The 54,841-nt window shown below is 29.7% G+C and carries 88 protein-coding genes (2 of these 88 only partly in view); 3 read left to right on the top strand and 85 right to left on the bottom strand.

Features of this window, described 5'->3' with window-relative positions; translation table 11 throughout:
* From Q1B07_RS02610 to Q1B07_RS02550, 13 genes are all read right to left on the bottom strand, one after another.
* Window positions 1-72: the 5' end (the start) of a hypothetical protein gene (locus Q1B07_RS02610; RefSeq protein WP_299831562.1), read on the bottom strand. Its footprint begins 222 nt before the window's first position; the window shows 72 of its 294 coding nt (coding positions 1-72); its start codon is at window positions 70-72; the stop codon falls past the left edge of the window.
* Between the two features lie 42 nt (window positions 73-114).
* On the bottom strand, window positions 115-279 hold the full coding sequence (locus Q1B07_RS02605; protein WP_299831559.1) for a hypothetical protein: 165 nt from the start codon (window positions 277-279) through the stop codon (window positions 115-117).
* Between the two features lie 64 nt (window positions 280-343).
* Entirely contained in the window at window positions 344-523 is a 180-nt protein-coding gene (locus tag Q1B07_RS02600) for a hypothetical protein (RefSeq protein ID WP_299831556.1), read from the bottom strand.
* Window position 524: 1 nt separating this feature from the next.
* Complete coding sequence (locus Q1B07_RS02595; protein ID WP_299831553.1) at window positions 525-695, bottom strand: hypothetical protein; 171 nt, start codon at window positions 693-695, stop codon at window positions 525-527.
* Between the two features lie 61 nt (window positions 696-756).
* Window positions 757-1,842, bottom strand: a complete 1,086-nt coding sequence (locus tag Q1B07_RS02590) for a glycoside hydrolase family 15 protein (protein ID WP_299831550.1) — start codon at window positions 1,840-1,842, stop codon at window positions 757-759.
* Between the two features lie 62 nt (window positions 1,843-1,904).
* Window positions 1,905-2,234 carry a YolD-like family protein gene (locus tag Q1B07_RS02585; RefSeq protein WP_299831547.1) on the bottom strand — a complete coding sequence of 110 codons (330 nt, stop codon included), beginning with the start codon at window positions 2,232-2,234 and terminating at the stop codon, window positions 1,905-1,907.
* A gap of 80 nt (window positions 2,235-2,314) precedes the next feature.
* Window positions 2,315-2,884 carry a spore protease YyaC gene (yyaC, locus tag Q1B07_RS02580; RefSeq protein ID WP_299831544.1) on the bottom strand — a complete coding sequence of 190 codons (570 nt, stop codon included), beginning with the start codon at window positions 2,882-2,884 and terminating at the stop codon, window positions 2,315-2,317.
* A gap of 52 nt (window positions 2,885-2,936) precedes the next feature.
* Window positions 2,937-3,119: a hypothetical protein gene (locus Q1B07_RS02575; protein ID WP_299831542.1), complete on the bottom strand. Its 183-nt coding sequence runs from the start codon at window positions 3,117-3,119 to the stop codon at window positions 2,937-2,939.
* A gap of 16 nt (window positions 3,120-3,135) precedes the next feature.
* Window positions 3,136-3,414 carry a hypothetical protein gene (locus Q1B07_RS02570; protein ID WP_299831539.1) on the bottom strand — a complete coding sequence of 93 codons (279 nt, stop codon included), beginning with the start codon at window positions 3,412-3,414 and terminating at the stop codon, window positions 3,136-3,138.
* A 128-nt stretch (window positions 3,415-3,542) separates the two neighbouring features.
* Entirely contained in the window at window positions 3,543-5,825 is a 2,283-nt protein-coding gene (locus Q1B07_RS02565; protein WP_299831536.1) for an ATP-binding protein, read from the bottom strand.
* A gap of 8 nt (window positions 5,826-5,833) precedes the next feature.
* Window positions 5,834-6,004: a hypothetical protein gene (locus Q1B07_RS02560; RefSeq protein WP_299831532.1), complete on the bottom strand. Its 171-nt coding sequence runs from the start codon at window positions 6,002-6,004 to the stop codon at window positions 5,834-5,836.
* A complete protein-coding gene (locus tag Q1B07_RS02555; RefSeq protein WP_299831529.1) occupies window positions 5,994-6,173 on the bottom strand; it encodes a hypothetical protein in 180 nt (59 codons plus the stop codon). The genes Q1B07_RS02560 and Q1B07_RS02555 overlap by 11 nt, the downstream gene beginning before the upstream one ends.
* A gap of 257 nt (window positions 6,174-6,430) precedes the next feature.
* Entirely contained in the window at window positions 6,431-6,718 is a 288-nt protein-coding gene (locus Q1B07_RS02550; RefSeq protein WP_299831527.1) for a hypothetical protein, read from the bottom strand.
* A 186-nt stretch (window positions 6,719-6,904) separates the two neighbouring features.
* Between Q1B07_RS02550 and Q1B07_RS02545 the strand changes: the two genes are divergently transcribed.
* Complete coding sequence (locus Q1B07_RS02545) at window positions 6,905-7,123, top strand: helix-turn-helix transcriptional regulator (RefSeq protein WP_299831524.1); 219 nt, start codon at window positions 6,905-6,907, stop codon at window positions 7,121-7,123.
* A 283-nt stretch (window positions 7,124-7,406) separates the two neighbouring features.
* Here the strand turns inward: Q1B07_RS02545 and Q1B07_RS02540 are convergent, their stop codons facing one another.
* The 44 genes from Q1B07_RS02540 to Q1B07_RS02325 all read right to left on the bottom strand — a co-directional run bounded on the left by Q1B07_RS02540 (window position 7,407) and on the right by Q1B07_RS02325 (window position 29,270).
* Complete coding sequence (locus Q1B07_RS02540; protein ID WP_299831521.1) at window positions 7,407-8,378, bottom strand: hypothetical protein; 972 nt, start codon at window positions 8,376-8,378, stop codon at window positions 7,407-7,409.
* Window positions 8,379-8,388: 10 nt separating this feature from the next.
* A complete protein-coding gene (locus Q1B07_RS02535) occupies window positions 8,389-9,732 on the bottom strand; it encodes a DNA sulfur modification protein DndB (protein ID WP_299831518.1) in 1,344 nt (447 codons plus the stop codon).
* Window positions 9,733-9,836: 104 nt separating this feature from the next.
* Window positions 9,837-10,883 (bottom strand): site-specific integrase, encoded by a 1,047-nt coding sequence (locus Q1B07_RS02530; protein ID WP_299831515.1) that lies wholly within the window; start codon window positions 10,881-10,883, stop codon window positions 9,837-9,839.
* Window positions 10,884-11,038: 155 nt separating this feature from the next.
* A complete protein-coding gene (locus Q1B07_RS02525; protein ID WP_299831512.1) occupies window positions 11,039-12,799 on the bottom strand; it encodes a zinc-ribbon domain-containing protein in 1,761 nt (586 codons plus the stop codon).
* A gap of 421 nt (window positions 12,800-13,220) precedes the next feature.
* Window positions 13,221-13,520, bottom strand: a complete 300-nt coding sequence (locus Q1B07_RS02520) for a hypothetical protein (RefSeq protein ID WP_299831509.1) — start codon at window positions 13,518-13,520, stop codon at window positions 13,221-13,223.
* 300 nt (window positions 13,521-13,820) lie between these two features.
* Window positions 13,821-14,030, bottom strand: coding sequence for a hypothetical protein (locus tag Q1B07_RS02515; protein WP_299831506.1), 210 nt, complete (start codon window positions 14,028-14,030; stop codon window positions 13,821-13,823).
* Window positions 14,023-14,253: a hypothetical protein gene (locus Q1B07_RS02510; protein WP_299831503.1), complete on the bottom strand. Its 231-nt coding sequence runs from the start codon at window positions 14,251-14,253 to the stop codon at window positions 14,023-14,025. Before Q1B07_RS02510 ends, Q1B07_RS02515 begins: the two co-directional genes overlap by 8 nt.
* Before the next feature lie 148 nt (window positions 14,254-14,401).
* Window positions 14,402-14,554 (bottom strand): hypothetical protein, encoded by a 153-nt coding sequence (locus tag Q1B07_RS02505; RefSeq protein ID WP_299831500.1) that lies wholly within the window; start codon window positions 14,552-14,554, stop codon window positions 14,402-14,404.
* Window positions 14,554-14,754 (bottom strand): hypothetical protein, encoded by a 201-nt coding sequence (locus tag Q1B07_RS02500; RefSeq protein ID WP_299831497.1) that lies wholly within the window; start codon window positions 14,752-14,754, stop codon window positions 14,554-14,556. The genes Q1B07_RS02505 and Q1B07_RS02500 overlap by 1 nt, the downstream gene beginning before the upstream one ends.
* 25 nt (window positions 14,755-14,779) lie before the next feature.
* Complete coding sequence (locus Q1B07_RS02495; protein WP_299831494.1) at window positions 14,780-15,130, bottom strand: hypothetical protein; 351 nt, start codon at window positions 15,128-15,130, stop codon at window positions 14,780-14,782.
* A gap of 218 nt (window positions 15,131-15,348) precedes the next feature.
* Window positions 15,349-15,492 carry a hypothetical protein gene (locus Q1B07_RS02490; protein ID WP_299831491.1) on the bottom strand — a complete coding sequence of 48 codons (144 nt, stop codon included), beginning with the start codon at window positions 15,490-15,492 and terminating at the stop codon, window positions 15,349-15,351.
* On the bottom strand, window positions 15,489-15,887 hold the full coding sequence (locus tag Q1B07_RS02485; protein WP_299831488.1) for a hypothetical protein: 399 nt from the start codon (window positions 15,885-15,887) through the stop codon (window positions 15,489-15,491). The genes Q1B07_RS02490 and Q1B07_RS02485 overlap by 4 nt, the downstream gene beginning before the upstream one ends.
* A gap of 45 nt (window positions 15,888-15,932) precedes the next feature.
* Window positions 15,933-16,145, bottom strand: coding sequence for a hypothetical protein (locus Q1B07_RS02480; RefSeq protein ID WP_299831485.1), 213 nt, complete (start codon window positions 16,143-16,145; stop codon window positions 15,933-15,935).
* A 140-nt stretch (window positions 16,146-16,285) separates the two neighbouring features.
* Entirely contained in the window at window positions 16,286-16,465 is a 180-nt protein-coding gene (locus Q1B07_RS02475) for a hypothetical protein (protein WP_299831482.1), read from the bottom strand.
* A gap of 45 nt (window positions 16,466-16,510) precedes the next feature.
* On the bottom strand, window positions 16,511-16,669 hold the full coding sequence (locus Q1B07_RS02470) for a hypothetical protein (RefSeq protein WP_299831479.1): 159 nt from the start codon (window positions 16,667-16,669) through the stop codon (window positions 16,511-16,513).
* 18 nt (window positions 16,670-16,687) lie between these two features.
* Window positions 16,688-17,083, bottom strand: coding sequence for a hypothetical protein (locus Q1B07_RS02465; RefSeq protein ID WP_299831476.1), 396 nt, complete (start codon window positions 17,081-17,083; stop codon window positions 16,688-16,690).
* A 26-nt stretch (window positions 17,084-17,109) separates the two neighbouring features.
* Entirely contained in the window at window positions 17,110-17,544 is a 435-nt protein-coding gene (locus tag Q1B07_RS02460; RefSeq protein WP_299831473.1) for a hypothetical protein, read from the bottom strand.
* Window positions 17,545-17,606: 62 nt separating this feature from the next.
* Window positions 17,607-17,939 carry a hypothetical protein gene (locus tag Q1B07_RS02455; protein ID WP_299831470.1) on the bottom strand — a complete coding sequence of 111 codons (333 nt, stop codon included), beginning with the start codon at window positions 17,937-17,939 and terminating at the stop codon, window positions 17,607-17,609.
* A 34-nt stretch (window positions 17,940-17,973) separates the two neighbouring features.
* The gene (locus tag Q1B07_RS02450) at window positions 17,974-18,153 is read right to left on the bottom strand and encodes a hypothetical protein (protein WP_299831465.1); all 180 of its coding nucleotides are present in this window, start codon (window positions 18,151-18,153) and stop codon (window positions 17,974-17,976) included.
* Window positions 18,154-18,301: 148 nt separating this feature from the next.
* Complete coding sequence (locus Q1B07_RS02445) at window positions 18,302-18,505, bottom strand: hypothetical protein (protein WP_299831462.1); 204 nt, start codon at window positions 18,503-18,505, stop codon at window positions 18,302-18,304.
* A 139-nt stretch (window positions 18,506-18,644) separates the two neighbouring features.
* Window positions 18,645-18,773, bottom strand: coding sequence for a hypothetical protein (locus tag Q1B07_RS02440; protein WP_299831459.1), 129 nt, complete (start codon window positions 18,771-18,773; stop codon window positions 18,645-18,647).
* Between the two features lie 37 nt (window positions 18,774-18,810).
* Window positions 18,811-19,977, bottom strand: coding sequence for an AimR family lysis-lysogeny pheromone receptor (locus tag Q1B07_RS02435; protein ID WP_299831456.1), 1,167 nt, complete (start codon window positions 19,975-19,977; stop codon window positions 18,811-18,813).
* A gap of 104 nt (window positions 19,978-20,081) precedes the next feature.
* Window positions 20,082-20,261, bottom strand: a complete 180-nt coding sequence (locus Q1B07_RS02430; protein WP_299831453.1) for a hypothetical protein — start codon at window positions 20,259-20,261, stop codon at window positions 20,082-20,084.
* 455 nt (window positions 20,262-20,716) lie between these two features.
* On the bottom strand, window positions 20,717-20,962 hold the full coding sequence (locus Q1B07_RS02425; protein WP_299831450.1) for a hypothetical protein: 246 nt from the start codon (window positions 20,960-20,962) through the stop codon (window positions 20,717-20,719).
* 27 nt (window positions 20,963-20,989) lie between these two features.
* Entirely contained in the window at window positions 20,990-21,247 is a 258-nt protein-coding gene (locus Q1B07_RS02420) for a hypothetical protein (RefSeq protein ID WP_299831447.1), read from the bottom strand.
* Window positions 21,248-21,273: 26 nt separating this feature from the next.
* On the bottom strand, window positions 21,274-21,618 hold the full coding sequence (locus tag Q1B07_RS02415) for a hypothetical protein (RefSeq protein WP_299831444.1): 345 nt from the start codon (window positions 21,616-21,618) through the stop codon (window positions 21,274-21,276).
* 35 nt (window positions 21,619-21,653) lie between these two features.
* The gene (locus Q1B07_RS02410; RefSeq protein ID WP_299831442.1) at window positions 21,654-22,064 is read right to left on the bottom strand and encodes a hypothetical protein; all 411 of its coding nucleotides are present in this window, start codon (window positions 22,062-22,064) and stop codon (window positions 21,654-21,656) included.
* Between the two features lie 26 nt (window positions 22,065-22,090).
* Window positions 22,091-22,267, bottom strand: a complete 177-nt coding sequence (locus tag Q1B07_RS02405; RefSeq protein ID WP_299831439.1) for a hypothetical protein — start codon at window positions 22,265-22,267, stop codon at window positions 22,091-22,093.
* A 40-nt stretch (window positions 22,268-22,307) separates the two neighbouring features.
* Complete coding sequence (locus Q1B07_RS02400) at window positions 22,308-22,727, bottom strand: hypothetical protein (RefSeq protein WP_299831436.1); 420 nt, start codon at window positions 22,725-22,727, stop codon at window positions 22,308-22,310.
* Between the two features lie 82 nt (window positions 22,728-22,809).
* Complete coding sequence (locus Q1B07_RS02395) at window positions 22,810-23,151, bottom strand: DUF4064 domain-containing protein (RefSeq protein ID WP_299831433.1); 342 nt, start codon at window positions 23,149-23,151, stop codon at window positions 22,810-22,812.
* Window positions 23,152-23,162: 11 nt separating this feature from the next.
* Window positions 23,163-23,699: a hypothetical protein gene (locus Q1B07_RS02390; RefSeq protein WP_299831430.1), complete on the bottom strand. Its 537-nt coding sequence runs from the start codon at window positions 23,697-23,699 to the stop codon at window positions 23,163-23,165.
* Between the two features lie 232 nt (window positions 23,700-23,931).
* On the bottom strand, window positions 23,932-24,111 hold the full coding sequence (locus Q1B07_RS02385; protein ID WP_299831427.1) for a hypothetical protein: 180 nt from the start codon (window positions 24,109-24,111) through the stop codon (window positions 23,932-23,934).
* Window positions 24,112-24,220: 109 nt separating this feature from the next.
* Window positions 24,221-24,424: a hypothetical protein gene (locus tag Q1B07_RS02380; protein WP_299831425.1), complete on the bottom strand. Its 204-nt coding sequence runs from the start codon at window positions 24,422-24,424 to the stop codon at window positions 24,221-24,223.
* Window positions 24,425-24,469: 45 nt separating this feature from the next.
* Window positions 24,470-24,802, bottom strand: coding sequence for a hypothetical protein (locus Q1B07_RS02375; RefSeq protein ID WP_299831422.1), 333 nt, complete (start codon window positions 24,800-24,802; stop codon window positions 24,470-24,472).
* A gap of 86 nt (window positions 24,803-24,888) precedes the next feature.
* The gene (locus Q1B07_RS02370; protein ID WP_299831419.1) at window positions 24,889-25,251 is read right to left on the bottom strand and encodes a hypothetical protein; all 363 of its coding nucleotides are present in this window, start codon (window positions 25,249-25,251) and stop codon (window positions 24,889-24,891) included.
* Window positions 25,248-25,391, bottom strand: coding sequence for a hypothetical protein (locus Q1B07_RS02365; RefSeq protein WP_299831416.1), 144 nt, complete (start codon window positions 25,389-25,391; stop codon window positions 25,248-25,250). The genes Q1B07_RS02370 and Q1B07_RS02365 overlap by 4 nt, the downstream gene beginning before the upstream one ends.
* Window positions 25,392-25,471: 80 nt before the next feature.
* Window positions 25,472-25,600 carry a hypothetical protein gene (locus tag Q1B07_RS02360; RefSeq protein ID WP_299831413.1) on the bottom strand — a complete coding sequence of 43 codons (129 nt, stop codon included), beginning with the start codon at window positions 25,598-25,600 and terminating at the stop codon, window positions 25,472-25,474.
* Window positions 25,601-25,671: 71 nt separating this feature from the next.
* Entirely contained in the window at window positions 25,672-26,367 is a 696-nt protein-coding gene (locus tag Q1B07_RS02355) for an Ltp family lipoprotein (RefSeq protein ID WP_299831410.1), read from the bottom strand.
* A 315-nt stretch (window positions 26,368-26,682) separates the two neighbouring features.
* A complete protein-coding gene (locus Q1B07_RS02350) occupies window positions 26,683-26,856 on the bottom strand; it encodes a hypothetical protein (RefSeq protein ID WP_299831408.1) in 174 nt (57 codons plus the stop codon).
* A gap of 33 nt (window positions 26,857-26,889) precedes the next feature.
* Window positions 26,890-27,165, bottom strand: coding sequence for a helix-turn-helix domain-containing protein (locus tag Q1B07_RS02345; RefSeq protein ID WP_299831405.1), 276 nt, complete (start codon window positions 27,163-27,165; stop codon window positions 26,890-26,892).
* Window positions 27,166-27,273: 108 nt separating this feature from the next.
* Window positions 27,274-27,939: an HNH endonuclease signature motif containing protein gene (locus Q1B07_RS02340; RefSeq protein WP_299831402.1), complete on the bottom strand. Its 666-nt coding sequence runs from the start codon at window positions 27,937-27,939 to the stop codon at window positions 27,274-27,276.
* Between the two features lie 71 nt (window positions 27,940-28,010).
* Window positions 28,011-28,274: a helix-turn-helix transcriptional regulator gene (locus Q1B07_RS02335; RefSeq protein ID WP_299831399.1), complete on the bottom strand. Its 264-nt coding sequence runs from the start codon at window positions 28,272-28,274 to the stop codon at window positions 28,011-28,013.
* A gap of 492 nt (window positions 28,275-28,766) precedes the next feature.
* On the bottom strand, window positions 28,767-28,958 hold the full coding sequence (locus Q1B07_RS02330) for a hypothetical protein (protein WP_299831397.1): 192 nt from the start codon (window positions 28,956-28,958) through the stop codon (window positions 28,767-28,769).
* A 66-nt stretch (window positions 28,959-29,024) separates the two neighbouring features.
* Window positions 29,025-29,270: a hypothetical protein gene (locus Q1B07_RS02325; protein WP_299831394.1), complete on the bottom strand. Its 246-nt coding sequence runs from the start codon at window positions 29,268-29,270 to the stop codon at window positions 29,025-29,027.
* A gap of 197 nt (window positions 29,271-29,467) precedes the next feature.
* On the opposite strand from Q1B07_RS02325, the gene Q1B07_RS02320 reads away from it, so the two are divergent.
* Together Q1B07_RS02320 and Q1B07_RS02315 are read left to right on the top strand one after the other, a co-directional pair.
* Window positions 29,468-29,704 carry an alpha/beta-type small acid-soluble spore protein gene (locus Q1B07_RS02320; RefSeq protein ID WP_299831391.1) on the top strand — a complete coding sequence of 79 codons (237 nt, stop codon included), beginning with the start codon at window positions 29,468-29,470 and terminating at the stop codon, window positions 29,702-29,704.
* Between the two features lie 76 nt (window positions 29,705-29,780).
* Window positions 29,781-30,017 carry an AbrB/MazE/SpoVT family DNA-binding domain-containing protein gene (locus tag Q1B07_RS02315; RefSeq protein WP_299831388.1) on the top strand — a complete coding sequence of 79 codons (237 nt, stop codon included), beginning with the start codon at window positions 29,781-29,783 and terminating at the stop codon, window positions 30,015-30,017.
* Window positions 30,018-30,046: 29 nt separating this feature from the next.
* On the opposite strand, the gene Q1B07_RS02310 is transcribed toward Q1B07_RS02315, so the two are convergent.
* From Q1B07_RS02310 to Q1B07_RS02175, 28 genes are all read right to left on the bottom strand, one after another.
* The gene (locus Q1B07_RS02310; RefSeq protein WP_299831386.1) at window positions 30,047-30,760 is read right to left on the bottom strand and encodes a hypothetical protein; all 714 of its coding nucleotides are present in this window, start codon (window positions 30,758-30,760) and stop codon (window positions 30,047-30,049) included.
* Window positions 30,761-31,030: 270 nt separating this feature from the next.
* Window positions 31,031-31,354, bottom strand: a complete 324-nt coding sequence (locus Q1B07_RS02305) for a hypothetical protein (RefSeq protein ID WP_299831384.1) — start codon at window positions 31,352-31,354, stop codon at window positions 31,031-31,033.
* Window positions 31,344-31,676, bottom strand: coding sequence for a hypothetical protein (locus Q1B07_RS02300; RefSeq protein ID WP_299831381.1), 333 nt, complete (start codon window positions 31,674-31,676; stop codon window positions 31,344-31,346). Before Q1B07_RS02300 ends, Q1B07_RS02305 begins: the two co-directional genes overlap by 11 nt.
* A 29-nt stretch (window positions 31,677-31,705) precedes the next feature.
* A complete protein-coding gene (locus Q1B07_RS02295; protein ID WP_299831378.1) occupies window positions 31,706-31,837 on the bottom strand; it encodes a hypothetical protein in 132 nt (43 codons plus the stop codon).
* A gap of 29 nt (window positions 31,838-31,866) precedes the next feature.
* A complete protein-coding gene (locus Q1B07_RS02290; protein WP_299831375.1) occupies window positions 31,867-32,112 on the bottom strand; it encodes a hypothetical protein in 246 nt (81 codons plus the stop codon).
* An 11-nt stretch (window positions 32,113-32,123) separates the two neighbouring features.
* Window positions 32,124-32,402 carry a hypothetical protein gene (locus Q1B07_RS02285; protein ID WP_299831372.1) on the bottom strand — a complete coding sequence of 93 codons (279 nt, stop codon included), beginning with the start codon at window positions 32,400-32,402 and terminating at the stop codon, window positions 32,124-32,126.
* Between the two features lie 51 nt (window positions 32,403-32,453).
* The gene (locus Q1B07_RS02280; protein WP_299831370.1) at window positions 32,454-32,762 is read right to left on the bottom strand and encodes a hypothetical protein; all 309 of its coding nucleotides are present in this window, start codon (window positions 32,760-32,762) and stop codon (window positions 32,454-32,456) included.
* 31 nt (window positions 32,763-32,793) lie between these two features.
* Window positions 32,794-32,997, bottom strand: a complete 204-nt coding sequence (locus Q1B07_RS02275; RefSeq protein ID WP_299831368.1) for a hypothetical protein — start codon at window positions 32,995-32,997, stop codon at window positions 32,794-32,796.
* Between the two features lie 94 nt (window positions 32,998-33,091).
* Complete coding sequence (locus Q1B07_RS02270; RefSeq protein WP_299831366.1) at window positions 33,092-33,322, bottom strand: hypothetical protein; 231 nt, start codon at window positions 33,320-33,322, stop codon at window positions 33,092-33,094.
* Window positions 33,323-33,428: 106 nt separating this feature from the next.
* Window positions 33,429-36,455, bottom strand: a complete 3,027-nt coding sequence (locus Q1B07_RS02265) for a DEAD/DEAH box helicase (RefSeq protein WP_299831364.1) — start codon at window positions 36,453-36,455, stop codon at window positions 33,429-33,431.
* Window positions 36,456-36,519: 64 nt separating this feature from the next.
* Window positions 36,520-38,667: a hypothetical protein gene (locus Q1B07_RS02260; RefSeq protein ID WP_299831361.1), complete on the bottom strand. Its 2,148-nt coding sequence runs from the start codon at window positions 38,665-38,667 to the stop codon at window positions 36,520-36,522.
* Between the two features lie 205 nt (window positions 38,668-38,872).
* The gene (locus tag Q1B07_RS02255; RefSeq protein ID WP_299831358.1) at window positions 38,873-39,208 is read right to left on the bottom strand and encodes a hypothetical protein; all 336 of its coding nucleotides are present in this window, start codon (window positions 39,206-39,208) and stop codon (window positions 38,873-38,875) included.
* 31 nt (window positions 39,209-39,239) lie between these two features.
* Complete coding sequence (locus Q1B07_RS02250) at window positions 39,240-39,404, bottom strand: hypothetical protein (RefSeq protein WP_299831355.1); 165 nt, start codon at window positions 39,402-39,404, stop codon at window positions 39,240-39,242.
* 30 nt (window positions 39,405-39,434) lie between these two features.
* On the bottom strand, window positions 39,435-40,265 hold the full coding sequence (locus Q1B07_RS02245; RefSeq protein ID WP_299831352.1) for a hypothetical protein: 831 nt from the start codon (window positions 40,263-40,265) through the stop codon (window positions 39,435-39,437).
* 181 nt (window positions 40,266-40,446) lie between these two features.
* Window positions 40,447-40,698: a hypothetical protein gene (locus Q1B07_RS02240; RefSeq protein WP_299831350.1), complete on the bottom strand. Its 252-nt coding sequence runs from the start codon at window positions 40,696-40,698 to the stop codon at window positions 40,447-40,449.
* A gap of 70 nt (window positions 40,699-40,768) precedes the next feature.
* Complete coding sequence (locus Q1B07_RS02235; protein ID WP_299831347.1) at window positions 40,769-41,173, bottom strand: hypothetical protein; 405 nt, start codon at window positions 41,171-41,173, stop codon at window positions 40,769-40,771.
* 99 nt (window positions 41,174-41,272) lie between these two features.
* Entirely contained in the window at window positions 41,273-41,482 is a 210-nt protein-coding gene (locus Q1B07_RS02230) for a hypothetical protein (RefSeq protein ID WP_299831345.1), read from the bottom strand.
* 391 nt (window positions 41,483-41,873) lie between these two features.
* Entirely contained in the window at window positions 41,874-42,062 is a 189-nt protein-coding gene (locus Q1B07_RS02225; protein ID WP_299831342.1) for a hypothetical protein, read from the bottom strand.
* 83 nt (window positions 42,063-42,145) lie between these two features.
* A complete protein-coding gene (locus Q1B07_RS02220) occupies window positions 42,146-42,739 on the bottom strand; it encodes a hypothetical protein (protein WP_299831339.1) in 594 nt (197 codons plus the stop codon).
* A gap of 152 nt (window positions 42,740-42,891) precedes the next feature.
* Complete coding sequence (locus tag Q1B07_RS02215) at window positions 42,892-43,047, bottom strand: hypothetical protein (protein ID WP_299831336.1); 156 nt, start codon at window positions 43,045-43,047, stop codon at window positions 42,892-42,894.
* A 341-nt stretch (window positions 43,048-43,388) separates the two neighbouring features.
* Window positions 43,389-44,864, bottom strand: a complete 1,476-nt coding sequence (locus Q1B07_RS02210) for a DEAD/DEAH box helicase family protein (protein ID WP_299831333.1) — start codon at window positions 44,862-44,864, stop codon at window positions 43,389-43,391.
* A 770-nt stretch (window positions 44,865-45,634) separates the two neighbouring features.
* The gene (locus tag Q1B07_RS02205) at window positions 45,635-47,026 is read right to left on the bottom strand and encodes a hypothetical protein (protein WP_299831330.1); all 1,392 of its coding nucleotides are present in this window, start codon (window positions 47,024-47,026) and stop codon (window positions 45,635-45,637) included.
* A gap of 805 nt (window positions 47,027-47,831) precedes the next feature.
* Entirely contained in the window at window positions 47,832-49,559 is a 1,728-nt protein-coding gene (locus Q1B07_RS02200; protein WP_299831327.1) for a hypothetical protein, read from the bottom strand.
* A gap of 314 nt (window positions 49,560-49,873) precedes the next feature.
* The gene (locus Q1B07_RS02195; RefSeq protein WP_299831324.1) at window positions 49,874-50,626 is read right to left on the bottom strand and encodes a hypothetical protein; all 753 of its coding nucleotides are present in this window, start codon (window positions 50,624-50,626) and stop codon (window positions 49,874-49,876) included.
* Between the two features lie 201 nt (window positions 50,627-50,827).
* Window positions 50,828-51,727, bottom strand: coding sequence for a hypothetical protein (locus tag Q1B07_RS02190; protein ID WP_299831322.1), 900 nt, complete (start codon window positions 51,725-51,727; stop codon window positions 50,828-50,830).
* Window positions 51,728-51,731: 4 nt separating this feature from the next.
* Entirely contained in the window at window positions 51,732-53,939 is a 2,208-nt protein-coding gene (locus Q1B07_RS02185; protein ID WP_299831319.1) for an AAA family ATPase, read from the bottom strand.
* A gap of 23 nt (window positions 53,940-53,962) precedes the next feature.
* On the bottom strand, window positions 53,963-54,127 hold the full coding sequence (locus tag Q1B07_RS02180) for a helix-turn-helix domain-containing protein (protein ID WP_299831316.1): 165 nt from the start codon (window positions 54,125-54,127) through the stop codon (window positions 53,963-53,965).
* A gap of 239 nt (window positions 54,128-54,366) precedes the next feature.
* Window positions 54,367-54,841: the end of an FtsK/SpoIIIE domain-containing protein gene (locus tag Q1B07_RS02175; RefSeq protein ID WP_299831853.1), read on the bottom strand. It continues 1,793 nt past the right edge of the window; the window shows 475 of its 2,268 coding nt (coding positions 1,794-2,268); the start codon falls outside the window, past its right edge — the gene reads right to left on this strand; the stop codon is at window positions 54,367-54,369.

Genomic DNA, 54,841 nt, shown 5'->3' with positions numbered 1-54,841 from the left:
GAAATTACGAATATCACTAAGGACAATTTCTCCATCATCCCAATCTTCAAGAAACTTATTTAATTCTTCCATTTTCTACACTCCTTTTAATTCGCAATTTACGTCAATTCCTCATTACTTTTTTCTTTCCTTTTCATAAACAATCATAAATCCTACTACTGTAACCAACCAAATCAGCGTAAACATTGCAGACACTTCATAATCACCTTTGTTGAACAATACCCATACAAGTGCAGCAAAGAATCCGGTGTATAGCAAGATTGTAGTGTTGACTAACAACCAGCACCCTATAGTTTTAAATGTCTTCATTAATCAACACCCTTTTGCTTAATTTAGTGATTAATTAACTTGTATTATTTTCCTCTTCTTCAATTTCAGCCCACAGTAAACTTTCCGCAGCAGTTAATTTATGCATAGCATGGTGAAGATCTCCTATAGCCAGTTTTTTATTTCCTTGATTAATATTCTCTAAAGCTCTCAAACACGAGTCCATTATTTTAATAATTTTTTCTTCTGGTGACACGTTACTCTCCAACCTTTAAACCTTTTTCTATGTAATTCTCAACGTAATTCTGTTTTTCTTTTAAACTATCGATGTAAGTTGCAGCCTTTAGTAAATTCTCTTCGTTCAGTGATCCTAAGTCAAAGTAAGCTTTCTTTCTAATTGCGTATCTAACTACATCTTCCTCTTTCATTGTATCACCTCTTTTTACGTTTAATTTATTTATATAACTAAGTATAATATGTATAATTCACTTATGTCAATTGTTTTTTATTTAATTTCTCATACATTTCTACGGCTTGAATGTGCATCGAGACCGACCAGCAAAGTGGATTATTTTCATTGTAGTTATTACCATATTCATCTCTATAGTCGCCAGCAAAATATAACTCTGGAATATTACCATCATCTAAAATTAATTTCTCAGTTCGCTCTATGTAATATTTACCTTTTTCTAAATTTCCCATCGTCATATGCGAGAGTGCTAAAAAACTTAAGCCGAATACCCATTGAGCCTCGCTGCCATAGAAGAATTCTTTCGGATGATTCCTGCCGTGTTCTTTTTCCAATGTGCTAAAGTAACTGTCTCCACAATATCTAAGTACTGCTTTGTCCTTAAGTAGTTCCTTCTCTACATTATGTATAATAAGCTGCGCCATAGGCCGAGGAAGGATGTTATAAGGATATATAAGTGTCAATTGGAATAAATCCACTTTTCTAGTGGGTGTTTCATTCGGAAAAAGTGAATATAACGCTTCAAACCCTCTTGCTATTAATTCAGCAGGAACGAAAACTATATCAGATATAATTTCTAGTGCTGCTACGCAAGCTCCTAATGAACTTAGACGCAGTTCCCTTTGTTCTTCCCATGCTCCACTTTCCTCTAATCTCCAGTACTCTAATGTATTCAGATACCAAACTAACTTTTGGATAATTTCTTTATCCTTCTCATCTCGTAACATCTTCTTACCTTTTTTAACACCCATACCTATTGCCCATAGGAATGATGAATAAGCATCTAGCTGCACATGCGCCCACTCCTGATCTTCAATCTCTTTCATATCATGAGCAGAATATCTAATATGCATAAATTCGAACCATGCATGTGGCTTTTGTTTTAAATGTATATCTAGCTTCCATTCATACTGCCTAAAGTAATCTAGATGTGCCTGAATAGCTCTTTCAAAAGTGTTACATGTTTTATCTATGTAAGCTAAGGCAATATACATTGAGTCACGGAGCCACACCTTGCTGTAGTCAGAGGAAGCACTAGCATAGAAAGCTCCATTTTCAGTTTCTAAACTTTTTATAATTTCATATTGTCTATTTAGCTTATTCATTTCTCCCATCCCCTTCATTATATAAGTTTAATTTATCTTTACCAACCTACTCTATTGTAGGTTTATTTATTCTTCACATCCACTAAATCATCATACTTAATAATATTTACATATTGGTGCTCATCCATAATCCTAAATTCTCTCTTCAAAGTATCAACATGGTGCACTCGACCAATGATAAATCTAATTTCACCGGATCTGTAGTAATAGAAAACTAACTCTTGATTAAATTCCATTGCATCCGCAATCTTTAGATTTATTTCTTCAATCTGCTGCTCATCTAATTCTGGTTTTTCAATTTTTAAATCATCATTAAAATATTTCTTCACTGATTGTTTATGCTCAGGCATAATAAATGCTGTCCATTTCATTGTTCCTCGATCATTAATCACAAGAAATCACCTTCCTTATGACTATTATACACGAAAATACGTTCGATTAATATTGTTATATAGGAATATTTGCTCTCATCTCATCTCATTGAATAAACTGGCTTATTGTTATCTTTGGAACTAACTAAAGGAAAAGCATTTTCTAATGCATATGTAATTTCTTTTGCCATTTTCATTACTAAACTTAACCTTGTGCATTGTAGTACTAAAAACTCCTTGTATCCACTTATATTAACTGTTCCTTGAATGTTGTAGTCTCCTACAGGTGTTAGTTCTTTTCCTACCCCTAATCCTGGAGAAAGGCTTCCTTTATTAAAACCTATATTCCCAACGTTTCGCAGTCTTCCTAAGGCAGCATCAATTGCCACAACTATTTTCCCTTCTGGAACTTCCTTTAGCCTTTCATCTAAATTTTGAGCATGAACCGGCTCATCGAGTGTTCCAATCACATTCTTATATCCTTTTTCAGTCAACATCGTACCAATTAAAGGAGCTAAACTATCTCCGGTTGATCTATCTGTGCCTATACAGACAATGAAGATATCTTCTGTTTTTGCTTTAATGTATTTATTAATTGACTTATGTAAATCCTCTCCATTATCAAATTGACCAAACTGAACTCCACCTGTATTTTCATCAAGTGCTGCCATATATTTTCCCTCCATTTACATATAATTTATTTGAATAAATCTTAGATTTCATTTAAACTCCTCTGCTGCTAGATACTTCTAATTCACCTTCAGTCATTTCAATTTCATCGCATTCGTTATCATCTTTTGAGAATCCAAATCTAACTGTATATGGTCTTTCTGCCTTTTCATCATAGCTAATAACTTCATAAGTAAAGAATCCATGAACAAAACTAAAACCAATTGGAAATTTCATACTCTATCTCCTCTCTTTAAAATTCAGTCTTTACGCAATCTTTTTGTCTTACTTTAAAAACCTTCGTTTCATCCACTCCACAACAAATGACATTTATAACTTTTTCCATCTTGTTGTGTATTTTTTCTTCCTTATCCCATCTAACTGGTACATCAACCCAAGTGTTAGATTCTAAAGCGCCAATAACTTTGTGTATATACATTTCATTAGGTGCGCCATATCTTAATTGTTCGATTAATACATAATCACCAAAATCAATATCATTTGTCTTTCTATGCCCTGTAAATGTACTCAATTTCTAACCCTCCTCTCTGTTCTCCGTCTTATTTCTATTCCTTAACTACATATTACACGATTAATTTACTTATGTAAATACTTTTTTCTAATTATTTCTAAAAAAATAAGAGCTACATTTAGCAGCTCTTATACCTCAATTACAACCTTAAATCCTTGACCTGGTTCAGTCTGTATGTCAATTGTTCCATCGAGCACTCTTACACGCTCTCTTATACCGGACAGTCCCATACTACCCTCTTTGTTTAGAACAAAGTCTAAATCTTCACCAAGTCCATCATCTTCATAATGTAGCACAATTTTATCTTTAGTTTTTACCACAATTAATCTGACATTTTTTGCTTCTGAATGTTTCTTTGCATTGTTCAATAACTCTTGAGTAATTCGGTACAAGTTTAATTGTACATCTTCTGAGATTGACTGATCTAAATTACTTGTTGCAATTGTTATTCTATATCTGTTATTTTGATGCTGATTAACAAGTTTCTTTAAGGCATTATCCAATCCTAAGTCATATAAGAATTGTGGTCTCAATTCATGACAGGTTTTCCTAGTAATCTCAATTGATTTACTCATGCCGTCTATTAGGTCATGAAACTCTTTCTCAATATCTTCTTCGTCCATGTTTTTATATTTGGAATACAAAACTTCGGTTTTCCTTTTTGTATTTATCAAATCCTGTAACACAGAGTCATGTAAATCCTTTGCTAATTCAGAGCGTTGCTTTTCCTCTAAGTTAAATACAATCTTGTTTAACCATGTTGGATTATTTTCTAATTCCTCTAGGTTCTCCATTAGATGCTCAATTTTTACAAAGTTTTCTAGTGTTACATTTGTATAGTATGCCAAATTGTTTAACCACTGCTTTTCATCTATAGTTAATATTGGAGTATTTATATCCGATAATGCTAAAATAATATATGTTTTATTCTCAGCTTCTCCAATATTTAAAAGAAACCCTTTATCTATTTCTTCTATTCTACCTATTTCATCCCTTAAGGAATTTATATTATCCAAATACTTATCAAATAACCATCTCTTGTGGCTCAATGAATCAGCTAGACGACCATCTTTATCAATCTCAAGTAAATAAGCCTCATTTATCAACATGACATCTACTATTGTTTGTTTTAAGATGCTGGATACCTCATATATATTTTTAGCAATCCTTATTTTTTGTGTGTATACTGTTAATCTATCTTGATAGTTTAATTTCTCAGAAAATCTATTCAGCTTAAACTTGAAATCAAAAACTTCCTTAAGGTATAGGGTGGCAAACATTAATAGGAAAATAATTATAAATGTTCTAATTGAGAATACTGTTACATTTTCTGATTTAATATTAATTACCATTAATACAGTTACAACGGATGGAACGGTAATGATTAGGCTGTAATATTTTATCCTGCCGACAATAAATTCAATATCATATATTTTTGTGGCTAAGAATTGATAAACTAATGAAAATGGGATGATCATTAAAAATCCAGTTAAAAAAACTGGACTAATAATTGTCACCTTAAATAAGACATAAGGTAAGACGTATAAAAGTAAAAACGGTAAAAATGCAAATGCATTAGAAATAACTAATATTCGGATTAAATATTTTTGTGTCTTATATGTTATCTTTTTTAAACCAATTCCAATTAAGGAGGCAACCATAATAAATATTACTAAAAAGCTTGCTAGGTTTATAGTTTTGGTTAATGTACCGTTAACAAAAAATATTTGATCGAATTCCACAAGTATGCTGTTTGTTAGAATTATCAAATATGAAATCCATATCCATTTTTTACTAAACCAAACTAAATTCAATTCTTTATAATAAGTGTACATAAAATGAAGATAGGTACCTGGTGTTGCAATTAATAAGAGCACTACAATAGTTCTTGAAAAGTTGTCTCCTCTTGCAGATGCTCCTCCACACATGTACGCAAGAGAAAAGGTGAATAAGAATACAATTAGCATTAAGGCCGATTCTCTTGTATTTTCAGAGCGCTTGTAACTTTTATATATTAAATAGCTACAATAAATACTTATCACTATAACTATCAATGGTATGATCCACATAAACACAATTTGACTATCGAAATTTGCTTCTACTGAAAGATTTTTTAACTCTCCGTTGCTTTTTTCAATAGTAACAACCTTGGCTTGTTCTAACATATTCCATTCTTTTATGGGTTTAAATTTTAAAGGATTTTCGCCATTGACTAATAATACCCTGTCTCCAATTTCTAAATTCTTATCTGCCCATGTTAAAGGTTCGACATCAGCAATATAAACCTTATCCCCCTTGATTTCTACCATAGCGCCAATATAATCATACTTTAATACAATATAAGAAAAATACAGTGTTAGAGCGACACTTATCGCTATCAACACTGTAAAAAGATTGAACCATTTCTTCATTTTATATATTAACCCCAATACTTCATCAAGTTTGATGATTTATCTGATACAATAGTTTTAATTACTTCTAAGAGTTCTTTGGTGCTAAGTCGTTCGGCTGGAGATGCTTTACCTTCAACAATTGCAAGGGCTTCTTGTGGGTTATTTTGTAAGTAATTAATTAATTTCTCAACTTTCATCTTCTGTATCCTCCATATATGATTTATCATCAAACATTAATACTTGTTTTATAGACATTAATTCAATTTCATCTACATTTAACAAACTTGCTTTGCTTGTTAAGACTGCATTTTTTTCTTCCTCGTTGTCTTTATTAATTAAATGTGCAATGATACTACCTATACGCAAAGTGATCTTCCTCTCTTTGTAATATATGGCATTATAATCAGTGTACTATATATTGAGCATTTTGAAAATACATATCGCAATTTATTCGCCTATTTTTTGCGGTATACCGTAGTTCACTAACTGCGTACATTTTGCGATATACCGCAACTCACTTTCGTTGATATTGCGTCTCATTATATATTAATATTAACTTAACAAATGATACGTACATATAAGTTTCGCTACCAACGTAACTTATATGCAAATGCAATAAATAATTACAAATCAGTATTTTTAGAGGCTACTAATCTCCCAACTTGGTAGTCTAAGTACTTTCTAGGTGTATCTTCGTCTACCCCTACAATAGAATTAATGATTAATTCAGATCCTCCTTCAATGCCTACCATATGTAATTTTCCGTCAGATCCTCTAACCAACATTCCTTGAACTTGTAAATCGTCTACATCAATTAGACTATGAAACTTATTTTCAGCTTCTTCTATATTTCCACCTCCAATTACACAATAGAAATCTAACTTTACTTCCCCTTGCAAAAGTTGTTTCATTCGTTTTCCCCCTGGATAATATTTTATATATGTTAAACTAAAATAAGAACATTTGTTCCCTTTGTTCGTATCTTAATTATAACCGAAAACTAGTAACAATGCCATACGTAAATCTACTCTTTCCATTATAAGAAAAAAATGGTAAAATGGAATAGGTACAATTACACATGCTTGGAGACTAGTCCGATGATTTATTTAGAAATCGGACAATGCTTACTGAAAGAACTTCTTGATAAACGTAAAATGACACAGCAACAATTAGTGGACTTAACTGGTATAGATAAATCACAATTAAGTGGGTACATATCCAATACTAGAAAAATGAGCCTTACTAATGCTAAGAAGATTGCACTAGTTATAAAGTGCAATATTGATGATCTTTACGAGTGGAAGGTGGAAAGGTAACATTGGCTATGGGTATTTTATCCTCCCATAGTACCTCCAAGTTGACGATTTCGCAAACAAATCCTTCACATGTATCTAGTATACTACATAAAATGAGTCTTGTCTTTGACATTTTATGTCGAAAAGAATATAAAATTCAAATTACGTGTTAAATACTAAGGACGTTATTACTATTTTCCCTCTACTACCCTCATAAAATCCCCACTATTTAAAACGTAAAACATATTAATTTTACTTATGTATGAGCTTTAATCCCTACTAAGGGATTAAATGCTGTTATTAATTATTCTTCATCATTCAAATATAATTCTTTAATGTTATCCATGTTAATAAATTCTCTTAAGGTTTGATAGTTATATTTGTATACTCCGGCTATTTTCACTTTACGAACACTAAATCTGTCTGCAACTTTTTCTAATTCTTCATTATCTAACTTTCCACTTTTTTTATATAAGTCGTAGGCATATTTGATCATACCTGATTTCTCTACGCCCTTTGGAGTCAGATATGGAAGATTATACGATTCACTTAAAGTAGTAACCCTTCTGTATATTGTATGCCTGTCTACACCATTTAGATTTTTTGTAAGGTTAGTTTGGATGTTTTGTAAAATATAATCTGATTTTAAAAGTGGTGCTTCGGGATTTCTTGCTGTAGATTCTCCATTATTCTTTAAATAAACATCTTGATTATAGGCACTTTTAATAATACTCATACATCTATCGCTTACTTCTATCTCTCTTTCACCATGTTTATCATCTTTAAGTTTTAGTTTATTGTTATTCCAATCAATATCATTATAGTTTAAATTGCAAACCTCTGATAAACTTGTTCCTCCAACACCTTCAAATATTAAGCGTAAAGCAACTATATCTTGTGCGTTTGCAGCTTTATTTTCTATTTCAATAAGTTCTTCTTCTGTCATATAAAGTTTCTTACTTTTATCAAGACATTCTCTAAGCTCATCCATTGTAATGTTTTTAGCTTGATTAATACTGGTATCACGATATTTTGCAGACCAATCTAGATATAATTTAATGATATTCCATGAATGTCTAATTGCGTTTAATGTTGTGTGATTTGCGTCTTTAAGTGTTAATATTATTTCGTCTGCTGAAAAAGTATATAGATCTCTTCCTATAATTTCTTCTGTAGCTTTACTTCTTATGAATACATATCTATAAGTCTCACGTGTATTTTCTGGATATTGACTTAAAAAATCCTCTTTAATTTCTTGATTATATAATTCAGCCATTGTTACTACCTCACAGTTCCATTAAATTAAAGAAATTAATTATACGTTTTTTAGCTGTAGTCTTTATTCTTTTATTTGCATCGATTATATTAAAAGATTCCCACATCTCATTATCTCTAGAAAAATCAATATCATTTAGAATTTTAGGTAATTTATTTAATTTAACATTTTGTTCATTCATCTTTTTTGCTAATGTTAAATATCCAAAAAACATTACATTAGTATTAAGCAAAGTTTCTTCTCTAGTCTTTGAAATATTATTAATGAACTCATCTGGATATAAATCAAATAAAGTATCAAAGAATTCAGTCAGATATTCCGAAACTTTTAATGCTTCTTGTCTATTTTCAATATTAAATATCTCATCAATTCCATCTGATAAAGTGTTAAATGTAACCAATAAATCAGAATTAGGAGAAATATGATCTCCTGCTGCTACTTTACCACTAAGTTGACTATTGCTTTGTACTTGTTTTGCTACAAAATCACCGTATCTTGTTTCAGACATTTTCTTTAAATGTGATTCAGAAACAGACTGTCCTTTATTCATTTGGGCAAAATATTTTATAGCTCTTTTCTTGTTATAGTTTAGAATATTTAATTTAAACATTGCGTCAATACTTGGATCTTTTCTCAAAGCTCGGCTTATTGCGTTGATTCTGTGGAATCCGTCTAATACGTCTAATAAAGTACCTTCTGTAATAGTTAGAGTCTTATTCTCTTCATTGTAAATTAATTCACCAAATTCATTCTCTGATGTCCCTAATCTTGCGTTAAAAGTGATCATAGAACTAATAATTTCATTTTTTTCTAATAACTCGACCATTTCTTTAACATTCTTTTCAATGACTTTAGGTACTGTTATGATCTCATCATTAGATTTATTCTTGATTTGTCGACCTTCCCTTTGAGTCTCAGGGTTATACTCAAGAAGCCCATTGGAATAAAGGAAATTAATTTCACTTGCTTCTATAGAACAAATAAAGTCATCATCTGCAATCTTAACTACATTTTTAAAAGTATAAGGGAAACCTACTTTCTCTGATTGATATCCCTCAAAGTTAGATTTAATTTCCTTCATTTCTCTCTCGGTCAATGCATTAAGTGGATTAGATAAACTCTTTCCAGTAACAATATAAGTCTGTTCGGCCAATATAGAGATAAGTTCAATATCGTCTTCCCTCATCTCTACCTGACCATTAATATACTCTTGAACTTTACCAGGTAAAACTCTAAACTTTTTCATGTTGTTTTTAATCTTATCTGTAATTTTCTTATCATCTTTAATTTGTGTAAATACTTCTCTAAGATCATTAATAAATTCATTTTTATTTTTTTTAATTTGCGTACTCATAAAATCACACCTTACCCATTATAGTGTCTATAATTATAATAATATTTATCTTTACACCTGTAAACGTTTTTGGTTTATTTTCTAATTAATTTATTTGTTATGACTTATTTTGACACGTTTTGATTTAATTCTTCATAGAATTTTTTAATACTTAATTTCCCTCTCATATCTGAGTTTCTAAAATACACTTTGAAATCATCGACACTTATATCATCAAGAAAACTCATATCAATTTCTTGTTCCATTAAAACTCCTGGTGTTTGAGTTAAATCTTTCTTCTTATTTAAATATCTTAAAGATACATTAGGATTACTGTGGTGTAAGTGCATTGAAACTTCTTTGATATCATTATTTTTTTCGTATAACCAGTCGGCAGCAGTTTTTCTAAAGCTGTGGAAGACAATTTTTCGACTGGGATCAATATTTAAATGATTGCGAAGTCTTTTCATCATTCCTGATATAGCTTTTATTGAAATTTGAAATACACAATCAGATTCAACATTATTAACTTCTTTTAATTCTAAAATTTTTTCATAAAAATCAACCGTTATTGAAGTTACATTGTTTTTGTCACCTTTTCCTAATCCGTAAACTTCACATACGCCGTTATTTACTTTCAAGTCTCCCCATTTAATATTAAGTATTTCCTCAAGTCTAAAAGAAGTCCTTATTGCAAACATAACAAGCAAGTATTTAATTAGCTTCTTTTCTCTTTCAGTATCCCATATAGCATTGGCAAATCTGTAGGCCTCATTTTCAGATAGCACTTCATACTCTTGAGTATTTTCTTTCAATCTCTTTATATTAAAGATTGAGGCATTTATTTCATATTCATTAGCTTCTAGGTTGTTGTACAAGCTTTTCACGGAAGCTATCTTTTGATTGATAGTCGCATTTCTATAGCCATATTTATCGAACAATAACTTACGGTAATTTATTATGTCATTTCTTTTAAATTGAATATCATCAATTGTCAGATGTTCGATATCTTTGCCACACATTTCCTTAAAGAATTGTCTTATATTTCTTTCATAAGTTATCTTTGTGTTCTTTTTTTCTTTAATTGTATTCATTTCCAATTCATTGAAGAACGCTTGAATATCGCTATAAATAGAATTTTCGTTAAATGGTACTACTTTATTGTTTAACATTATAATCATTCCCATTCATTTATTATTTTATACACATTAAATTTATTTATGATAACTATTTTATGTAACTATATTTTACTACACTTTATAAACGGAGTAAAGTAATATATATATAATTTATTTGTAAAAGTAATTTCAGTATCTGTAGATGTTGATCAATCTACAGATACTAGATCTTTATCATATTCTTCTTTGTACATCCATTTAAATCCACAAGATGTTCGGTTTATTCCTCTAACAGCATTTCCAATCACTGCTTCGAAAACACCCATATGTTTGCTTGCTTCTCTAATACTTTCCCATTCTTTAATATATTCTCCATTAATTGATAATTGAACAATTTTTCTCAAACGTGGATCAATGTATGGTTCTATATTATCTTTATTAACATCATAATCTTCTTTATACATCCATCTGTATCCACCTGCTGTATTCTGTCTACCTTGACACACTGTTGAGATATTATTTATGTTGTAATACTTTTGAGCTTCTTGAACACTATTCCACTCTCTAACATACTCTCCTTCATTTGTTAATTGTATCACCTTGACTTTTCTTGTTTGGATGCTTTTCTTTAAATTTTCTCTACGTATTCTATCTCCCTCCTCTTTTCCATTGTAGTCACATAACCCAATCTTGCTACCTTGAATTAAATATCTTCTAACAGTAGCCTTATCCACATCTACTACTTTAGATATTTCAACTGTACTTTTATACTTACTCCACAATGAACATGCAACTTCTACTAGTGATGATATTGCAAAAGAATGGCATTCGCCCCAGTTCACATGTTTAATGTCTATTAATTTATCAATATTACTATTTATTATATTTTCCTTTATAAATTCAGGATTAGATTTTGAACAATCTATAGCTATATAGTGACCAATGTTATTTTTTAGTGCAACATCTTTTTTTAACTTATCATTTTCTCTCTCTTCTTCATTGTTTCTTTTAAACTGTCTTCTTTTAGTGTAGTAATGTTGTTCTCCATGCGCTTCGATAATGCAGTTTAAATCAGGTAAATAAAAATCATATCTTTTTAATCCGCATAACTTTTTATTTTCGTGGTCAACATTTTTAGACCAATCAAACACCTTTTGTCTTTCAGTTTTGATATTAAGTTGTTTTAACATATTATACACAAATTTTTCTGGATAGCTATACCCATCAGAACACATAGGACACGAAAAACCTTTTTTAACCACACTTTGTATTATTTTAGGTTCGCTGTAATTGCAATTAGGACATTTAAATTCCTCTTTACCATTCATTCCAGCAGTTATCTCATATCCACGCTTTTTATCCTTTAACAATTTAGCTGCTTCAGGATGTGTAGTCCAAAGACAATTTGTATGATTTACTCTAAATCCACTACAATAAGGACAATTACACTTATAGTAACCTCTATTTTTTATCATCATATCATATTCGCTTTTGCAATCAGGACAATTCCACCAAACAACATCTTCTGATCCATGCATATGTTCAAAAGGTGATTTTTCATTTCTCTCACTCCATTCATTGATTAGATGGGGATATCTTTCACCTAGAGATTTTCCTTTTGGAATTGGTTTGGACTTTCTCGATTCAACTACTTTTTTGTTAACACATGTACTATTAAGACAACAGTCTTTATTTATATTTTTTCTTCCATTTATGAGTTTATAATACGGTCTGAATTTATCTTTTTCCTCAATTTGATTTTCACCATTACAGTAATCACAAATAAACTTTACTAAAGTGGTGCTACTTACGGGAAGGTCTTCAAGTCTTACGCATATCTTTGTTCCATGCCTTATCCTCTCAATCCCTTGATTATCTCTATATGTATCTAGTTTGTATCCTTTACTCTTATAATGTGTTGCATTAGTGCCAACTACAGTAGTTACAACCTCTTTTTCTAAAATAGCCAAAATAAAAATCTCCTCTCTATATATATTTATATATTTATTTTATTTATGATGATAAATCTTGATTAATTAGATCAATAATTCTTTGTAGCTCTGCTTTCATTTTCTTCTTTTCATAAGGTTTCATGTTATTTAGATTACGCTTAAAATATCCGAAGACATCTACAAGTAACATATTTGCTCAATCTCCTTCCCTTTATATTTCCGATTTCTTGTTATTCAAAGTATACCATATTATATTATGCATGTAAACACAATATGTTTAATTTATTTACAAAAAAAATAAAAGACCTTTTTGTCCAGGTCTTTTTAATGTATAAATCATATGATATTAGGAAAAGTAAATCTAAGGTGACTGCTTGAAGGATGGATTGGGTCTAGATTATTCTCTAGACCTCTTTTTATTTTGAATGAAAGGCAAAATTTATTGAAAAAGTTCTAAAATTCTTTCTCTGTATGATAATACATATTCTTTAAAATCCTTCTCTGTTTGATCAGGAGGCATTAAATCATCCATAAATTCCATCTGTTTAATTTCATTATCAAATGCTGCCAATGTAATTTTCTTAACCAGTTCTTTTTCGTTATTAGAAATTTTGGTCTCACTAAGTTTCTTTCTTAAATTCCATAAATTCTGCTCCATTTGAAATTTGATTGCTTTAAAAAATTCAGGATCATCTATATCTTTGTCCTTTAGCATTTCTAATACTTCTTCATTAGTCATATAAATCCTCCTATGTATAATTTACTTTAAAAGAGTTATTTTATTGTGTCGTATTTTATGTGAAACGCGAATTAACTTTTTATTCTTTCAATCGACTCGCATAAAGCCAATACGCCTAAACATGAGAACGTTACTATTCGAGGGAATAACCCTATATCCTCACTATTAATAAATATTGCTAAGAAGCCCAAAATAACTATAAACCACAATATACTCTTAGCCATCTTCTTTCTCCACTCCTTCACTTCGCTATTTACTTTAAAACTCTAATTAAAATTGTTCATATATTGAATTTTAATACTAATCAATTAACTGAATATCTATACGAACTGTTTTAACTTCATATATCTCTTCATTTAGCCTTATTGGATTATTTTTCATATGTAATTCAGTTTCCCAATCACCATTGAATTTGATTGCATCACTAATTTTATCAACTTTACCGAATAACCCTAAATATTTTCCATCCTGAAAACGAACAACATTATTAATTTCAGTCTCTTTAATCATAATATTTTACCAAATACCTTTTAGTGATTATTTTATTTGTTTCAATTTCAAATGTATCAAATCCTTTAGCCTTTACAACTTCATTAATCTTTTCTAATGTCGGCATATTTTCCTCATAAAATCTTCCTGCTTTAATTGGTTCCTGTGTTCCATCTGCGATTTTTTCAGCATTATAAACTAATAAGTCGTAAAAAATTGTTTCTTCAGAATCGAACGGTTTCATAAATTTTCTCCTTTTATATTGTACATGCATAAAATAATCATTAATTGAATAATTTATATTGTGGTGTAAACCACCCCAATCACCCCATTGGGTGCGGAGTAGTTGAGTTATCCAACTCGATTACTCCCTTTAATTTATATATAATCTTCTATTTATGTAGATAGTACTTAATAAATTCTAAGACAGTCATTTCTTCATCAAGATTACATGAATGTAACAAACCATCTTCTAATTGTTGTGCTAATTGAAAAACCGTTGTATTTTCAAGATTCTCAATATCTTCTTTTGTTAGATTTTTCATCACACTTCCACCTCTTCTCCATGTTTCTCAGCTTCAACATCCTCGCATCCATAATGATCCTTTAAATCAGCAGCAATATGACTATATTTACTTAACAACTCAATCCTGTCAAAATGTCTTGCATGAGCTTTAGTTGTAAATGAAAATCCTCCTCTAACTGTTCCTTTTATGTATCCTTTGTCTGTCTTGATAACGTACATTATTATCACTCCTGTTATGTATAATTTATTTGTTAATCTTGTTATTTCTTATCGGTTCAATAAATACGTAGTTAATTCCAGCTGCTAAGAAAGTTATTCCAAGGATGACACAAATCCCATATGTACCATATTCAAGCATTTTACCTACGACTTTAGCCATTGGATGATCACTTGTTAAAAACATAATGCTTTCTACCATAAAGATTGTCATTAAAGCCAATGTACCAATAAAGAATAAGATGTTGCATAACCTTTTTCCAATATCTAATAAAATCAATTTCATTCCTGGTTCACCTCTCAATAAAAATTCCATTTCATTAAAATAATCTAATGTTAAATATCCAGGATATCTTGTCATAAATATAGTATATGACATACGCTATTCCTATTAGAAGATACACTAATATTACAGCTGGAAGAAATAGCGTAAATACAAAAATGTGTTTAACTTGAAAACCATCTTCCATAAATTTCTCTTCACATACTCTCTGAAGTAATACTAAAGCAGCAATCATATTTGCAATCATAAAAACTACAAATGTTATTAACATTGTTTCCCCTACCTCCTAATTTTAGATACAAACTTCATTTTATTTATTCGCCATTTTCTGTTTTCCAATCCTTCACTAAACATCGTGCTACAATATGAGGTATGTTTAGTTTTTCTTTAACATAATTTACTGTCGCATCCTCTTCAATCACTGCTTTTTTAATTGCTAAATAATCAGCGTAAGTCATTTTTTCAACCTCTTCTTTTTATATTCTAAGTGTGATAACAAAGAGAAAAAGATGTTATGTATTGTTAGTTTTAAAGGTGTTTTAAATTTTATAAGAATTGGAATAGCATATAACCAAGCGATTATCTCCTCATACATTCTTATTAACTTATTACTTCTATCTCTTTTCTTACCTGTCTTTTGTCTATCAATGATATGTCCTATCTCGTGACAAACACCTATTATTTCTCTCTCAGTTATTCTAGGCATTGTAATAACTGTTTTCCTACCATGATCCACAGCACTTCCTGTTTGAATTTTCCTATTAAAGTAAGCTGTGGAAAATGTAATTGAGTACCCGTACTTTTGGATAATTTCTTTTAATTCTTGAAAAGAGCTATTTATTTTCTCGCTCATTTATAATAATCAACTCCTTATAAAATAGATGATTTATTTTAATTATTACTCCATCCAATCATCATAAATTGTAATTGAATTTTGCCCTAAAATTAAACTTTGCCCTATATTAGTTCTCAATTTAATTAAATCTTCTAAAGTATTAATAATTATATAGCCCTCATCTTCATACTCTTCACTTAATTCAAAATCAAATTCATTTAGAAACAATATATATTTACTGATATCTTCTGATGCCACACTTACTTTAAATTTCATTTAAATTTCCCCTTTCAATAAAGTATACGTATTAAAGGAATTCCTTGCCCTTGATTTTCCATCTTCTATAATAAACACATGATCTAAATATATAACCGATGATAAAACCGAAATATAAACCAGCGATCAAGCCCATTTAATCATCCTCCTATAATTGCATTAAGTGCTCTTAATAATTCAGAGCATTTTACTTCTACACTATCTTCTCCATCATTGACTCGCAATGTTATATACTTATCAGGATACAAATCTGTATCTTCACCAGTTACAGTAAGGCGATCTAAGCCTGATGGACTTTCTATTATAAATTTACTTTTCATTTTTATTCCTCCCTGTTATGTAAATATCTATATACGACTAAACTTTTATTGAATTTTACTTCTTTGTATTTCATAACTTGTGTAGTCTTTATTACTTTTAGTGGCTATAAAGTTTTCGGCTTCGGAGTATTCTTTAAAGACTATTTCTACTCCTTTACGCCCATCATATTTCCAAAGAACTACATAAACATAACTCTCAATCACATTAAAAACCTCCTTTTATTAGATTAATACTGTGTCAATATCCTCACATTCATTTAAATACTCCATTATCTGTTTACCATACGATGTTAACCAAGATCCTCCGATTGACCCACCATGTTCTAATACCTCGATTAAATCTAATTGATACATAACAAATTGAATAATTCCGTTTTGAATATCGGTAAACTTCAATTTCGGCTTAGATTTATCTTCAAATTCAAATAGTGAATGAATTCTATTTTTATGCACTTCATAAGGAACTTCATTGACGTATTTATCGTTAATTGCATTCAGTAATTCTTTGATTAGCTTCAAAGTGTCCCCTGGATTACCACATCCACAAAATTTTAGTTTTTCATAGTAAAAATCATTTAATCTTTCTTTTATAAGTTCTTGCTTTTCCCAGTTTTCCACTGTAATCACTCCTTAAAATTTCTGTTTTATTTTAATCCATTCGGAAAGTAATCTTTAAACTCCATCAATAAATCTAATTCATTGACTTCTATAAACTTGCGAAGAAGTTTATTTTCCTTCTCTAACAACATTTCTCTGTCCTCTGCTTTCTTCCTTAATTCCTTTTGCCAATTAGCAGAAGCATATGCAGCCATTAAATTAGTTTCAGTTTCTTTATGTAACTGTTTTAATTCCATAACCATTTCATAAATGCCTTCCGGTTTAGCAACGGCAAAAGTTAATGTATTAGGTGTAAATTCAATATCTGATAAGTCTTCACGTATTTTAACTAACCAATCTTCACTTTCCCTCAAATCTTTTATCTCATTCTGTAAATGCTCTATATCCCTTTCAAATTCTTTGATGGACAAATTTACCCATCTTTTAGGTCTTCTGTTAAGTAACTCTTCAATATTTGACATTTCAATACCCTCTCTGTTATATAAATTTGTTTCAAATCCTTATTTTACATTAAATTTACTTATTAATTTATTTCACAATAAAGTATGTTGCTGAACAATTCTTCAATTCTAACTTTATAATTTAATAAATAGTTTCTAATATCATTTTCAATTCCACTGTTATGTATAATTAAATCATCTAGTCCCATATCAATTAAATCATTATCTATGTTATTTATCACGTATGTATGTAATGCTTCGAATTTCTCATAAGGAGCTGTTCCAATATTATTATCAATAACTTTTTTAATTTTATTAAATTCATCTTCTTTAAAATTTACTATAGTTTGAAAATGCTCTTCCATTGACTTTTTATCTATATCGTAATAATCGATTGCATCTTGATAGATCACCACGAATACACCTCCATACAGATACGATAAGTTTATTTTACTTACTTAGCAATGCCATATAACCTTTAATCATCTCACGTTTGATTTCCTCTGGTGTTCTTTTTTTAGCTGCTTTAGCAATAACTTCACTTGTGTTTAAATTAACTCCATTAAAGTTTTTATATCTTGCCTCAGCTATATGAGTTACATTAGAACCCACCACCTTTTTAAGTTCCATAATTCAATCCCTCCGTTAGTTTCATTTCTTAATTTCATTATATACGCTAACGGATTAAATTACAACTAAAATCATTAAATTTATTTATAAAAACATGTTCAAATAAGACTAGAGTTTCTAGCCTTAAAGAACTATGTATTTTTGTCATTTATACTGCTTTAAACTCTTCAGCAGTTAAATTTAAAAAACTGTCTTGTTCAGTATCTACTTGCTGATCACATTTATAACAATAACTATCAGGTAGTGGAGTCCAGCAAGTGTTGCACACAATTCCTTCATGATCCTTATGCAATCTTTCTTGCTGCGCTTTGAAATATTCTCTCTGTAATTTTGATAGTGAATAAGTTTTCAATATTATCTCTCCCCTTGTCTCTCAATTATTCCAATTTTTCATTTTTGAAATTCTGGAATTTTCTCTTTAAATTACAAAATGGTGCTCAGTTCTGAAGAACTAAACACCATTTCATATGTACTGCTAATATTTAATTTACTTATGCTCCTACTCCTGGACGATATGTGATTTGTGGTTTTTCTTCAACTGTCTTAACAGATACTCCAAGTCCAAAACCAGCAGCAAATAATGCTACAGCTACCAATGTTACGATAATTCCTTTTTTCATGGTATATTGTCACCTCCTTTCAAATAGAAGGAGGTAATTACATAGCGAATATCTTCAATGATCTTTCACTCTCCCCTAGTTTTTTTAATTCAATTAGTGGCGCAGTTCTATAGAACTTATCACCAGCTAATATGAAATACTCAATTGAGTCATAGAAGTGATCTTTCTCTAGGGTGATCAATCCTCTAAAGTAACTATCAAAGGCCAATTGAAAATTGTCTAAATCATCTTTATTGGTGCTATTTAGTATCTCTAATGCCTTTTCCTTGTTACCATTTTTAATATTCCAAAAAGCAATTTCTTGTAAATCATCTGCATCATCTGAATATTCGGCTAGATACTTGTTTTCCTTTCCCCAGTAATTGGCCAAGAAAGACAAACTTAATTTTAGCTCATATTTATAAATATCCCTATGTTGACATGATTCCAACCCCTTTAAAAAGAATTCTTTAGCTTTATCATAGCTTTCAAACATATAAGTGTTGCCCATGTTCATATAACCAAATGCTAAAAATCTAACTGTATCAGTAATTTCTAAGCATTCATTAACATATTTTCTTGTTTCTTCTAACTTCCTATCAAACAAACAAGCATTCGCTTTTAACATCAGTATTCTTGCTCTGTATGAGTTTTTAACGTATTCACTTGAGAAACCTTCCACTAAATCCATGTTAATATAAGAAATAGTCTCATCTAATCTGTTAAATTCTCTTTTATTTAGATATTGATATAAAAACATTACTTTGCTAAATACTTTCATTTCATCAGATTTAATTGATATTCCACACAACCTATCATTTGCTTGAAGTACACTGTATTCACCAGTTGAAAGTTTTCTATGTAATTCATACACGGCTGCCCATTCGTTACTCGTAGCATTTTTCGCTTCCTTTAAACGAATAATTAATCTGTCTGCTAATTCTCCAAGATGATTGACATCTGCATACTCTAAAGCCTGTCTGGATGCCTGTTTCTTAGGATCTAACGTTAAACTGTGTTCGCTTATTAGGTCATACTCTTTGTCAGGGTATAGATACTTTACAGTAGAAACTAACACATTGAAGTCTGCCAATTCTTTCCTAGGATCATCCAACCATTTAGATAATGTTGAAGAGCTATCTAATCCTACTGCAATTGCAACTTCTTTAAGTAAGCCTCTGTTTTCATCAAACTTATTTTTCATCATCTGTTTTAGATCTGACATGAGTTTCACCTGCTTTGTATAATGGTAATTATTTGGTATGTATTTAGTGTACTATATATTGGACGGGAATGCAATATGTATATTAAATTTATTTATATTATTTTTTAATATTCTTCTTCAACATACTGATAGATTATCGTGTTGTCCAAGAATGTCATCTTAACCTCATTATACTTCTTTCTTAACTGTTTTACAATATGTTCCTTCTCTTTGAATGAGCGAAATGTCACTGTTTCAACCCTTGCCAACTTCTCACTCTCAAATAAAGATAATTTCATTCTCATAATACCCTCTCCCTCATTATATTTATCTATATTATGTATGAGTGCTGCTTACGCACTCTTTGATTCAATTAACTCAAATAATTTATTATCCAGGTTTTGAATTGTTTCCAATACCTCTATATAACTTTTATTATATAAATCTAAGGAGTATTTACTTTCCAATTCCTTTAGCTGGCTATTAAACATAATTAAATTGTTTGTTAAGTTTACAACATCCATTAAATCTTCTTGTTCTAAGTCATAAAATAAAATGAACGGTATATTTGGATTGATGATGATCACTCCTTAAAGGCATAATTTCAATTTAATTTGAATAATAAGCATTTGCTTAGCCAATATTATTAATGAAATACTTTATTGGCAGTAAAGTATTAATTGTCCCTCATTAGCTCTGTGTTTTGATAAAAATTAATAATAGAACCAGAGTTGAGGGACTCCTTATTTAAATTAGACTTTTATTCGATTATTAGGCAATCTCTTTCTGAAATCTCTTTATTCATTTCCTCTAAATCTTCTACTTCTGATATCCAAAAATCTTCCCCACAGCATTTACAAGTGATCTGGTATCTGTCAAACCCTGTTTCATCTTCAAATTTACCCCATGCTTCATCTTCATTCTTACCATGTACATAAATACTCCAATATTTTGTTTTAGATTTACCTCCTGAACTACTATCATTTATTGAAAACCATTTTCCCATATTTAAACACTCCTTAAAATCAATCATTTATTTAAACTGTCTCATAAATTTTATAAAACTAAACATTATTTCAACTTCTTCTTCTGTCAGTTTCATTCCTTCAAAATTCATTTTCTTATTCCTAGCGAGATTTTTTAAACCTTCAATTGTGTAGCCTTCAACATATCCTTCTGATTCCCTATACATTCCATTACCTTTACTTTTTATTTCTTCATCAGTTAAAAATCTATGTCCACTAAACCAAAGTTCAAAAAATGCTTTCTGCATTGGAGTAAGTTCTTTCATGATGTATGCTCCTTGAATGTGAATTTTTATAGAACATTGGAATTTTCTTGGATTAATTTTTCTTTTTGTGTTTCTAATCTTGATGTATAAGTTTTAAACCCGATAACATATAAAATCATACTACTGATTGATAAAAAATAGAAAGCTCCTTCTCCCGCACTATAAATAAGATATCCACTTCTAACTAATCCTTCTAAGAAAATATTGCAAATAAATGGAATATAAGCCATTGTAGTTAACGCCCAAGCTCCTACTAAAAAAGTAAACCACCTAGGTGTCTTAGATTTAAGAATAGTTAATTCTGCTTCTTTTATAGGGATATAAAACAACCCAAAAGATAAGATTATAAATCCAATAATAACAATTAGCAAACTGTTTTCATCCTCCTTTCAATAAATCTAAAATTTCATTTCAAAATAGCCTTATAAGCTTTTATAAAGTATTTTCCACAATCTTTTTCTAACTTTTCATCAGGTACTACATTATTAAAACGATCATTAATATGATTGAAGAAATCATTTCTATTCTGGTCTACTCTCATTAGAATTGCTTTTAATGCATTCTGCCTTTGCTCTGTTGTCTTAAAGTAAGCAGAAGCCGATAAATCATTTTCCATTTTATTCAGTAAAAATTCAACGTCTTCAACTGATAATCCATATGAATGTGCAGTCGGTGCAACTCTTGGATATTCTTTAAATAATCTACTTTCAGTAATATCCATATCTATCATTCCCTTTTCTTCAAGAATTCTAGGTACTGAGGTTTTCATTAAAAAGCTTACAATTTTCTCTTTTAGTGTCTTTGATTCATTTGTCATTATTATTTATCCCTTTCCCATAATACCTAATTTTCTATCTTTCGTAATAGCGAAGCACTGACTAGCAATGTATCCCCTTCTCCATCACTATCTAAATCAAATTCAACATATACATCATCTTCTAAGATGTCATATTCAATAAAAGTTCCTTTACCTCTGTTTTTATGTTCAACTCTGTCACCTTTTTTAAATTTTTCAGTCATTTATAATTCCTCCTTTTTTAAATTAAAATGATTATTTTCTTTAAATATTACTTTTTACAATTTCAAAATTTTGTTTAATGTGATTAAATATTTCCCTACCGTTCTTTTCTAAAGATTGCATTGAAGACGATGTACTTTGACTACTCATATTATACATGATTTCCACAAAATCTTTGGAAGAATTTTCATTGTATAATTCATAAATATTTTTAATAATTCCATAGGTTTGAATAGGTTCTAATAATTCTCCCCAATACATGATATAACTGGCAGCATCTAATTCAATGTCAGCTACTTTATTTATATAATAAACGGTGATCATAGTCTCTACACTGTCATGCAACAACAAAGTACTTTCTTCAATTAGGATGCCATTATCCAACATTTCCTCGTTGTAAAAATATACACTTTCTGATTCTTCATTGTGAAATGTCTTAACTCCTTTTATAGGTATTCTCATTTAGTATCACCCTTTAAAGTTTAATTTATTTATATATGTATTACTAAGGTAACTTAATTATAACAGTTACCTTAGTTTATTTCTACGCTTCTATGCTATTTATTTTATCTTTTCTGATTAATCCCATTAGGCCACCAATAATCAACAACACTCCAGGAATAATGTAAAACATCGATATAGAAATTACTCCACCAATCGCTGCAATCGTCATAAATGCTCCACCTAGTTTAGGCTTACGTTTTACAACAATTGATCCAACAATACCTAAGATTGATAATAATACTGCTGACCAACCTAACCCACTAATCTCAGTACTTCCACTAAATGCTTCATCTACTACTCCAACAAAAAGTGCCATAACTGCACCAATAAGACCGAAAATACCTCCAATTAAACCTAATACAAATTCAGTTGTTCTTTTCATTTGTATCCTCCTTATTTAACAGGAACCGTGAATTCAACAGCTTTGCTAGTCATGAAGTCTGCTGTAGTAACATCACCAAAAATTAGTTTAATTTCTGTGATTGCGTTAGTATCAATTGTTTTTCCTTCAGGCGGTAAAAATTCAATTACGCCTTCTTGTTTTACTCCTCCTTGAACGTCTCCACCCAATGTTCCAGTTGTTAAAAATAAATTGGCTTGTAGTTGCATATCTCCTACAACAGCACTTCCTTGATCAGGATAGAAACTTAATGCTTCTTGAGTTGTGTTTTCTAAGTTGATACCCACTGAAATTTTATCTTCTGCTATTTTTACTTCACCTAATCCCACTTTCATTCCTGCTGCTTCTACAATTTGAGCAGATGCATCGATTGTTTTACCTGATTCTTCTTTCGGCGCTTCTTTTGTCTCGGTTCTTTCTTCCTTAACTTCAGTTGAATTTCCTTCTCCTCCGGTAGAAACGTCTGAATTTCCACAAGCTCCAAGTAAGAATAATGATAATGCAGATGATAATACTAATAGTTTTTTCATAAATTTTTCCTCCTCAAATTTTTACAAAAGTAATTTTACCATATTAGCCCATTTTTGTGTGTAAAAAGTTTGTAATAATTGTAGTTATTTTGTCATTCTATTTGGAAGTAATCACCTCCTTAAATTAGATTGACATTTTTATATAGAAATTTTATAATATCCCTACATAAATGTTGCTGTACGTTTATGTCCACCTAGACCACTCTGACCTCCAATCAGTGTGGTCTTTTATTTATGCCGGACATCTTACTTCTACAAAGTAATGATCTGATACATAATACTTCTCACCTTTATACTCAAAGGCTGTAAATCCCTCGTATTCGCTCCAGGATTCAAACTGTTTTACTTTTGTTCCTTCTGGAATCATCATGCAATTATTGATTTCACAATCGTATTTAAATGTTAAATTCATTTGTAAGCATCTCCCTTTGTTCTTGTTAATATATTCTATGCTGCTTTTATGCTGGAGTGCTTGGTTAAGTTGTATAATGACAATTTATTTTTGAAAAAGTTGTGAATTGTTAACCTTTATATTCTTTGTTAGATGTCTTTACTAATTCATACACACTTTGTAATTCTTTGATATATTTACCTAAACTTTCTTCATCAAATGTGAAAGGCTCCATACTGTCAACCTTGAATGCATATTGACTTTTCACTGACCAATTAGCAACAATTTGCCCTTTGACTAATTCACCTTTTACTCTATATTCTTTAGCAAACATTTAATTTACCTCCTTTAAGTAAAAGTTGGATTTCATTCAAAGTTTCTATTTTTCCCAAACAGTTTTCAATGACTTAACAACCGTCTGAACTTGCCCTATGTCACTTGATGAAAGGTAATTGATTGCAAAGGCGATTGCATCATTAAGCTCTTTTATACGTTGGTCTTTTTCAAAAAGCTCAACACCTCTAGCTCTATATGCATTATAATGCTCGGACGTTTGACGTTGACCAGTTTCCCATTCCAATAACTCCTCTTTCAGTCTTTTAACTTCATTAAATAAATCAATATTCATTTTCATATCTCCTTCTGAAAAATGCTCAATTGCTCCCTCTAATTTAAGATCCCCTCTGTAAGTTCTTTCATAGAATTTTTCCATTATAATCTCTCCTAATTATTCAGATTTAAATTCCGGTTCAAATTTTGCATTCAACATTCTTTCCAACTCCTTATAAAAGATATTTATCATTCAGAAACAATTTCTTTAATTCTTCTTAATTTATCAAGTGATAATGTTGGTCTTCCATAGCTACCGAAAATCAACCTAAGATCATTCCATATCTCTTCTGTTTCTTCTTCATCTAATATTTCTTGTTCAGAAAAGTATAGCTCCCAATCATTTGCATATTCGGTAACTTGTCGTAAATCTTCGATGCTGAATTTTATCATCCATCTTTCCCTTGCTTCTCCTTTACTTCCTACAAAGAAATACTTTCTCCCAACTTTTACAATTTCCTGTTCCCTTATTTCTTTATTTCCATATCTAGCAGCGTTATTTACTGGTTTAAGATAAACTTTTTGACCAACAATTATTTTATCCTTACTCATTTTACTCTCTCCTTAACCTCCATAATATCTAACACTTGGATATGATCTCTCTTCAAGTAATTCAATCCATCCTTTGTTAATTCCTGTTCAAGAAATTTACCAGTTGCTAAGTTAACATCTCTAACTAAATAGCTATTCATATGTAACCCTCTCCTTTTCTCTTATTTAATTATATTTTACCATCCTTTAATCTATTTGTATATATTTATATTTAATTTATTTATAAAATTGTTACTTTGTGATCCAGTTTCTTCTCTTTCAACTCTTCAACTTTGCAGTCACGCTCGATCCATCCTTCAACGACTATTGACTTAAGTTCTCCATCCTCATACCACTCAATTAAATACATTTACATTCCCTCCCATAAGTCATAAAGGTGTAATAAGAATCCTTACTACACCTTTAAATTGTTAGTTTATATTAGAGTCCTAGTTGATCAACCGCATATGCTGAATCATCTTGACCGTGACCTTCATATATTAATTGATCAATTAAACCTTGTCTTGACATAGGCATTGTACTATTGTATTGCTCGGCATGTTTTACTGCCTGCTCTCTCCAATCAACTTCGATGTTTTCAACTGCAAGAGTGGCTTCGTCTGTCGCATAGCCTTCAAATTCCAATTGTTTGATCAGTCCAGTTTTTGAGAATGGCATCATTGAAATATAGTTTTCAGCTTGACGAATAGCATTTTGTTGTGAGGCAGATAATTCTGGTTCTTTAGCTTTCTCTTCTTCTGCTTTTTTCTTAGCTTCGGTTTCCTCTTTTGCCTTCTGTTCAGCTTCTAGCTTCGCTTGTTCCTCTGCTTCCTTTTTAGCCTGTTCTTCTTGTTCTTTCTTGGCTTGCTCTTCTGCATCAATTTCTTCTTGAGTCGGTTCTTCTACTTCTTCAGAAACTTCATTTTCAACTTCTTCTGTTTGTTCTGGTTCGGCTGTTACCTCTTCTAGTGGTGTTGGACTTGGTAAAGATAATCCAATTACAAATAATACAAAACATACTCCAGTGATGATAAAGTTCTTTTTGGCCTTACCATTCTTTTTAACTGATGCTACAATCGCCATAATTCCAAATACAATAATTCCTACAAAACCAATTAATCCAAAAAATATACTCAATATAATCTCTCCCTTAATATAGTGTATCTATATGAAAGAACTATAATAAGTCCTATGTATAATGTATGTTTAGTTTACTTTTATATGATATATTTCTGAATGTAATTCCTATTTTATAGTGATGAGTAAAGCTTATAATCTTTCCAGTGTAAGGCTTCGCATATTTTTATTCGTTGTTCTAACATCTCAATTTCTTCTTCATCATTTGAATAGTATATCTGCTCTTTTAACTTCAATATTTCTTTTATAGTGTTTTTCTCCAACTTTGGTTTTGTTGGAAATAAATTTAAATAAAACAATTTTTCACTCACCCTTTCATTTTGGTTTAGCTGCTACCCTATCCACATATTTAATCGCATCTGTTAATTTATGACCTTTGCATAATTCCAGGTATTTATTGTATGCTGCTCGCTTTCCTTCACTTCGTAATACATCCTCAATTTGTTTCTTTTTAGTGTTGAATATGATTTCTTTGCCGAATATTTTCATCTTGTTAAATCCTTTCTAGATAGAATTGTCAATTTATTCAATAATTATTTTAATTTTTTTACCTATTTCTTTAGAAATTTTATCTTCATAAAGTTTTAGAATCATTGGTTCTGTTAATTCAATATCGCCCCTTAAAATACTTTTATTAATACCATATTTATCATGTAATTTTTCAATTTGCTTCTCGGGAATGGGTTTATTCCGTTTCCCTACCCACTCATTTACAGTTTGTCTTGTTATACCTAATTCTTTTGCTATTTGACTCATGGATACATTATTTATTTCAGCTAAATATTTAAGTGCATGCACCAAAAACTCTCCCCTTTTCACTTAAAATACTTCTTTCATAGAGAAATGATAAACGTTTTAAATTGTTATCATTTCTCTTTTCTATATTTTATATTATATACGTTTAATTTACTTATGTAAAGAATTTTCTTCCACTTTTATGTATTTTTTATAGTCTTCGTTTATCCACTTGTATATTTTAATAAGTCTCTCTTTTGTAAAGTTTTTATTTTCTTCATTGTACCATTCTTCTAAATCGAATATCCATTTAGATCCGTTGCACGACCTACAAGCAGGAACGCAATTGTTTAAGTCATTGCTTCCTTCATGGTCTACATGTTCTTTATGTAATCTTTGATTAAATTTATTTTTATGCTTTTCCTCAGATAGTCCACAGTATGCACAGGAATTATTAAAGTACTCCTTGCAAGCAACCCATTCTTCATTGCTTATATTATGTGTGCCATTCATTTGTTTGTAAAAAGAATATTCTCTAGTTTTGTCTGGATTATTCTTCCTCCACTTCTTTTGATCTCCTCGTTCACGTTGTAGTCTTGCAGCTTCTCTTGTTTTCATTTTCTTTTCTGGCGTAGCATCTCTTTTAGCCACTATAGTTTTCCAATAATCATAATTATCATATTGCCATTTTAAAGTTTGTTTCTTGCTACATTCTTTACATTCTGCTTTTGGAACATAAAAAGTCCCTTTCTTTTTAGAGGTTTTCTTTTGCATATAGTAATCATCTAAAGGTTTATTTTCTCCACATACTGTACACTTTTTCATTTCTTTTTCCATTTAACCATCCCTTTTTTGTTTATAATTAATTTATCTTTGTTAAAATTTTATAACTATCCGAAAACTATAGGCTAGTTATTTTTAGGAATAACTTGCAATTTCATATCTAATGCATCCAAATATTTAATAACCGTTCTCAAGTTTGCAGAATGTGTGGTTGGGCTTTCTAATCTTCCTATTGCTGGTTGCTTTAACCCAGTTAATTCAGCTAATTCTCTTTGCGTTATATTCTTATCCACTCTAGCCGTAACAATATCTGCTAATAATTCTAAATAAATCTTTTCATCTTCTGACAGTGACTTAATTTCTTTTTTATATTCTGACCATTTCTCCATTATATCCCTCCTTCCCAACGTGCTTAAATTTATTATATAACGATTATGTTATTAAATCAACCCTGAATAATTAAATTTATTAATATTTTTTCTAATTAAAATGGAGAATTTATCTATAATTTTAAAGTAAATAAAAAGCAGTTACCACGTAAAACATCTTGGCGACATGGTAACTGCTCCGTAGCTTACCCTGCTCTTTGGACGGAAACGGGTTGCTACTCTCTGTAATTGCCTGATAAAAGCCAATCGCTCATAGCGATCTTGCAATACAATTATAACATGTCTAGATAATTCGTACAATTCTTAAAATAAATAATCCACCCTGATTGGCCGACAAGGGTGGACTAAAAGAATCTTTGAGATAGTGTGCCATCACTTATTTTTGTGATAACAATTTATTTATAACATATCTGTGGATGAATTTCAATTTATAAGTGAATAATAAGTATAAAGATAAAGAATCGATTGATCAATCATTTAATTAATTTACCTTTATTGAAATTCTTGGAAACACTCTTGAGATAACCAACTAATATCATTATCTATAATTACTGTTACAAATCCTTCATGCTGCAAATGATAATTAGCCTTCTCTAATCTTGTTCCTTCATTTAAGGTTAATCCACAGTCAAACTCCAAATCCATTCCAATTATTAAGTATTCACCAGTTTTTAATACATTCATTTTATCTTCCTCCTTAATAAGTATAATTTTATTTATGTTTAATTTATTTGTATACATACTTACCTTTCAATGTATTTCAGTTTCTTTGTTATCAAAATTAATCCCCATATCTTGAGTTATCCAGTTTAAAATTACACTTTTAGAAGTTGTAAACGGAAACTTCATATATCTATCACCTTCAAGTCCATCCATGAAGTATCTTATTGCGAATTCTTCTGATACTTTTTCTATTTCCATCATCTCAGAAATTAAATCAGATAGGTCATAAAATTTATCCCTTTTCTCACTTACAATAATAATTTTATCCTTCACTATTCATCACCTCCGTAGTCTTTATATTGTATTCTATTACTGAAAGTTAAACTTAATGCATGTACGACATAAAAAAATTTATCATAATTACAATTATGGATAATTTTCACCTTTGATTATGTGATTCAATCCGTGGTAAGATGTAATCACAGAAGAACAGCAAGCCTTCTGAATAAATGATTAGGAGCTGATAGCGTATGTTAAACATTAACCAAACTATTCAAGGTGAAAATAACAGTACAAATAAACTTTTAGTTCCTGGATCAGAACAAATATTAGAACAAATGAAAATGGAAATTGCTGAAGAGATGGGAATTGTACTTGGAGCAGATACAACAAGTAGAGAGAATGGCCGTGTTGGTGGAGAACTTACAAGAAGACTAATTCAAATGGGTAAACAGCAACTTATGAATAAAAATAATATGTTACATTGATAAAAAGAAGGGTTAATTCCCTTCTTTTTCATGTTAATAAAATGTAATTACATATGATATAATTTCATTAAGGTAGGTGATTACTATAGAACGAAAAATTGTTAAAATCGGTAACTCTTTGGGAGTTAGAATTCCATCTTCTTTTTTAAAGGAACTTGGTGTTACTTTTAATGATACAATTGAAATGGAATTTGACAGCAATCTAAAAACTATTATAATAAAAAATAAATCAACGACACCTGATAATAACTATCTTGAGACGATAGTCAAAGGCATCGTTGATCAATATCTTAAAGAGAAAGATTTATTATGAAAAGGGATGTTCGCAGCATCTCTTTTTTATTATTCAACTGTTGTTTCAACGGCATCTATTTCTTCTTGACTCATTGGCTCAGATCCTTCTGTTTCAGTTTCAACAGTTTCTACAACCTCACCATGAGCTTCTACTTCTGTATTAGCTTTTTCAAGTTCTAATTCTAGCTGTGCTACATGACCATCTGCTTCAGCAACTTTTTCTTCAGCCCATCTTAAAGTAGCTTCTAAATCGGAAATCTCTGCATTAGCTGCATCTAAGTTTCCTTGAACTGTTGCCAACTCTGCTACTTTGGTATCATATTCTGCTTTTTTAGCTTCTAATTGTGCTTGAGTTTCAGCATGGTTTGCTTGCTCAGTTTCTAAACTTGCTTGTAAACCAGAAATATCTGCTTGTAGTCCTTCAATTTGTGTATTTAAATTTGCAACAGTTACCTCTAATGCTGCTTTTTGATCAGTTAAAGTTGTAATTTCCCCATTCAATGTAACAATTTGACCTTTTAGATCTTCAATGTTAGCATTTGCGCTTGCAAGTTTACTAGATGCATCTTCTTTGATTAGGCCGATTTTCTCTAGTAAACTACCTTCATTTTGCTCATACTGAGTAATTTTATCTCCTGCTTCTTTAACAAAGTTTGAAGCATTCTCTAATGTAGCACTACCACTAAATAATAGTCCTGCACCTGCTAAAGTAAATCCTCCTGCTAATACACCTACAGCAATCTTAGACGTAAACAAACCCATTTTACTCATCTCCCAATTAGTTATTTAGTAGTGGTTATCTTTTCCACATTTAGAAGTATACTACTTTGTGATTACTTTGTAAACTACTTTATTTGAAGTTTTTTAAAAATTAATTAATTATTTATTTCTACAACAAAAAAGGAGCCGAGATACAATATCCCGACTCCAATTTCTATAACTAATTGGGTCTACCCATAGGCAGATTAACAGTTATAATATCATAGATATTGTGATTAATCAATAATTATTAAAATAAAAACGCAATTTTAACTAGACACTTATTCCATGTACTTTTAAAGCTGTCTTACAAATTGTCAATGGTGCTGTTTCTGACTTTACGCCTCGTGAAATTATTCCCTTCCCCTGGTGCCTTACTGTAGCGTAATAGCAGCTTTCCGAAGTTGTTACGTCTATCATAATCATTTGCTTTCTTAATTTCTCTACAACTTTCCAAGCATCTTGTATATTGTCACTAGGGTTAAAGTATTCCTTGCTCGCCACTCTTTCACCATCTACACCGTAAAAAGGAGTTCCGTTATCTTCCCAGCCCATAACTTTAGTAGCAATCAAGTAATCTATTTCTCTATTTTTCATTTATTTTCTCCACCTTTACTAATTGTATTAAGTCTTCAGGCTCAAAATATGCTTTTACAACATCATTAACCTTGATTCCTTTTAACTCATCATTAGTAAAATAAATCTTGCTGCTGTCGGTTGTGGACTCTCCATATACCTCGTTTCCTTTAATTTTAACAATTTGATACTCATATACTCTATACTCTGAATCTGCTTTTAATGGCATTTCTGGTTGCTTATCAGGCTGCGAATTAACAGTTATAGTTAGAAATAATGTAACAAGTAAAATTAGACATACAACGAGTAATTTATTTTTATGAGATTTACGTTTATATCTCATCTAATCAACACCTTTTATGTATATTTAGTTTATGTATGTAGATATCCAATTAGCGTTCCAATGTAAAGTAATGGAACGATGATTATCGCAGTTCCAATTGTTCCTAGTGTTATGTATCTGAATTCCTGGTCATTTTTATAACGGTTAATTAATTCAGTCATTGTTTATTCGCTTCCTCTTAAATAAAATATTATTCATAAATTTTATAAACTTCAATCTCATCATAGAACTTTTCCTTGGCTTCATTAACATTTCCTATAACTTTGTAATCTTCCCAACAAACAGTGTCATACTCGCCTTTTTCATTAATGATTGCTACGTCAGCACCATCCACATTTTCAATTACTACATATTTATTGCCAATCGGATGAGACGGAACATAATGTGATTCGACTATTTCAATAATGTCAAATTGTTTTGCAGTATTATTAAGCATTATATCACCTCTTAATATTCTCTTTTATCAACATATTCATGTTCATAAGCGTCATATTCAAAATCATCAAATTCCAATAAAATAGATTTATAAAGTTCCCAACTATAAGTACTACTTCCTGATGTTGCCATTTCAACTACTTCTTTTAATGCTTCTCTTAGTCTTTTAATTTCTTGTTTTTGTGTTTGAAATTTTTCTGCTTGCTCTATTAACCAGTCAATATCATCTCTTTCTAGATTTAAATTTGCACCATAAACAACTTCTCGAATAGCGTCTAATTTTTTATTCATTTATAATTCACCCTTCCTAATATGTATTTACTTCAAGATACAATAGTAGTTTTAATTAGATTTATTCCAGTAAGTTTTATAATTATCTTCAGTAAAATTTTCCTGTGCTATCTTTTTAATTTCTTGAAGTTTTTCAATCATATCATCTATTTCACAAATATGGATATAGTCAGTATTATTAGCCTTTTCTTCTGAGTACTCGTCATCAACCTTAAATCCATTGTAATATCGTCTATAATCAATACAACCATCCCATTTAAAGCTTACAGAAGTTTCATTGAATTCCTTATCTGCAACTTCAATTGAGATAACTTCACCTTCATCTGTTTTGTTTACTTTTGTTATTTTAAAATGTTTCATTTTCTTCTCCTTTCTAGATACAACAGTGCCTTTATTTAAATTTTTGATCATTTGCTATTTGTTCAATTTGATCCTGACTTAAGAAAACGCAGCCAGTATTTATACCTCTATTATTAAACTGAAAAACATACATCCCGTTATTCAATTTAAACTTCTTATACAAAGTTTCAATCTTTCCTTCTTCATCAAATCCCATTGTTACATAACCACTATCTAATAAACTTTCTCTGAACACTAAAATCACATCCTTCTTAAATTTTATTTGTTAATTTCATTTTATAATAGATTAATTTATTTGTAAATGTTTTCTTTAAATTAAAACCCTCAATTTATCTAGAAGTAAAAATTACTTCTCCAACTCTTTCAACCTTACAAATAAACCATTTAGAAACATATTGTTTCCATCCATCTCCATGTACCTCTACACCGTCTGAATAAAGATTATCTTCTTTTAATACTCCTTTATCAATTAGAAATTCCCCTTCATCACGATTATAATAGTGTACTTCATCACCCTTTTTTAACATTGTAACATCACATACTACAGTTTCATTTGACAAGACATTTTCCTCCTCGCTATTATTTGTCCACTCTTTCTAGTAAGTTCTGTTATATAAAAATCTCAAGTGAGCCAGTAATAAAACTAACTCACTGTTATATAAAATTTTAAACGACCTTTTGATTGCCCCAGTTAATATAGCTTTTTCCTTCCTGATCTGTTTCCTTCGTCATTAACATTGATAATATATCAAACTCTACCCCGAATCGCTCTAGTATTTCATGGTCATCGATTGATTCATTTTTCATAAAGTTGTTTAATTTCTCTTTATTAAGAATGAGTTTCAATAAATTACTTTCAATTGAATTTGAAATAGTTAAGAAATGTATTTCCTTTTGTTCTTCTGAAGTATACCGGACAAAACGAGCAAAAAACTGGTGCATTGCTGCGAAATTCCATTGCAATTCTAACAATAAAACTTTGTTGACAAAATCAATATTCATACTGCTTGATAGTGATTGTTGAGTGCAGATAAGAATACCATTTCTAGATTCTTTTAGTTGTTTTACGATATCTTTACGCTTGTTTAATGATGTACCATCTCCTGTTATTATGTATAATGGCCTATCTGGATATTGTTGTCTAATATAACTTGCATATAAATTTACAGTTTTTATATGAGTGCATCCAATAGCAACAATTTCACTATCCCATTTAGAAAGCATATCAAGCGTTTTAATTGCCTTTGAAGGTGTTTCACTTGAATAATAACCTTTGAATACATTAGGAGTTACGCAAGCCTTTAAAAGACTGTTCAATTGTTGAATGATACGTAATAAACTATCTTTTCTACTATTTCCAGTTGATCTGTACATATGTGTTAATCTATGAAACTCTTCAACAATAACCCTATACAATTCATTTTCAGATGTATTAAAGCTAGTAGTATTTTGAATAATTTTATAGATATTCTTTCCGCTAACTTCTTCGAATGTTCTTGTAATCATTGTAGAGTCAATAAGTCTTTTCAATTCTTCACTGTTATATATATCTTGGTTTTGCTTCCCTACTCCAAAGACTGTTGCCTTTTCAGGTGAAAAACATTGTTTGAATAGTGTATGGCCTTTCTTGTATGCAGGAAATGGTTTGTTATAATACTTTTCGTTATACTGTTCTTTGATTTCTTTTGTCTTTCTATCCTCTACAAAGATAGTATTTACATCACAAATCATGTTATATGAATTGTTATATAAAAGTTCGAATGCTGTGAAGGATTCCGGTATATTGTTTCTGGTACTCGTGGCACTCATAAGTAATTTATATTTAACTCTTCTGAAACAGTCTAACGTTGCTTTCGTACGTTTTGATGATGGATTACAGATACTATCTGCTTCATCTAAAACTAGCATAACTTTTTGACTTTGCATTCTTACATATTTCTTTATGAATCTTTTATACTTAATTAACATATTAAAAGTCATAATAACAATTTGACCTTGTTTAATGTTTTCAATATCTTTTAATTTATTGACTCTTATATAATCCATCCCATACGCTTTTAAGATGTCATTCCAGTTATTGTTTATCGCTATAGCAGGCGCAACTAGGAATATATTTTTAATGTTGTTATGTGTTAATCTGAACATCATTTGCGCAATAGCTGAAATACTCTTTCCTGATCCTGTGCCCCATTGTAGATAACCATAGTTCTTAGATAGCATTTTCATGGTGTCTTGCTTCTGTATTTCATTTAATTTTATTTCTTGATTGTTTTCTTTATCTGTAATAACTAAATTGTCCAGGTACTCTACAACCTTGCTGTTATGTGAAATATCCTGAAATGATTTAGCTTGACTGTTATATAAACTTTTCTTTTTATTGAACAACTTTTTATACGTTTCATCCTGAAAAGGATAAGTATCATTTAACAACATATCATTGAAAGACATTTCTTTTACTACATCCATTTTGCCCAGTCTTAGCAATGACTTTCTGTTATATGTTTTCATGGATAAACCGTATCTATTTTTAACTAGTTTTATTTCATCTTTTTCAATTTTATGCTGTTCTTTCAGTATCTTCTTAAGGTAGGAAATGACTTTATTTTTTGTTATAACTTTCTTTTGCCATTCCTTATAATCCATGTCATTAGGTTTCTTTTGTGTTCTAAACTTCAGTAAATACTCTTCGGCTCTGTTATAGTGTTTTTTGGTGTTCTTCCCTACTCTGATATGATGCAACATCTTTTTAACTTTGAATTCAAATTCTTGATCCTGTTTATCGCTTCTCATGGCCTCTAGAATTAACTTTTGTTTGATTGTTTCCTTCTGTTCGTATAATGGTTTAATGTACAGTTTATGAAGTTCTCCGGCCGTTCTAGGATCAATACTATCTAATTCTAATGACATATGTTTAGCTGAATATGGTTTGTTCTCCAGGTGTTCGCTTTTCTTCTGGAATATCATAATTTTAGTTGTTATATCTGCCCCTGTATCTTTAAATGTATCTCTATGAAGTTTGAAAGATTCTATAAAGTTAAAATGTTCATTGACTAGATTTATATTTCCTTTGTCTGTAAAATCATCTATTAGAAATGATTCAGGAACTATTAAAGCCATAACTCCAGCAGGCTTAAGAAGTTCTGCAGCTTTCAACATATAAAAAATTTGACTGTTATATGTATTTTTATTATATTCCCATTTTAAATTATATGGAGGATTTCCTAAGACTAAGTCAAAACTTACTTCAGGTTCATATGTGCGTATATCATTATTAGTTACATTTACACTAGGAAATAAATATTTTAAAACTTTATATGCCTTTAGTTCCCACTCATTAACGTAAACATTATTATAGTTAGGCATCCAGTTTATCAAGCTGCCGTGTCCTGCTGTCATGTCTGTTATATAATCATTTTTACTAGGCCTTAACATTAAAGTTAAAAATTTTGATAGCTTCAAAGGTGTAAAAAATTGGCCGTGTTCAAGCTCTTTCTTTTTATTACTGAATTCATGATAATTGTTAAAATCGTTATAATTCAAACCATGCAAGGCACCTTCACCGCTAAACATATTAAATATTACCGGTTTTGTTATTTGTGGATGATCAATATTATTGTCAACTATATGGAGTATTTTAGTATTTATTTCTTTTCGTTTCTCTTGTGGTACTGCCATTTTTAAATCTGGATACATTCCTAAAACCTCCGTTATTTACAGGAAGCCAGACTTTATACCAACTTCCTGTTATATGTTTATTTTACCTCTGTAAATACTCAGTCATGAAATTCTTTGCATCATTTTTATTAGTAAATTGAATGTCTAAACGTCCATTCTTGAATAGTTTAATATTTTTTAACTGGTGTAAATTAATATCATGTGTTGTCATTATGTCCTGGTCTCTGTTATTTACAATTGAATTGTGCAGCTCATTTAATTCATTTAATATATCTGTTTCACCTGTCATATAGTGACTTAATGCTTTGAATAACATTGTAAAATTTTCTCTGTAATTATAATGAATTCTATAAGCGTTGAAATACTTAATATCAAAACTATCACAATAGAAAAATGAATTTATACTAATTTTATTATTATTTAACTTTATATCTTTATTGCTAATCACATTAGATATATTTTCTTTTATTTCTTGAGTCGCTTTTTCTTGGAAGTTGTACCCGTCCAAGCTTTCTATTACCTCACTTATTAGATCATCCGATGTTACATTACAGTCATATTTTTTAACTAGTTCGTAACTATCGATTGATATGTTATATTTTTTGTTGAAATATCCAACAATGCCATGAACAAAGCTTTTTGTAAGTTGCTTTATTCTGTCTTCTAATGGGTTAAAATCGTGATAATTTTCTACATATTTGTTATTTTCGTTTAGTTGTTTTAATTGGTCTATGGTATCATTGTAAACGCTCAAAACCTCTTTGAATTGTTTTTCTAGGTTGTTAACGTGTTCCTGATCCTCTTCACTTATAACGCTGTTATTTCCTTTTGTAAGGTCAATATCTTCAAACGCTAAGAATATATCATCTTTGTTAACGTCTACTTGACTTGCAAAGAATTGTAAATCTACATTCATGTTATCTACAGTTTCAATAATAGATGGATCAACTTTGATTTCTTCCTGTTCGTTTGTATCTTCGCTGTTATAGATAATCTCCTCTTCTGCTTGTATTTCTTCTTGTTCTTCATCATGGATATTTTCACTTGCTAATTGTTTAGCCAGTTCTAAGCGCTCGTCATTCAACACTGCCCACCATATAGAAGATCGCTGCTTTCCTCCCCATCTGAAGCCTACAGATTTCATTTTATTTCTTGTTTCTTCATCTGGTTTACTAGTGAATGTTATTTCTATTCCGTTTTCTTTGCTTCCTGTGCCAGTTTTATATGTAATAGTGTTATTTACTTTATCTTTATTTTGAGTCGCTTCTGTGCCTTCTGGTGCTGCTTCTTGACTTGTTGTATTCTCTTCTACTGTTTCACCTTGTAATAAATTATCCTTTTGTGCATTCTCTCTTTTTGCTTTCTTATATACGATTTTTTCTGTTACTTCTTCAACTTCTTGTAATGTGTAAATTTTAATTTTGCCTTCTGCAAGATTCTTTTCAAATTTATTTAAAAAATCATAGTAGCGTTTTCCGTTTTTAGTTTCCTGGTATCCTCTTTTTTCCGATCCTAATAATTGATAAGAGTATGTTTTATCTGTTAAGTTATAAACTTTCCAGTAATGGCCGTGATAATCAAAAGATAAAACGTCTCCAACTTGTAATGTTTTTCTATCTGTAACTTCTACCGGCTTAATAACTTTTTTAACTACTTTTTTAATAACCGGAACTAATTGTGTATTATCTGCAATATGTTTTTCGATTCTGTCAACAAAAGCATTTACTTTTTTCATTGTTTCTTTTTCGTATCCTCCGAACAGATAACCGTCACATTGAAAAGCGCCTTTTCCCTTCGCTATTATATTTCCGTCCTTTTCAATATGCCAGTTGCAGCCTTTAGGATTAGCATTTTTATATGTTGGATACTCTTCAATGATAGTTTTGCTTTTATGCTCTTTTTCCATCATGCGATCAATGGCCTTTTGAGACATTTCCTTTTCATTTTCTGAAGCTGCTTTATCGTTAATAGTTGCTTGTAACTTTTCAATTTTTGCCCAATCTGGAGAATATGTACTTTTTGTTATTTGTCTTCCGCTGTCATGAGTTCCGTAAACATCAATCAATAATATGTATCCGTCTTTTTCTGCTATGCCGTCCCAACGTGCTGGACTCCAGTAGTCCGTGTAAGAATCGCTTTCATCTGGTTTATATCCGTAACATTTCCAGCCTCTTTCTACTAATCCTACATAAATGTTTGCTACGCTTTCCTGGTTATCATAATATGTCATTGTGATCCGCTCCTTTTTAAGTTGTTTTATTAACTTATCTTATGTCTATATTATACATTAAATTTATCTTTATTACAAGTAAATTTATCATATATTATTAAATATTATTTGTTCAATTTAAATAAAAACCTGATTTTATCGCAAAAAAAAATCCAACAAACGGCACTAGTTTGTGTTTAGTTCCGATTGTTGGATCGTATAATTTTTAAAAAGCTGGCTCTAACTCATATGCAAAGCGTTCTAACATTGTTTCTAAGCCTCTAATACATTCTTCTCTATTAAATGAATGAAAGTTATATTTTCCGTTGTATGGGTTACATGGTAGCATCTTTGAGGCCTTTTCTACATTTTCAAACCGTCCAAAGATTGAATACACTGAGGATAAATCGTCATCGATTTTTAGATAATATTTTCCTAGTTCCGTGTTAAGCTCATAGCCTCCCGAAATGTAATAATCACTTTCTACAGCTCCGAATAATTTAATTAACCCCAAAACATCATTATTGAATATGTACATGTCTTTTTTAGAAATTTTCTTCATTTCAAAAACTCCTTTTAAATTTAATTTGTTTCTATTTATTTAAGTTTGCAAGTTCCTTAATTTCTTTTATTTGGTACTCGTTGCCTTCATCAATTAATTGAAATTTTTCTTTTGCTTCTATTTTGTTTACTGCATTTATTACAGTTTGGAAGTATCCTCTCATTGGAGGAATTTCATAAATTACTACAAATTTCATAATGTTACCACTCCTTTTTCGTTTATAATTTTAAGCTGTTTGTTTTTCTTGATAATATTTTTTAACTTTATTACTGATTATTCTACTAGAATCATCTTTATCAATATTAAAGATAGTCATTAAAATTTCAGCTTCAATCGTCATTGGATGAAAATAATCTTTTTTGTGTCCTTCTTCATTGTGATATTGCAAAGTATGGATTATAAAACCTTCATTCCCTAATTTTTGAGGCATTTCACTAATAAAACCATTAATAAAGCTTTGTTTTTCTTGTTCGTCTGCTTCTACTTCATGTTTAATAAAATTATCTTTAACAGTGTTTTCGATTAACGTTTTTATTTCTTCATTCATGAATTGATTGCCTTTACTTTCCCATGCTGCAACTTTATTCATTCTTTCTATTTCTCTTTTAGCTTCCATTTCTTCACGTTCTATTTGTTGATTTTCTTTTTCTAACCGAATTCTTTCTTGTTCTGCTTTTTCCCTTGCTTCCTTTTCGTCTTTCTCATTAATAATATAATTGTTTAGTTTATCTTCATTTAGGAAATCATTTTCAATAACATATACCGCAAAATTATAAGCTGTTTTTGTAACTGATGAAAAAGAATCTTCTTCATTGTTGTATAACCTGTAATCCGTTTTAGGTTTAGTCATACCGTCTAAACGTCTGCTATAATATGAATAATTTTCTTCAATTGTTGGTGTATATCCTTTTTGTAATAATGTATAGATAAATTCTTTTTCTTTCATTACATCGTTTTCGAATCTGATTAAATTATCAAGTGTATTTTCTTGTTTAGCTTTCTGTATTGGCTTTAAATTATTAGTAAATCCTAAATATGTATTGTTTAATTTGATCATATTAACAACCTCCAGGAATTGTATAATTCATTTCTTTAACTTAAGTAAATTATAACATGATACCGGAACTAATACAAGTAAAATAATCATATATTTATTAAATTATATACTTTATTTTTGACAAGGATTAACATAAAAAGTGAATTTGATCGAGAAATAAAAAACAGCCCTTTAAGGCTGATTAGATTAATACAAATGCTATTCTTCCGTTAATTGTTTCTAATACTGTTTTAACTTCAAAATTACGCTCATTAATCCAGTTTTGAAAAGTCTCTTTTTCTTGTTCGCATTCTTTTAAATCATCAAAAAATGTTACGTTTAAACCTTCATCATATAGTAAATTTTCTTCTTTAGTGTAGCTATGATCTTTTGTTTGTAGTAGCTCCTCATGACTTAATCCAAAATATTCGCTAGTTGTTTTAATGTTTGACATTTTAAATCACTCCAATTAGTTTAATTTGTTTATAATATAGTTTAGATACAATCAATATTATATACAGTTTTTAAAAGTAAAGAAGTATTCCTGTTTGATTTTTGAAACATGTTTCATGAACACCTACCGCAAAATTATCAGTAGAAACAATTCCAAACTCTTCATACTCATTCTTACTTCGGTCAAAATATCGTACAATAGGATACCATTCATTGCTACCAGTTCGACTATGATCTAAATTACGAATTACTGTAAATTTAGTTCCTAATACTTTATATTCTTCACCTGCTTTTACTTTGTCTAATGTTAAGCTGTGTAATTTCACAAATGATTCCCATGCTTTCTTACTAGGTTTAATCACTTTTGTTCCATCAATTGAATCATATGTGTTTTTAGCTTCTTTGAATGACTGTTCAGATACTTCATCTAACAAAATTGAAATGTAACCTTTGTTTTTTCTAGTTTTAACTGTCATTTTAACATTTCCCCTTTATATGTAAGATTTAATATTTCTATTGCACTCCACTAATTAAATTTATTAATGAAGTGCTAACAAATATTAAATTTATCTTTATTAAATTGGTTGCCAATCTTTCAAAAATACTTCAAATACCCTAATTGTTCCCATTGTTACATCCTTAGAAGCTAACCTTTTAAATATCTGATAAACTTCTTCAGAAGCTTCTTGATCAATGTAGTTTTCTAATTCCATTAAATTCTCTAACGACATTCTAATTTTTTCACCATTTAATAATTTAAATACTGTTTCATTAATGTTTTTCATTTTATTCTGTCCCCTTTATGTAACTGTATTTGTTTAACTCTTAACTTTATATCTATATTATATATGATAAGTTTATCTTTATCAAGTGCTTATTTATAAATTTATCAATTTTCTTTCAATATTTTTAAATAAAACTCCTCATTTATGCAAAGATTAAAATTTATTATTTTTATTACCAACATGAACGAATCCGACAATTAAAGCGACTAGAATGAGATATACAATAACACCGATTAGAATAATCATAGCGCTTAATACTCCTTATAATTTATTTTAAGATTAATTTACTTTATTGATACTTTTATACATTATGAATGAGCTGCCAAGAATGAAAATTGCTAGGTATGTAAGTAACATTGTGAAGGCCTCCTTTCTTTAGAGTTGATTATGATTATTTACTGATATAGTTTTCAATTGGTGGATTATATGAGTTAGAAATTTTATATTGTTGGATTGGGTCAAGTGAAGATTCTTGTTGAGTTGGTGAGATTGCTTGAACGTTAGAACATGCTGCAATTGTTAGAATGATTAGAGATGATAAGATAAGTTTTAATGTGATTGATAAAGTTTTATTTTTCATTTTGGTTAGCTCCTTTTGTCCTTTAGGACTGTTTATTTTATTATATGATTCTGATTAGTAAAGTATGATTAATTTAGTTTTATTTAAGCTGTTTTTGTAAATTTGCTAACTTTTTCAATTTCTCCAATATGACCAATTTGAATTGTATATCCTTTTGTTCTGCTTCTGTATTTTCTTACAATTACTTCATTTTCGTTTATCTCGTAAATTGTTCCTTGATCAGACGATAGGCCAAAAATACCATCAATATATACTTTCACTTTGTCACCAACTTTTAAGCCTTCAATATCCTTTTTACCTATAATCTTTCTTTTTAAATCCATATGAGTAATATTAAAGTTTTCTTTAAGTTTATTTATAAATTTTTCCGGTACACCAACAATACAGTAATTGCCTACTCTAATTCTAAAATTCAGTCCATCTTCATCAAAAGTATACATTTTATTATCACGCATATAATTTAAAATTGCTTCTTCATCTTCTTTAGTTTCATAGCTTAGTCTATATGTATATGTGCCATTTTCTAAGATGTTATTTTCTTCTTGATCACGGTATAAAGAAAGTTGATATTTTTCCTGTAACTGCTCTTCTGTAGATTTAGAAATTGCATCAAGAATAAATTCGTTATCACTGTATTTTTCAGTAAAGTAGTTAATTATTTCATTTTTAGTTGTCATTTGTAAAACCTCCAATAATTGATTAATTTAGTTTTATTATTAATTCGTTTTGATTAGCTTCTATACTTAGTATTATACAGAATAATTTACCAATTGTCTATAGATAATTTTAAAATATATTATATTTATTTGTAAAAAGTTTTATACTTCCCTTACTTTTTTAATTCCTTTTCAATCTGAAATAGTTCATTCATAGTTTCATCAATGTAAATGGAATAGTATGGATCATTTTTGTCTAAGTGCGAAGTATCTGAAAGGATGAATTCTAAGAGGTCACGTTTAGAGGTTAGTTGTTCTTTGTTTGACATGTGATACACTCCTTTTGATTTGAATAGGATTGATATAGTATATTATATGTTAGTATGATTAGTTTATGCGTGTACATGTGAGAGAATTATATAAGTTTTGTGAGCTTCAGCGAACAAATAGACTACAACTTGTTTGTAGTCTGAATGGTAAAGAGTAAAATAAAAGGCCTTCCACTGGTTAGGGTGAAAGGCTGCTAATTATGGATGATATGTATGATTAATTTATTTTACTGGTTCCGATTCTCTCAAAGAATATATAAACCAGTACCAGTAAAATTTGTTTGTATGCGTTTTGTTGGATAAAGCTTTATATTGAGCTTACTCCACTTTATGACATACATTTAATTTATTTCTATATTATTAATAATTTCCCAATATCTAACCGTTTTTGTTTTCTCTCCTTCTCTTTCACTTGTTCGCTTAGATACAATAAGATAGTTAAATTTATTATCCTTTAAATATGCGTTAAGTGTATTAATGCCTTTTTGGAGTCTTCCTCTAGAATCTTTAAGAGATATTTTATTTATCAATTCTTTTTGACCATCTTTTAATATGCGTTTACCTATTACGCTTTCTAGATATTCATTCAATTCCATTCTTTCATTATCCTCCTCTAACCATCTAATATTATATTTATTTAAATGTTTGGATACTGCGTTAGAATATCCGAATTTATCCTTCTTCATGCAATCTATATCATTAATATCTATTAAACATTTAAAATATATTAGATCATTTATTTTCTTAGTGAGTTGACCATTTATAATATCATCATAGATTATATTAGAGTGATCTAATTCTCTTTGATACTTCTTTACATAGGCTTCAATTCCATTTTGTCTTAGATACATAGCCATTGCTATTTTCTTTCTTAATTGTGTTTCTATTCCTCCTAGCTGCTGATTAGTTAAGGATTTAATATATACATTCAGTTTATTATCGTCCTTACTTAGTCGTTTCCTTCCTATACATTGTATAATTGTTCCTATGTCTCTAACATCACAAACAATATGCTTTAACTCTTTATCGTGTATATTTACACCAGTATCTAAGCATGTAGTAGTAATTAATATTAATTCATCAAACTTTTCATTCAGTAGCATATTATTTATTTTATCAGTGTTAACATGTTTATAGTACTCTTTATTGTTTTGACTGCAATTAAAAAGACAATGCTTCTCATACTTTTTATATAGTTCATATGCTTTCTTAGCTGATTGAATAAAGAATATTCCCTTTTGATTGGTTCTTATTGCATCTTTCATAAATGTATCTAGTGTTGTGTCTTTAGTGAATAGAGTTAGATTATCTATAAATGAATAGTCTAAAGGTATCTCATAATCAATTGTGTTAAGTTTCTTATAGTTGTTAATATACTTCTTCATATAGTCACCAGTAGCAGACATAAACAGTCTTATTTTGTCTGATTGCTCAAGAATAGTATTAAGTGACATATCAGTAGTTTTGTTGAAAGCTGCGTCACTCATAAAGTAATGGAATTCATCGCATACAATATATTTATATAGTGTGAAGTCAAACTGCTTATTCTTTTTTATTAGTGCTTCAATGTGTTGATAAGACTTAATATGTATTGTGTCTTGTTTATTGTCGCTTATTATCTCTTGTTGAAACTGATTAATACAGTTAGTTCTATGTAGTAGGAATAGAATTTTTTTATTATCTTTCTTGGCCAATGCGTGTAGATTATTCTTGATAAAGTAACTCTTTCCTCTACCGGTTCCAGCTTTGATCGTAACAATATCGCTTGGATTCCATGACTTGATATGGTCAATTGTAATTAGTTCGCTTACTCTCATTTATTTAGTTCCTCCTGATTATGTTAATCGAATATGTAATAGAATGTTTATGTAGTGATTAACTGAATATTATTTGTTAGTGATTGTTTTATACTTATCTATTGCTTGTTGAAGATCATCATTGATAATATAGAGTGAGAATAACTTGTTTGTCTTAGGTTCCTTTGCTATTGTCACACGTTTAATGTTTTGACTAGTGAGATAGTCTGAAAGATTCTTAGAGTAACAGTAAAAGAAATTTATATTATTAGCGTCCATTTGATCACCTTCTTTCTATATAGAGTTACTTCTAGTATAACATTGATTGATTGGAATGTATATAGGCAAGTGTAAATAAGATTAATTTGTTTTTATGTTAATTAGATCAAGAAAGCCAGTTATTTATATGTGATCCTGTTATGTGTTTATTTGAATAAGTACAGCTTTTAACCTGGTCACTGTTATATAAAGTTTCGAATGTTGGCCGTTTTATTATTAAGCTGCTGTTATATGAAAAATTGCCTGCTTTTTGGTATGGTTCCTGTTATATGATAATTTGAATTTTTTGAGGAATGGATAGAAAATAGGTAAAAATCCGAAAAATAAAGGGTAAAAAGTAGACGTTTTAAGCACTTATAATGGCATGTAAGACGGTTAAAATTAAATGATAATAATAAGACAGTCTAAAGGATAAAAAACGTTTAGAATGGAAAATAAAGCGTAAAAGGAAAAGTAAAGGATTATAAGTGTTTTTATATTTATTTTATTCTTATAACCCTTTTATTAAGTTGCTAAGCTAATATCTGAATATTATCCTCATAAATAAGATTGTATTGTGTCATCTCTTCATTAGTCAATTGACGGTTAAAGACTGCAATCTTAGTTGTATTATTGTATGATATCCATCCTTTAGGATAATTATCATTATCTATAATAGTATTCTCGTTTCCTTTATAATAATAAACTTTAGAATTACTATACTCATTTGCGTACTCTGAAAAATAAGTATTAAATAGTGTTAACATATCATTATAATACTTTTCTACACTGCATCCATGAAAAGAGTAAACATGTTCACCTTTATATAAGTACCTTTGCCATCCTTCCCTTATTTCAAGTTGTAACCCTTTTTCCTTCATGAACACTAATAATCGTGATCCTTCTAATGATAAGTTTTGTTGCTCTTTTTCTCTGTTTAGTTTTTGTTGTTGGTTGTATTCATAACGTTGAATATATGACTTTAACTTATAGTATCTGTCATCTCTGTCTATAGTTATTGGCAAGGATTCTATATAGTTAAAGTATTCAATCATATCATTATAAGACATGTTACCCTTTGAGAATACATATTCATGTTCTAGTTGCTTTAAGCGTTCGTTAGTCATAGTTGGATGTAAAGAAGATATAATCATTGTAACTGGTATCATGTTAGTTAATGCATAGTTGTATGCTTCTGAATAGGTTGTAAATGTGTTTTTATATAGGTGGAATACTTCAGTTTGTTGAGTTGCTTCTTGAGTTGTAGAAGGTTGTAAAGTAGCAACCTCTTTTATAATCATATCATAGTCGAAGTCTACGCTATCACAGTATGTTTTAGCTTCTGAATAAGATGAAAAGCATCTATTTCCTACTGTGAATGTTTCCTCATTAGCTGTATTATCTTCTTTAGTTGATGCAACCTCTAAATTATTTACATTAAGTTTATTCATAATATCGTTGAATAAGTTATCTATTTCTTGAATTGTTTCTAATACGTGACCACTTTGGTAATAGAATTCGTTTAATATTGCAGTGTCTTCAGTTTGTTGTTTGAGTAAAGAATGATAATACTGTTGTGTCATGAAAAGAGATTCTGAAGTGTCACCTTTATAATAATTGTGTGCTTCTTTAACAAGTCCGTTAATGATAGTTTTAACGTCTGATTTTACTTGTTTATTATATTTACGTGCGCCTTTACCTTCACACTTGATAGTATATTTATCATTAGTAAGATTATATGTAACTGTTGTTTCAATGCGTTGAACGTCTGTATAGATATCATTTGTAGGATTAACATATAGATAAATGTGAAGTAGATTGTTATCTTGATATTGTTCAATTGAGGTAATACGTGTTTTAAGGATGTTTTCGAAACCTTTCATAACTTTAGTAAGATAAAACTTTTTAGATGATTGATTAAACATGTGAACATCTCCCTTTTAATATGTTTGCTTTCTTTAACTATCTTTATTATACTATATTATATGTGAGAATACAATAAAAGATACTAAATAAGATTAATTTATTTGTATGTTTTTATTGAATGAACAAGTGAAATATTTTAACCTGATATAGTGGTATATTTACAAAGGATAGAGTTAGTTACTATTAGTAAGTAAGTTACATATTGATAGTTAATTATGAAATGTTAGTTAGTGTAGATATATTAGTAAGTATTTATACAACAGTGTATAGCGAAAAGTTACCAGTAAAATGATACCAGGTTACAAAAAGTAAGTTAGTGATAATAAGTCATTGGAGTGCGCTTGTATGTTACCTCACGATTTAAATATAAGCAGCTTTTAATAAATAAGGTGAAATGAGAAAAATTTTAAATAAATTAGTGAATAGGTTGGAAATGCTGCAATATCGGATAAGATTATGAATTAACCCTATAATGAATCTTCTATATACCATTGAGGGGGCGTATATTTACATTTATTGGCATTTTATATAGGAACAAATGTTCACAAGCAGATTGAGTTCCACACTAGAGTTATTTTTTGACTCCATAGAACATAAATTTCTATCGTAACTTGTATCGTAGAAATCCTTTATTATCAATATTTTTATCAGTTTAAGCCATCTAAGAATTAATCTAAATGCAGCATAATTTAACTATGGAAGTCGATCAATCCCTTATAATCATTATGTTTTAACGATACGTACACTCTCAAACACAAAAAGAGACGACTTAAAATCGCCTCTAACCCTTAATAATATTGAGTTTTATTCTATTCTCTCTAACTTCTCTCGACAGCCTAAAAAATCATTCTCGATATCCTCTGGATATAAAAATAAACACTTATAATTTTCTAACTGATTATACTTTTCTATTTTTCTATGAGTCTTATCTATGTAATCTTTAATTCTTGTACTATTATCCTTTTGTCTTTCTATATACATTCCAAAATATTCAATAAACCAACACCCACTTTTAGAAACAATTATCCAGTCCGGCTGCATACTATCAATATTGATTAAAGATCTACTACCTTTACGCTTATTGTATATTACATTTTCAAACTTTTCTTCAAGCAGATCATTTATTCTAGCTTCTTCTAGGGAGTCAAATTCATTTCTATGAAAATTAACATCAAAGTCTAGCTCAGTAAATTGATCAGGGTATATTTTGTTTATCCAATGAAATAGATTGCCATTATCATTAACAACTATATAATTATATAAAGACCTTGCCTTTTTAGTAAGCGTATAATTAGTTAAATATAAAGGTATTTTTTCAACTTGTAATTTCATATCATTTACAATCAGCCACTTCAAGTCAAATAAAAGATTCTTCTCTTCTTTGTAATAATTTGGACTTACTGTTTTATATTTGTAGCCTGGATATTTAAAATCATTATATTGCACTATGAAGTACAGTATATTTCCGTCAGTTAAACTTCTTATCCCTGCCTTCTTACATATTTCATCATAATTAAACTTAAACATATCATCAATTTTAATATTAAATTTATTTATGTAATTATCGAAAACTTTATTTGCAATTTCGTATGTAAGTTCAATATGCTTAAACACTGACTGCTTGTATTTCCATGCTTCTAAATAATATAAATCTCCAAGTATATCAGTATATAATTCATTCATACTTAATAAATTATTTATTGCTTGTAATCTATATTTCTTATTAAACTCCGCAAAACTACTTATATCATATATATTTAATTTATCCTTATTAATTATGTATTTTATTATTTCTAAGTAATCTTCTTTATTTTTAATAATTGGTGGAATTGTATTTAAATTATCAATATAAAACAAATAAATATCAATAACCTTATGATCTCTAAATATTTTATAGGTTTCCTCACCGTATTTCATATTAATTCTTGATAAATACATATCATTTCTTCTTACGAAATCCCTTGCTCTATTTTCATCCCATCTATTACAATCTCTACAGTAAGTATCAAATTCTTTAGAAGAATTTAAATTTAATTTAAAGAAATTTTCATGTAAGGGATAATACGTATTACACTTACTACACCTTTGAAATTTTGTATTCGGATATTCTTTTAATACATCAACAATTGCATCCTTTATAAATAAACTGTAATTATTTAATTCGTCTTCACTTATACAGTTAATAAATTGTTCATCTTCACTAACTTGTTCAACATTTAAATATCTCAGCAATATATTCATAGCTTTACGTTGCTCAACGTTTAACCTTCCAATCTTAGACTTTTTAAGAACGTCTTTTAAGCCTTGTTCATTTACACATTTAACTTCTTGTATTCCTCCATTAATAAATGAATAATCAAGCGTGAATATCTTTATTTTATCTTTGTAAGTTTCATAATTACTTTGTAAAATAACGTTTCCTTTTCGTAACAATACTTTATCAGATACATAACTTATCGGATAATACTTATCACCTCCATCTTCAATAATAGGAACAACAATATCACCAATTAACACTTCCTTTTGAACCAAAAGACCATCTCCTTTTTTATAATATGTATATTTATTTTATTTATATTTTCTAGATGACTTAAGCATGTAGTTACTTCTAATATATCACACTATAAATAACGTGTAAATACTTTATATTAAATTTATTTATAATATTTTTACACCACTCAATCCCTTATCACATCTACATTATCCAGCTATGAATCCCTAATTTTACGATACTCAATTTTCACGCTTACGATAATCTGATCAATACATCATCCACTTGCCTAGTCAATCACCTACCGGGGGATATATTTACACCAATTAAAAAAGGTAGCCTATACAGACCGCCTTCAAATATAATCCTTATGTATAATTATTTTACCTTTATTATCTATCCACCATAGTCTTTGTAAAACTAACGTATCATCCAATTCATCCTCAATATCATTCACATTAACCTCGAACAACTCAATATTATTCTTTATACAATATTTCAACTTATACTCTTTTACTCTAGAAGTATTCAAAACTTCAATTGCAGTAGTATATTCTTTATCTTTACCTGCTCCAATGTCAAAAACACTTATATAATTCTGTTTATTAAATATGCAGCCAATGCAAGGATGAATCTTGTATGAATTGTAACATGATTTAACAACCTTGGGGTCAATTCTCTTTTCAACTTCTTCATTATACTCTAACTCAAATTTATCTAAGCAGGGTTTACATGATGATACATACGGAATTTCTTTTCCATACTCTTTACTCACTGGAGTCTCAGTTGATATAAAACTATTATCTTTAAAAATGATCTCTTTCCCAAATTGATCATACAGTTTAATTTCTTTATTTATAATCATATTGAATAATTTATCTTTAAAACTTTTATGTACATCACTTTCATTATTCCAAGAACCAGTTCTTCTTTCACCTTTTGATTTATTTACCTTTTCAACAGTCATACATTCATTATGATAATACCTTATTACATCCCCACCTGTCTTAGACTTCTTACCAGTATTAACAATTGTCAACTCTTCTTTAGGACTTTTTGTTTTACATTTATAGCAATATCTCATTTCAACTTTACTCTTTTTCGTCATTTCTCCATCTCCCATTTATTAATTTTTGAATAACATAGGTTTCTGCACTACATATAATATATATTATATAAGCTTCAACTTTTGTTTAATTTGTTTATATTATAATTTAATTATTAATGTATATATTTAACTATTATTTAATTAACTTATAACTATTCCCTTCTATATTATATATAGTGCAAATTCCTATGTTTTTCGTTTTTACCATTTATCAATCACATCATAAACAGCTTTATTATCAAGTTTTTCAAGGTATTTATCTACTCCTACAATCTCAATTCTCTTAATATCCACTGGCTTATCAGAAAACAAGTCATACTCCTTTGTAACATATGTATTAGCTTTTCGTTCATCTTCCTTTAATGCCGTACAGAAGAACTCCTGGTTATGATAACAATCAACCATCCTATACTTTCTAAGGTTAGTCAAATATGTACACATTGTTCTCCTAGTCATTCCGGTTTCATTTGCTAAATCAGTTAAACTAATATCGTAACCACTGTACATTTGATTCTGCATCTTTAAATAGCTCCATAAGTAAAAACCTGAGCAACCTAATTCTTTATTACTCATACAGAATAGAAATACTTCAAATGGAATTAAATGTGTCCGGTCAAACTCATAATACGTACCATCCATAACATCTTCATTATCTTCTTTTCTGTAGAATGACTTCACAGGAAGTTTAATCGTATACTTCCTACTCCTAGACTCTTTAATCAACTTCTGAAACTCCTCTTCAATATCACTAAGCAGCACAAATTCTAATATTTCATCTTCAAATGTCCACGAAATAGGATAATCTTTAACAGTAGAACAGTATCCCATTAGATCTAGGACACCGTTCTTTTTAATTAAATAGTCTATCTCAGTATACGTTGGATTATAGCCAAGTATAGATTTAATCGTTTTATTATCAATACTCAATCCACCATACTTAGTGTATCTGTACAGCCAATTAACCAAGTAATAATATGAATAAGCAAAAGGAATATGATTTGACTTTTTAATATGATTCTGTAAGTCTGTGAATATCTCATTAGGAATAAATATTGTAGATTCCTTTTCATCATATTGTAATTGTTTAATTAATTCATCCATATAATCATCCCATCAACATATCATATAAGAATGTCCGTCTAACTCCACTGTGATCTGTTTTAATTGCGTGGTGTAATGCTGCATTCTCACATACAACTACGCAACCTTTACTCGCCCTTGTGATACCTGTATAAACAAATTGTCTAGAAAGTAACATATAGGATGCATAATCAAATGCAAACAATATATGCTTAATGGTACTCCCTTGTGAACGATGGACAGTAATTGCATAAGCCAATTCAATACTATCCAATAAATCTCTGCTATATGGAATTAACTCATCAATATTATCAAACTTAATCCATACAACATTCTTACTTTCATCTTTCTTATTAAAATCAATTTTCTCAATCATTCCCAATGTACCATTAAAGATACTAAACTCACCTTTTTCTCCTGCATCGTAGTTATTACCACACTGAATGATCTTGTCTCCAGTACGGTATTCATATCCCCCACGTTTTACAAATGGCTTACTTACATCATTAAATATTTTTTGTAACTCTAAGTTTAATTTCTTTACGGATAAGTCTCCTCTAGACTTTAATCCTGTTAGCACCTGGAACTCATTTAAATCCTTGTCTTTATATTTATTGCAGATGTCTAGAATAATAGATTGAATGTTTTCTTTATTCTGTACAGGTAATAATACAAAATCCTTCAGCTCACCAACCACTTTATTTTCATAATTGTAACGTTCATTAATCTGTCTTCCATCACGGATCTCATTTGCAGTTGATAATATTCCAGACTTCTGCGCTTGCCTTTGAACAATAGTTAACTCTTGTCTTGGTAATTTATTTGACTTTAAGATATCTTCAAATATTGAAGCAGTTCCTATGGCTGGCAATTGTCCACTATCACCCACGATGATTAACTTACCACCATCTTTAATTGCTGAGAGGACACTATAAAATAGTTGGCTATTCACCATGCTCGCCTCATCTAAAACAATAATGTCATATGGCATTGGATTTCCTCTTTTATATAAGAATTGTCCATTTCCTTCAACTCCAAGCATTCTATGAATAGTCATAGAATTTAACCCATGATCCTCAAGAATTTTCGCAGCTTTCCCACTTAATGCACAACATACATAACTGTAATTGCTAAGTACATTTAGAATACCTTTAACAGTAAAACTCTTTCCTGTACCTCCTTTTCCATTAATTACCAATAAATTGTTATTTACAGCTTCACGAATTGCATTCTTCTGTTCGTCAGTATATTGAAATCCACTTGCATCTTCCAGTTGCTTAATTCTCTCATCAACATTGTCAACCTTTGTTTTTACCTTACCATTAAGCATATCCATCAAATATTCATAAGATTTCTTTTCGAAGTTGTAATTTTTCTTAATTGCTATCTGGTCGCCACTAATATAGAAACTATCATCATTCTCTTCTACATAATCAATCGCATTATGGATTAACCTTTTATCAATCTGCAATAATTCTTTAGCCTTATCTGTTAATCCTTGAACACTGCACCATGAATGACCATACATTGCTTCTTCATCAAGCACATACTTTAATGCTGCAATAATTCGGTTTCTATTCTCCTTATCATCTCCACGGTTCAATGCATATTGATCTACTTTCAGGAATCCAAAGGAAGAAACTTCACACAAATTGTAAATGTTATTTCTCACCTTTTGAATAACTACACTTGCATCTCCAAAGTGATCAATTAATTTCTTCATGGCTTTGAACGTAATATTTAGTTCACTTAGTTCAACCAATGCTTCCTGGATGTCTAAGTTAGCAAATAGGTATTTTTTGATCTTGTCATATGTAGGCTTTCCAATTCCTTTAATGTCGCTATAATCAAATGTATCATCCTTCATCATATCTAAAATTAAATGATTAGGATATTTCTCAATAATTGCTTCAGCCTGTTTTTCTTTTAACATTGCTCTAAGATACGCTTGTTGTTCGTCAACTGACGTAGGTTTCTTTTGTTTGATTGCTACGAATGAATAACCTTTTCCGTACTTCGGATGTTCGGACGGTTCTATAACAATATCGTAAGTTTTCCCTACAAATAATTCTGGACAGTTTCCACTAACAGCAAAATCACCATTGTAACTTAAATCAACCTTTCGCATATCTTGTTGAGTTGGCTCAAATACATATACGCCCCACATGCTTGCACCGTTATAAAACCTTTGTTTGATTACAGTTGCTTTTAACTCAATATTTTTATCCATCATTTCACTCCTATTTTAAATTTATTTTATTTATGTAACTCTAAAACATTATGTAACAACTTCAATCTATATTCTGACAAACTCTTTTTCTTATGTAAAAACAATGATAGCATTGTAGGACTGACACCAATTTTCTTCGCAACGTACTTTTTCATTAATCCTTTTTCTTCAATAATCTTTGTATAATTCACTTTAACTACCCTCCTTTCTTGGTAAAACAAATTTTACCTCAATTCGATATGTATTCATTGTATATTAAATTTACTTTTATAGCAATATATAAATAAATTAAATATACAAATTATTTTAAACCTTCTATAACCCTCATCTCGCTTTTTTAACCTATCGTAATATAAATACCCTTCCTTCCATTTAAAACGCTCAGATCAAACTCCTGCGTCCCCAAAACAACAAATAAGGCCATAACTAATTATGACCTCCACTTATCCAACTCTTCCTCCCCAGCAATCAATTGATAACCTTTATTTTTAGTTTCAGGTTTCTCTAGCCAACCTTCCAAAACTAATTGCTGCATCAAGTCAGATACAATGTTCATTTTTATCCCCATTTCCTTGCGCAACTCGCCAACCCTTGTTTCACCGGACTCGGCAATTATCCGTTTCAATCTATCTAGGTCGCTTTCTTTCTCTATCTCTGGCAGATCCAACTCTTCAATCTGTTCGCCTTTGTATAATTTCTTAAGATTGTTAAATGTCTTCTCTTCCTCATTCTCATCCAATGTTATAACAGGTGCTTGGAATCTTATAAATTCTTCTGTCTGAGCTACATATTTTACTACTCCGTCCCCAAATCCCAATAAATTCCTATAAGGTATCCCCGTTCCGAACACAGTCTTATATTCATTGCTATTATCTAATTTAAATGAGATCCTAGAAGGTAAATTG

The organism is uncultured Metabacillus sp., assembly GCF_947503125.1.
Lineage (GTDB): Bacteria > Bacillota > Bacilli > Bacillales > Bacillaceae > Metabacillus.
This window is presented reverse-complemented; position numbering and strand designations above follow the sequence as displayed.

Coding starts and splice junctions, on each gene's coding strand:
- Q1B07_RS02595 (WP_299831553.1), bottom strand. CDS start 695: ATGAAAGAGGAAGATGTAGTTAGATACGCAATTAGAAAGAAAGCTTAC.
- Q1B07_RS02590 (WP_299831550.1), bottom strand. CDS start 1,842: ATGAATAAGCTAAATAGACAATATGAAATTATAAAAAGTTTAGAAACT.
- yyaC (WP_299831544.1), bottom strand. CDS start 2,884: ATGGCAGCACTTGATGAAAATACAGGTGGAGTTCAGTTTGGTCAATTT.
- Q1B07_RS02575 (WP_299831542.1), bottom strand. CDS start 3,119: ATGAAATTTCCAATTGGTTTTAGTTTTGTTCATGGATTCTTTACTTAT.
- Q1B07_RS02565 (WP_299831536.1), bottom strand. CDS start 5,825: ATGAAGAAATGGTTCAATCTTTTTACAGTGTTGATAGCGATAAGTGTC.
- Q1B07_RS02560 (WP_299831532.1), bottom strand. CDS start 6,004: ATGAAAGTTGAGAAATTAATTAATTACTTACAAAATAACCCACAAGAA.
- Q1B07_RS02550 (WP_299831527.1), bottom strand. CDS start 6,718: ATGAAACAACTTTTGCAAGGGGAAGTAAAGTTAGATTTCTATTGTGTA.
- Q1B07_RS02545 (WP_299831524.1), top strand. CDS start 6,905: ATGATTTATTTAGAAATCGGACAATGCTTACTGAAAGAACTTCTTGAT.
- Q1B07_RS02540 (WP_299831521.1), bottom strand. CDS start 8,378: ATGGCTGAATTATATAATCAAGAAATTAAAGAGGATTTTTTAAGTCAA.
- Q1B07_RS02535 (WP_299831518.1), bottom strand. CDS start 9,732: ATGAGTACGCAAATTAAAAAAAATAAAAATGAATTTATTAATGATCTT.
- Q1B07_RS02530 (WP_299831515.1), bottom strand. CDS start 10,883: ATGTTAAACAATAAAGTAGTACCATTTAACGAAAATTCTATTTATAGC.
- Q1B07_RS02520 (WP_299831509.1), bottom strand. CDS start 13,520: ATGACTAATGAAGAAGTATTAGAAATGCTAAAGGACAAAGATATAGAT.
- Q1B07_RS02515 (WP_299831506.1), bottom strand. CDS start 14,030: ATGATTAAAGAGACTGAAATTAATAATGTTGTTCGTTTTCAGGATGGA.
- Q1B07_RS02510 (WP_299831503.1), bottom strand. CDS start 14,253: ATGAAACCGTTCGATTCTGAAGAAACAATTTTTTACGACTTATTAGTT.
- Q1B07_RS02505 (WP_299831500.1), bottom strand. CDS start 14,554: ATGAAAAATCTAACAAAAGAAGATATTGAGAATCTTGAAAATACAACG.
- Q1B07_RS02500 (WP_299831497.1), bottom strand. CDS start 14,754: ATGTACGTTATCAAGACAGACAAAGGATACATAAAAGGAACAGTTAGA.
- Q1B07_RS02495 (WP_299831494.1), bottom strand. CDS start 15,130: ATGTCATATACTATATTTATGACAAGATATCCTGGATATTTAACATTA.
- Q1B07_RS02490 (WP_299831491.1), bottom strand. CDS start 15,492: ATGACTTACGCTGATTATTTAGCAATTAAAAAAGCAGTGATTGAAGAG.
- Q1B07_RS02485 (WP_299831488.1), bottom strand. CDS start 15,887: ATGAGCGAGAAAATAAATAGCTCTTTTCAAGAATTAAAAGAAATTATC.
- Q1B07_RS02480 (WP_299831485.1), bottom strand. CDS start 16,145: ATGAAATTTAAAGTAAGTGTGGCATCAGAAGATATCAGTAAATATATA.
- Q1B07_RS02475 (WP_299831482.1), bottom strand. CDS start 16,465: ATGAAAAGTAAATTTATAATAGAAAGTCCATCAGGCTTAGATCGCCTT.
- Q1B07_RS02460 (WP_299831473.1), bottom strand. CDS start 17,544: ATGTCAAATATTGAAGAGTTACTTAACAGAAGACCTAAAAGATGGGTA.
- Q1B07_RS02450 (WP_299831465.1), bottom strand. CDS start 18,153: ATGGAACTTAAAAAGGTGGTGGGTTCTAATGTAACTCATATAGCTGAG.
- Q1B07_RS02440 (WP_299831459.1), bottom strand. CDS start 18,773: ATGAAAAAAGGAATTATCGTAACATTGGTAGCTGTAGCATTATTTGCT.
- Q1B07_RS02435 (WP_299831456.1), bottom strand. CDS start 19,977: ATGTCAGATCTAAAACAGATGATGAAAAATAAGTTTGATGAAAACAGA.
- Q1B07_RS02430 (WP_299831453.1), bottom strand. CDS start 20,261: ATGAGAATGAAATTATCTTTATTTGAGAGTGAGAAGTTGGCAAGGGTT.
- Q1B07_RS02425 (WP_299831450.1), bottom strand. CDS start 20,962: ATGGGAAAATGGTTTTCAATAAATGATAGTAGTTCAGGAGGTAAATCT.
- Q1B07_RS02420 (WP_299831447.1), bottom strand. CDS start 21,247: ATGAAAGAACTTACTCCAATGCAGAAAGCATTTTTTGAACTTTGGTTT.
- Q1B07_RS02410 (WP_299831442.1), bottom strand. CDS start 22,064: ATGACAAATGAATCAAAGACACTAAAAGAGAAAATTGTAAGCTTTTTA.
- Q1B07_RS02405 (WP_299831439.1), bottom strand. CDS start 22,267: ATGACTGAAAAATTTAAAAAAGGTGACAGAGTTGAACATAAAAACAGA.
- Q1B07_RS02400 (WP_299831436.1), bottom strand. CDS start 22,727: ATGAGAATACCTATAAAAGGAGTTAAGACATTTCACAATGAAGAATCA.
- Q1B07_RS02395 (WP_299831433.1), bottom strand. CDS start 23,151: ATGAAAAGAACAACTGAATTTGTATTAGGTTTAATTGGAGGTATTTTC.
- Q1B07_RS02390 (WP_299831430.1), bottom strand. CDS start 23,699: ATGAAAAAACTATTAGTATTATCATCTGCATTATCATTATTCTTACTT.
- Q1B07_RS02385 (WP_299831427.1), bottom strand. CDS start 24,111: ATGAATTTAACATTTAAATACGATTGTGAAATCAATAATTGCATGATG.
- Q1B07_RS02380 (WP_299831425.1), bottom strand. CDS start 24,424: ATGTTTGCTAAAGAATATAGAGTAAAAGGTGAATTAGTCAAAGGGCAA.
- Q1B07_RS02375 (WP_299831422.1), bottom strand. CDS start 24,802: ATGGAAAAATTCTATGAAAGAACTTACAGAGGGGATCTTAAATTAGAG.
- Q1B07_RS02370 (WP_299831419.1), bottom strand. CDS start 25,251: ATGAGTAAGGATAAAATAATTGTTGGTCAAAAAGTTTATCTTAAACCA.
- Q1B07_RS02365 (WP_299831416.1), bottom strand. CDS start 25,391: ATGAATAGCTATTTAGTTAGAGATGTTAACTTAGCAACTGGTAAATTT.
- Q1B07_RS02360 (WP_299831413.1), bottom strand. CDS start 25,600: ATGTATTTAATTGAGTGGTATGAGGATGGAGAACTTAAGTCAATAGTC.
- Q1B07_RS02350 (WP_299831408.1), bottom strand. CDS start 26,856: ATGAAAATATTCGGCAAAGAAATCATATTCAACACTAAAAAGAAACAA.
- Q1B07_RS02340 (WP_299831402.1), bottom strand. CDS start 27,939: ATGGAAAAAGAAATGAAAAAGTGTACAGTATGTGGAGAAAATAAACCT.
- Q1B07_RS02335 (WP_299831399.1), bottom strand. CDS start 28,274: ATGGAGAAATGGTCAGAATATAAAAAAGAAATTAAGTCACTGTCAGAA.
- Q1B07_RS02330 (WP_299831397.1), bottom strand. CDS start 28,958: ATGAATGTATTAAAAACTGGTGAATACTTAATAATTGGAATGGATTTG.
- Q1B07_RS02320 (WP_299831391.1), top strand. CDS start 29,468: ATGTTAAACATTAACCAAACTATTCAAGGTGAAAATAACAGTACAAAT.
- Q1B07_RS02310 (WP_299831386.1), bottom strand. CDS start 30,760: ATGGGTTTGTTTACGTCTAAGATTGCTGTAGGTGTATTAGCAGGAGGA.
- Q1B07_RS02305 (WP_299831384.1), bottom strand. CDS start 31,354: ATGAAAAATAGAGAAATAGATTACTTGATTGCTACTAAAGTTATGGGC.
- Q1B07_RS02300 (WP_299831381.1), bottom strand. CDS start 31,676: ATGAGATATAAACGTAAATCTCATAAAAATAAATTACTCGTTGTATGT.
- Q1B07_RS02295 (WP_299831378.1), bottom strand. CDS start 31,837: ATGACTGAATTAATTAACCGTTATAAAAATGACCAGGAATTCAGATAC.
- Q1B07_RS02290 (WP_299831375.1), bottom strand. CDS start 32,112: ATGCTTAATAATACTGCAAAACAATTTGACATTATTGAAATAGTCGAA.
- Q1B07_RS02285 (WP_299831372.1), bottom strand. CDS start 32,402: ATGAATAAAAAATTAGACGCTATTCGAGAAGTTGTTTATGGTGCAAAT.
- Q1B07_RS02280 (WP_299831370.1), bottom strand. CDS start 32,762: ATGAAACATTTTAAAATAACAAAAGTAAACAAAACAGATGAAGGTGAA.
- Q1B07_RS02265 (WP_299831364.1), bottom strand. CDS start 36,455: ATGTATCCAGATTTAAAAATGGCAGTACCACAAGAGAAACGAAAAGAA.
- Q1B07_RS02260 (WP_299831361.1), bottom strand. CDS start 38,667: ATGACATATTATGATAACCAGGAAAGCGTAGCAAACATTTATGTAGGA.
- Q1B07_RS02255 (WP_299831358.1), bottom strand. CDS start 39,208: ATGAAGAAAATTTCTAAAAAAGACATGTACATATTCAATAATGATGTT.
- Q1B07_RS02250 (WP_299831355.1), bottom strand. CDS start 39,404: ATGAAATTTGTAGTAATTTATGAAATTCCTCCAATGAGAGGATACTTC.
- Q1B07_RS02245 (WP_299831352.1), bottom strand. CDS start 40,265: ATGATCAAATTAAACAATACATATTTAGGATTTACTAATAATTTAAAG.
- Q1B07_RS02240 (WP_299831350.1), bottom strand. CDS start 40,698: ATGTCAAACATTAAAACAACTAGCGAATATTTTGGATTAAGTCATGAG.
- Q1B07_RS02235 (WP_299831347.1), bottom strand. CDS start 41,173: ATGACAGTTAAAACTAGAAAAAACAAAGGTTACATTTCAATTTTGTTA.
- Q1B07_RS02230 (WP_299831345.1), bottom strand. CDS start 41,482: ATGAAAAACATTAATGAAACAGTATTTAAATTATTAAATGGTGAAAAA.
- Q1B07_RS02225 (WP_299831342.1), bottom strand. CDS start 42,062: ATGAAAAATAAAACTTTATCAATCACATTAAAACTTATCTTATCATCT.
- Q1B07_RS02220 (WP_299831339.1), bottom strand. CDS start 42,739: ATGACAACTAAAAATGAAATAATTAACTACTTTACTGAAAAATACAGT.
- Q1B07_RS02215 (WP_299831336.1), bottom strand. CDS start 43,047: ATGTCAAACAAAGAACAACTAACCTCTAAACGTGACCTCTTAGAATTC.
- Q1B07_RS02210 (WP_299831333.1), bottom strand. CDS start 44,864: ATGAGAGTAAGCGAACTAATTACAATTGACCATATCAAGTCATGGAAT.
- Q1B07_RS02205 (WP_299831330.1), bottom strand. CDS start 47,026: ATGTTTAATCAATCATCTAAAAAGTTTTATCTTACTAAAGTTATGAAA.
- Q1B07_RS02195 (WP_299831324.1), bottom strand. CDS start 50,626: ATGACGAAAAAGAGTAAAGTTGAAATGAGATATTGCTATAAATGTAAA.
- Q1B07_RS02190 (WP_299831322.1), bottom strand. CDS start 51,727: ATGGATGAATTAATTAAACAATTACAATATGATGAAAAGGAATCTACA.
- Q1B07_RS02185 (WP_299831319.1), bottom strand. CDS start 53,939: ATGATGGATAAAAATATTGAGTTAAAAGCAACTGTAATCAAACAAAGG.